Source organism: Tenacibaculum dicentrarchi, assembly GCF_964036635.1.
Lineage (GTDB): Bacteria > Bacteroidota > Bacteroidia > Flavobacteriales > Flavobacteriaceae > Polaribacter > Polaribacter dicentrarchi.
In genome coordinates this window covers 708,187-765,857 of sequence record NZ_OZ038524.1, presented here as the reverse complement: position 1 = coordinate 765,857, position 57,671 = coordinate 708,187, and the positions used below count along the sequence as shown (strand labels likewise).

Genomic DNA, 57,671 nt, shown 5'->3' with positions numbered 1-57,671 from the left:
CATAAGAAGGAATGTTAACAATTTCTCCATTCACAGTAATGTGACGGTGAGAAACTAATTGACGTGCACCTCTTCTTGAGTTAGCAATTCCTAAACGGAAAACAACATTATCTAAACGAGATTCACATAATTGTAATAAAACCTCACCAGTAATTCCTTTAGAAGCAGAAGCTTTCTTAAATAAGTTACTAAATTGACGCTCTAAAATTCCGTAAGAATATTTCGCTTTTTGCTTTTCCATTAACTGAGTAGCATATTCCGATTTCTTACCTCTTCTTCTTGCGTTTCCGTGTTGTCCTGGAGGGTAATTTCTTTTTTCAAAAGATTTATCTTCTCCAAAAATTGCTTCACCAAACTTACGAGCAATTTTAGTTTTTGGTCCTGTATATCTAGCCATTTCTTATTGTTTTAGTAGGGATTATGAATTAAGGCGTACTCCTTCGATAATCTTATTCCTACTTAGTTAAAATATATTTTATTTGCGCACAAAAGTACGCGAAACAAAAATATAAGTTGATAAAATCAACTTATACTCTTCTTCTTTTTGGTGGACGACATCCGTTATGAGGAATAGGAGTAACATCAACAATTTCAGTCACTTCGATTCCAGCATTATGAATAGATCTGATTGCAGATTCTCTACCGTTACCTGGTCCTTTAACATACACCTTTACTTTACGTAAACCTGCTTCTTTTGCAACGTTTGCACAGTCTTCTGCGGCTAATTGAGCTGCATACGGAGTGTTCTTTTTAGAACCTCTGAAACCCATTTTACCTGCAGATGACCAAGAAATAACGTCACCTTTTTTGTTTGTTAAAGAAATAATAATATTGTTAAAAGATGCAGTTACGTGAGCTTCACCAACTGATTCTATTACAACTTTACGTTTTTTTGCTACTTTAGACTTTGCCATGGTTATTATAGTTTTAGTAATTTAGTTTTCTAACTTTATGGTTTTAGAACCATTATTAGATCTTTATTACTTATCTAACTTATTTTTTCTTGTTAGCTACAGTTTTTCTCTTACCTTTTCTAGTACGAGAATTATTCTTTGTTCTTTGACCTCTTAAAGGTAAGCCAAGTCTATGACGTATACCTCTTTGACATCCGATATCCATTAAACGCTTAATGCTTAATTGAACCTCAGAACGTAACTCACCTTCAATAGTAAAACTACCTACTTGTTCACGAATTGCTGCAATTTGATCATCGCTCCAATCTTGAACTTTGATACTTTCGTCTATTTTTGTCTCTGCTAAAACTTCTTTAGCTCTACTGTTTCCTATACCAAAGATGTAAGTTAAAGCGATAACACCTCTTTTATTCTTTGGAATATCAATACCTGCTATTCTTGCCATTACCCTTGTCTTTGTTTAAATCTAGGATTCTTTTTATTTATTACGTATAATCTGCCTTTTCTTCGTACAATCTTGCACTCGGCGCTTCTTTTCTTTAATGATGCTCTTACTTTCATCAGTGTGTGTTTTTAATATCTGTAAGTAATTCTTGCCTTTGATAAATCATATGGGCTCATTTCTAACTTTACCTTATCCCCTGGTAATAGTTTGATATAATGCATACGCATTTTCCCTGAAATGTGAGCCGTAACAATATGTCCGTTTTCTAATTCTACACGAAACATTGCATTTGATAATGCTTCAGTGATTGTTCCATCTTGTTGAATTGCTGGTTGTTTAGCCATATTATTTTAATGATTTTCTGTTACTGTTACCTGTTTTCATTAATCCATCATAACGACTGTTTAATAAATACGAGTTAATTTGCTGTATGGTATCTATTGCAACTCCAACCATAATGATTAAAGAAGTACCTCCAAAAAACATTGCCCAGTTTTGAGTTACCCCAAACTTTACAATAATTGCTGGTAAAATAGATAAAGCTGCTAAAAATAAAGACCCTGGAAATGTTATCTTCGATAACACAGCATCTAAATAATTTGCTGTTTCCTCTCCTGGTTTATACCCTGGGACAAAACCATTACTTCTTTTTAAGTCTTCAGCCATTTTATTTGTAGGGATTGTAATCGCCGTATAAAAATAACTAAATACAATAATTAATACCGCAAAAATAACGTTATACCATAATCCGAAGTTGTCAGTTAAACTATTTAATGCTGGAAATTTCTGTCCTAAAGCTACTGGTAAAAACATAATAGCTTGTGCAAAAATAATTGGCATTACACCTGATGCATTCAATTTTAAAGGAATATACTGGCGAGCACCGTCAACATCTTTAATATCAGTAACTGCTGTCCGACGTGCGTATTGAACGGGAACTTTACGTACTGCTGTAACTAATAATACGGTTAACAAAATCACTACAAACCAAACTATTAATTCTATTAGAATCATCATCATACCTCCTGCCCCAGCTGTTAATTTAGATGCTAGCTCTTGAATAAAAGCTGCTGGAAAATTCGCTAAAATACCTACTGTAATTAATAATGAAATACCATTACCAACTCCTTTGTCTGTAATACGTTCTCCTAACCACATTGCAAAAACTGTTCCTGCAGTTAAAAGAATAATTGATGATACCCAAAAGGTAACCCCTGGTACTAAAAAAGCTTCAGGTCCTAATCCCATTTGGTTTTGAATAATCCCAATATAGGTTGGTGCTTGAAACAATGTAATAGCAATTGTTAACCATCTTGTAATTTGCGTAATCTTCTTACGTCCACTTTCTCCATCTTTTTGTAGTTTTTGTAAATATGGTACCGCAATACCCATTAACTGAACTACAATCGAAGCAGAAATATAAGGCATTATACCAAGAGCCATTACTGACGCTCTAGCAAATGCCCCACCTGTAAATGCGTTTAATAAACCCAAAAGTCCACCTGAAGTACTGTCTTGCAAAGCTGTTAATTGTGTCGGGTCAATTCCAGGTAATGGAACCGTCGACATAAAACGGTAAACAGCAATTAAACCAAAGGTTAAAAGTAATTTCTCTTTTAACTCTTCTATCTTCCAAATGTCTTTTAATGTATTTACAAAATTCATCATTTACAGTTGTTTTATAATGTAACTACCTCACCTCCTGCAGCTTCAATAGCCGCTTTTGCTGTTGCAGTAAATTTGTGTACGGTTACGTTTAATTTAGCTTTTAACTCACCATTTCCTAGTATTTTTACTAAGTCATTTTTACGAGCTAAACGATTTTCTACTAAAATCTCTAAAGTTACTGTATCTGAAATCTTTCCGCTTTCTACTAATTCTTGTAATTTCTCTAAATTAACACCAACATACTCTTTACGATTAATGTTTGTGAAACCAAATTTAGGCACACGTCTTTGAAGTGGCATCTGACCTCCTTCAAATCCTATTTTACGAGAATAACCAGAACGAGATTTCTGACCATTATGACCTCTTGTTGCAGTTCCTCCTTTACCAGAACCCTCTCCACGTGCTATACGTTTACGGCTCTTTGTAGATCCTACTGCAGGTTTTAAGTTATGTAAACTCATCTTATTATTGTCTTATTTAATTTCCTCTACAGAAACTAAGTGTGAAACTGTTTTTACCATTCCCAAAATTTGAGCTGTTGCATTGTGCTCTACAGTTTGGTTCAATTTGCGTAAACCTAATGCCTCTAACGTTGCTTTTTGACTTTTAAGGCGACCAATTTTACTTCTTACTTGTGTAACTTTAATTTTACTCATCGTCTTAAATTTTAACCGTTAAAAACTTTCTCTAAAGAAATACCTCTTTGCTTAGCAATAGTTGCAGCATTACGTAATTGTAATAAAGCGTCAAAAGTTGCTTTCACTACGTTATGAGGATTTGAAGATCCTTGAGATTTTGATAATACGTCTTTAACACCAACTGATTCCAATACTGAACGTACTGCACCACCGGCGATAACTCCTGTACCATGAGAGGCAGGCTTGATAAATACTTTCGCACCACCAAATTTACCTTTCTGTTCATGAGGTAAGGTTCCGTCTAAAAGAGGAATACGTACTAAACTCTTCTTAGCATCTTCAATCGCTTTAGCAATTGCAGAAGCAACATCTTTAGACTTTCCTAATCCATGACCAACAACACCATTACCGTCTCCAACTATTACGATTGCAGAGAAACCAAATGCTCTACCCCCTTTAGTTACTTTGGTAACACGCTGTACACCTACTAATTTATCTACAAGCTCTAATCCGCTTGGTTTTACTCTTTCTACGTTTTTATATCCTAACATAATATAATTTCTTAAAATTTTAAACCAGCTTCTCTAGCAGCTTCAGCTAATACTTTAATTCTACCGTGGTATAAAAACCCATTTCTATCAAAAGAAATAGTTTCAAAACCTTTTGCAGCAGCTCTTTCAGCAATTGCTTTACCTACTGCGGCAGCAGCTTCTGATTTAGAACCAGCTGTAATTTCTTTATCTCTTGATGATGCAGCAGCTAATGTTACACCAGCAACGTCATCAATTAATTGAGCATAAATTTCTTTGTTACTTCTAAAAACTGACAACCTAGGTTTAACAGCTGTTCCAGTAACAACTTTTCTAATTCTATACTTAATTCGTTGTCTTCTTTCAAGCTTTGATAATGCCATAATAATTTCTCTTATTTATTATGCAGATTTACCTGCTTTTCTTCTTAATACCTCTCCTACAAATTTAATCCCTTTTCCTTTATATGGCTCTGGAGCACGGAAAGAACGGATTTTAGCAGCTACCTGTCCTACTAATTGTTTATCAAACGAAGATAATTTAACTATTGGATTTTTACCTTTATCAGATACTGTTTCAACTTTTACTTCTGGAGCAATATTTAAAACAATATTATGAGAAAAACCTAAAGCTAAATCTAATTTTTGACCTTGACTAGATGCTCTATAACCTACACCTACTAATTCTAAATCCTTAGTATAACCTTTAGAAACACCTTCAATCATGTTACTGATTAATGAACGATATAAACCGTGTGCTGCTCTATGATCTTTACTATCTGATGCTCTTTTGACTGTTAAAACACCGTCTTCAATTTCTGCAGTAATTTCAGACTTTAACTCTTGAGTTAACTCTCCTAATTTACCTTTTACTGTAACCACATTTCCGTTTACTTTAACTTCAACACCCTGTGGTAATGCGATTGGATTCTTTCCTATTCTACTCATTCTACAAAGTGATTAATAAACGTAACACAATACCTCACCACCAACATTTTCTTGTTTTGCTTTTTTATTCGTCATTACACCTTTAGATGTAGAAACGATAGCAATACCTAATCCGTTCAATACTCTTGGCATCTCTTTAGAGCCAACATACTTACGTAAACCTGGTGTTGAAATTCTTTGAATTTTTCTGATTACTGACTCTTTCGTGTCACGATCATACTTTAAAGCTATCTTGATAGTTCCTTGAACTTTATCATCATTAAATTGATAACTTAAAACATAACCTTGATCGAACAAAATCTTCGTCATTTCCTTCTTCAATTTAGAAGCAGGAATTTCTACTACTCGATGATTTGCTGCAATAGCATTTCTTACTCGAGTAAGAAAATCCGCGATTGGATCTGTATACATAATTAATTAAATTTCGGTTTTGGTATTTAGTAATTTCTATTGACCCTACGGATACACCGTAACTACTAAACCTGAAACCAGTTAATATTTATTTTTTTGCTTTTATGCCCACTAATTAAACTTAATACAACGCCGTCAAAAACAAGTGTTTTCTATTTTCTTAACATTAAAGCATAAATAGTCCATAAAAACAGATTGCAAATATACGTAAACATTTTGAAAATCAAAAGGTTTTGGCATTTATCATTTTTTTAAACTTTTTAACAGATTTAAAAAAGTTTATCATAACAACAAAAAAACAATTAAAAGATAAAAAGAGCTTAATTACTAGACTAATGCCATACTATTTTTTCCAAGGTTTTTTTTCGTTGGATTTTTTTCGTGTCTGTTTCTATAAAATTATCAATAAAATAAATTTCTTTAGGAATTTCGAATTTTGATAATGTTTTTAAAGTTTTAATGGTTTTTTTTAAAGTTTTTTCATCTTCGGTTTCTTCTTCGGATAAAACTTTATCTTCAATAATTAAGATTAATTTCTCGCCTAAAAAATCATCATTTACACCTGTAACAAAAAAACGTGTATTTATTATTTTTGATAATTTCTCTTCTATTTTTTCGGGATGTAATTTAATTCCTCCCGAATTTATTACGTTATCAAAACGACCTAACCATTCAAATTCTTTGTTAGAAATTAACTGAACAACATCATTAGTTATTATTTTTTCTTCGGATACTTTTGGAGCTTCAATAACTAAACAATTTCTAGTATCAGTAGTTATTTTTACGTTTGATAAAATAGTATAATTAGCATCTGAAATAAGTTGATGACTCTTAAAATTATTGAGTTTTTTAACTGCAATATGAGTAATTGTTTCTGTCATTCCATAAGTAGCAAATATATTTGTCGGTGTATTTTGAATAGCAGTTATTAAATCATTTGAAACTACGCCTCCACCAACAATTAATTTAGCTATTTTATGTAATTCAGACAATGAATTTCGTAATTGTAACGGAACCATTGCCGAAAAATCATAGGTTTTATTTACTTCATTTAAAGGATTCATTACAGGATTTACAATATCCAATTCCCAACCTAAAGTTAAAGCACGGACTAACATCATTTTACCAGCAATATAATCAATTGATAAGCATAATAAAGCTGTTGTATTTTCTTTTAAATCAAAAAAATCACCTGTTGCTAAAGCCGAATTTTTCATAAATTCTTTTTGCAACTTAATCGGTTTTGGTTTTCCTGTTGAACCTGATGTTTGTACAATTACAAAATCCTTTTCATTAAACCAATCGGTTAAAAAAGTATGTATCGATTTTGATATTTTATCAGAAAAAACAAGTAATTCTTCTTCGGATAAAAAAGAAGTATCATTGAGTTTAAAACTTTTATGAAAACGTTGTTTATTCAATTTTTATTGGTTTTTCTATCTGTCCAAATAATTTATCTTTCCAATTTTTCCAGCCGTATTTTTTAGAAAACAACAATAAAATTAACGGATATAATACAAAAACAGGTAAAAACATTTCGATACCTACTGAAGGTTCTGAAGTATCAATAAATAAAGCATCTGTTTGAAAAACCGTCCAATTTGTGGTTACTAAAAAAGCGGCAACAATATTATTTACAGCGTGTAAACCTAAAGATAATTCTGTTCCTTTATCCATTAAAGTTGTAATTCCGAAGAAAAAACCAGTTCCAATATAAAATACCATCGAAATATAACCTAATTTTTCAACCTCAGGATTTGCACCATGTAACAACCCGAAAGCTACCGAAGTTATAATTAAAGGCATCCATCTATTTTTAAATAAAACACCTAAACTTTGCATAAAATAACCTCTAAATAACAGTTCTTCAAAACTCGTTTGTAAAGGTAAAAACAAAAAAGAAACGACTACTAAAGTAAAAAAAGGTACGGGTTTAAAATTCCAAATATAATTTTCTGGAGATAAAAAAACACCTAATAAAGTTACACTTACGGCAACAATTCCCCAAGTAATAAAACCGAACCAAAACCTACTCCAATCAATATTTTCACGGCTTGTTATTAGTGTTTTTATGGCTCTTTTATGAATGAATTTTATTGATAAAAACAAAAAAAACAATCCGATAGCAAACATTAATATCATCAGAAATAAAAACAAATTTTTGTCAATTCCTAAGGTCATAAAACTTTGATTAGCAGCACTCGAAAACTCTCCAAAATCTTTGGAATGTAAAATCGCTACTAATGCCAAAGGAAGTATTCCTATAAATTGCCATCCAAAAAGAATTAATGAAATACTTGCTAAATAATAAAACCAATCATTTTTTCCTTTGTAGGCTTGTTGTATAAAATTCATTCGTTAAAAATTTATTGTTTTTTTGAATAAAATAAAGGGAATTAAAAAGATTTTAATCTAAAAAAAAATTCCCACGCTTTTTTACTGTTATAATGTAAACTTCCGTTTGATACTTCTAACGGACTTTCAAAATTATTGGTAAATAAACTTCCTGTTCCTAAACCTTGAGGCAACGGATTTTTTAAAGTTTGCGTCCATTGTGCAATAGCATTTAAACCAATATTACTTTCTAGTGCAGAAGTTATCCAATTATCGGCATGGTGTTTTTTTGCTATTGAAATCCACTCTTCACTTCCTTTGATTCCGCCAACTAAACTTGGTTTTAAAATAATGTATTGCGGTTTAATTGTTTCAATACATTTTTCTTTTTCTTCGGATGTAAAAACGCCTATTAACTCTTCATCTAAAGCAATTGGCAAAGGTGTTTTTTCGCACAAACTAGCCATTTCTTGCCACTGACCTTGTTTTATAGGCTGTTCGATAGAATGAATTTCTAACTCTGATAATCGTTGTAATTTTTGTAAAGCGTCTTTTGGTGTAAAACCTCCATTTGCATCAACACGTAAAGTAATTTCTTTTGATGAAAATTCATTTCTGATAGATTTTAACAAATCAATTTCTGTTTCAAAATCGATAGCTCCAATTTTCATTTTTATAGTAGAAGAACCTTGTTGCAACTTGTCTTTAATTTGCTGTTGCATAAAGGCTTTATCTCCCATCCAAATTAATCCGTTTATGGCAATAGCTTCTTTTCCTTTGGTAAAATCAGAAGGAAATAATTCAAATTTATTTTCAGATTTTAATGATAAAAAAGCTTGTTCTAATCCGAATTGAATAGACGGGAAGCGAATCGCTTCGGCTAATAAAACCTCTAAACCTAAATTAATATTTTCACAAAACCATTTTAGTTTTTCTTCATAATCTGGCGTGTCATCAATACTTAATCCTCTGAATAAACCGCACTCTCCTATTCCTATTTTATCTTCTTGTTTTAAGGTGATAAACCAAGTTTCTTTGGTTCTTAAAATTCCTCGAGATGTTCCGCTTGCTTGTTTAAAGTTAAGCAAATGTTTATGATAGGTTGCTTTTATCATTATGCACTATTTTTAAGTGATTATTGGTTTTGCGTTAGGGATTGCAATGGAAATCCTTTTGTGAGGCACGAACAAAAGATTGTAATGTAAAGCCCGCTCGAACGCCCAAAAAATTATTGTTCTGACAACTCTTTTAACTGTGTTAAACAATTCATATTTACAGCTTTAAATGTTCCTTTAAAATAAGGATACAAACAGGCTGTTAGGTATGATTTACTATTTACACTGCTATTTTGTGTAACGGTGGTACTTGCGTTGTTAGATGCGAAATTGTAGCTATCAATTTTAATCATTTCGCTTGAAGTAAATTGAAATGTTATTTTTTGATTAGGTACAAAATCTGTTATTTTTTGAGCCATTTTAACCTCTTGTCCGTTGCTTTCTACAGTCATTCTATAAGTACTTCCTATAACGGCTGGTTTTTGCTCAATTACTTCGATTGACTTAATATTTGGCAACCATTTTTTTATTAAATCAGGATTTGTAAAGTTCTCAAAAACCTTATTCACAGGTTTATCTATTGTTATTTTAGTACTATATTCTACTTCTTCTACAACAATTCCTGTTATTAAAAAAACAAGTACAAAGGCAGTTACAATTCCTAAAGTTATTTTTACAGCTTTCATTTTTTTATAATGTAATAGTTTGTCCTATTTCTAAAACAGTTAATTGTTTATTGGCTTTTGTAAATTTATTTTTTGCTTCATTTACATCAATTTCTATTGGTGCAAATGTGTTAAAATGACAACCGATTACGTTGTTACATTCAACCAAATTACTAGCAATAATTGCGTCATCAACTCCCATTGTAAAGGTATCTCCTATTGGAAAAATAGCTACTGTTAATTTTGTAGTCATCGGAATTAATTTCATATCCATAGTTACAGCAGTATCTCCAGCAATGTATAATGTTTTTTCTTCGGATGAAATTACAAATCCTCCTGGTTGCCCTCCGTAAGTTCCATCAGCAAATGATGAAGTATGAATTGCGTTTACATATTTGGCTGAAAAAGCATCAGTTTTAAAAGTTCCACCATGATTTACAGCCGCTGTTTTAAAACTTTTAGCTCCGTAATATTGTGCTATTTCAAAATTAGAAATAATTGTTGCACCTGTTTGTGTTGCTAAAAGTTCAACATCTAAAACATGGTCTTGATGTGCGTGTGTTACTAATATATAATCGGCTTTGATATCAGTTATTTTGATATTTGATGCTAATGGATTTCCTGTAATAAAAGGGTCAACTAATAAATGTGTTCCGTTAATTTCGATACCGAAACAAGAATGACCGTAAAATGTAATGTTCATTATGTATTGTTTATAATATTAGTTTTATAAAATATTTCCTAATCCAAATAATATAGCAAAGAAAAAAGTACTTAGTGCTACTTTTTTTAATTCACCATCTAATAACGGTTCTTCTTTGTTTTTATAAACAAAAAATAGATGCTTTATAATTGGTAAATAAGCTAATATAAATAAGAATTGTAATGGTGATTTAAAGTTAATTACTACATATAAATTAGCAAATAAAAATGATGCGATGATTAAATAATAATGATAATATTTAGATAAAGAAGCTCCTAATTTAACAACTAACGTATTTTTACCAACTTTTGCATCGTTTACCCTATCTCTCATATTATTTAAGTTCAAAACAGCTGTACTTAATAATCCGACAGTAATTGCAGGTAAGAAAATAGTGACATTTAATTGTTTTGTATATAAAAAGTATGTTCCTACAACAGCTAATAATCCGAAGAAAAGAAATACAAAAACATCGCCAAAACCGCTGTAACCATAAGCCGATTTCCCTACGGTATATTTTATAGCTGCAACAATTGAGGAAACTCCTAATCCGAAGAAAATTACTGAAAACAAAAAATTATCCTTTCCGAAAGATACATAAATAAGCAATAATGCTATTATTAAAGTGATAACTCCTGTAATAATCATTGCCATTTTCATCTGTTTTGGCGTTATTGCTCCTGATGAAACCATACGTGCTTCTCCTTCTCTATTATCATCAGTTCCTTTGATACCGTCTCCGTAATCATTCGCAAAATTTGATAACACTTGAAAACCGATAGTTGTTAAGATTGCAAGTATAAATATTAAATAGTTTTTTTCGGAATTTGGAAAGTTATCGTTGGTATAAGTAGAAAAATTGGCTAAAAAACTTCCAACAATAATTCCAGAAACCGATAACGGTAAAGTTCTTAAACGTGCGGCTTTTATATAATTTTTAATCATGTATTGTTTTTTAAAAAATCTCGACTCCGCTCGAATTGACAATATTTGTCTGAACGAGCGGAGTCGGAATAATCTTATAAAATATTTTTTTTATAAATTATTTGCTTGAGCTATTAACTCAGCAATATCTTGTACTATAACCTGATCTTCTTTCAGTTTAAATTTTACACCATCCGTCATCATAGTATTACAATATGGGCAACCTGTTGCTATAATTTGTGGATTTGTTGCTAATGCGTCTTCAGTTCGTAAAACATTAACTTCTTTATCACCTCTTTCAGCATCTTTAAACATTTGTGCTCCTCCTGCCCCACAACATAAAGCGGTAGATTTATGACGTTTCATTTCCGTCATTTTTACCCCTAAACTACGAATTAATTCTCGCGGAGTTTCATAAATATCATTTGCACGACCTAAATAACAAGGATCGTGATAAGTAACACGTTTTCCTTTTAAATTTGTATCATCTATTGATAAACGACCTTCGCTTATTAAGTTATTTATAAATTGTGTGTGATGATATACTTCGTAATTCCCTCCTAATTCTGGATATTCATTTTTTAAAGTATTAAATGAATGCGGGTCACAGGTTACTATTTTTTTTATTTCGTATCCATTTAAAACTTCAATATTCATCATTGCTTGCATTTGAAACAAAAATTCGTTTCCTGCTCGTTTTGCTGCATCACCTGTTGAACTTTCTTCAGTACCTAACACTGCAAAATCTACCTTTGCTAGGTTTAATATTTTTACAAACGCTTTGGTTATTTTTTTAGCTCTATCATCATAACTTCCTGCTGCTCCTACCCAAAACAACACTTCTGGTTGTTTGCCCTGAGCCATCATTTCTGCCATTGTTGGTACGTTCATAGTTGTATATTTTTAAGCGTTTACTTTTAAATTAAAAAATATTGGAATTTTTAGATTGATTTTTAATACTTAATATTAATCTTCATCTTTCCAGTTTAATCTGTCTTGTTGACTATATTGCCAAGGTGCTCCGTTATTTTCAATATTACTCATCATCATATTTAACTCTTGCGGAGCTGCAGATTCTTCCATTACTAAATAACGACGCATTTCTAAAATAATAGATAATGGGTCAATATCAATAGGACATTCTTGCACACAAGCATTACAACTTGTACACGCCCATAATTCTTCTGGAGAAATATAATCGTTTAATAACTGCTTTCCATCATCTTTAAAAACGCCTTTATTGGCATCAATATTTTTACCTACCTCTTCTAAACGGTCACGAGTATCCATCATAATTTTTCTAGGAGATAATTCTTTTCCTGTTAAATTAGCTGGACATGATGATGTACAACGTCCACACTCAGTACATGTGTAAGCATTCATTAATTGCACCCAGTTTAAATCGGTAACATCAGATGCACCAAATTTTTCTGGTTCTTCTTCTTCCGTACCTTCTTCTGGCATTGCATACGGGTCAGCATCAGGATCCATCATCATTTTTACTTCTTTAGTAACCGAAGCAACATTTGTGAATTGTCCTTTAGGTTTTAAATTAGCAAAAAATGTATTTGGGAATGCTAATAATATGTGTAAATGTTTTGAATAATATAAGTAATTTAAGAAAATTAAAATACCTATAATATGTATCCACCAAGCTGATTTTTCAATAGTATGTAATTCTTCTGATGAAAACCCATCAAATAAAGGTGCTATAAATTGAGAAATAATATTACCTGCTCCTGATTGTTGAAAAGGAACATCCGTAGCATTCATTATTAAAAATAACGACATTAATACCATTTCAAAATATAAAATAATATTACCATCATTTTTAGGCCAACCTGTCATTTCTTTACTCCAAAAACGTTTTACTCTTTCAATATTTCTACGCAACCAAAATATCGTTACAGCAACAAAAACTAACACTGCTAAAATTTCAAAATTACCGATTAAAAATCCGTAAATGGCATTTCCTAAAATAGGTTGAAAAACACGATGTGTTCCTAATAAACCATCAATTACTATTTCTAACATTTCAATATTAATCAAAACAAATCCTACATAAACTACAATATGTAAAATTCCTGAAAGCGGACGACGTACCATTCTGTACTGTCCTAAGGCTATTTTAGCCATGTTTTTCCAACGCTCAGGTTTTCTGTCTGTTCTATCAACGTCTTTTCCTAGTTTAATATTTCTTATCAACTTGCGAACATTCATTACAAAGTATCCAATACCTGTAATTAAAATGGCTGCAAAAATAATGTTTGATAAATATTTCTCCATCGTTCTATATTTATTAAGTTTGTAAAGGGTTAGTGTTTAAAGGCTTATTTAGAGCTTATATTTTTGGTGTTAGCTTCTTTATTATAAGGTATTGCTTTTTTACCAAATAATGATATATGTACAAATCTTTTAGGATTTAACTTCACTTCTCGTAATAATTCTTCCATTTCTTTAGAAGCATTAGTTAAATTAGTGTACATTTTATCGTCGGTCATTAGCTTTCCTAAGGTTCCTTTACCATCTTTCATATTTGCTAATAAGCCATTTACATTACCTAGCGTTGTTTCTAGTTTTTTAACAGTTGTACCTAAATTAGACTTAGCTAAATCATCTGATAATTTAGAAAAGTTATCTGTAATTTTTTTAGTATTTGTAAGCGTTACTTTTAAGTTTTCTTTACTATTACTCAATAAATTATTTACTGATGTCAATGTTTTTCGAACATCAGTAATTGTGCCTTCTAAACCAAGAATACTTTTATTTAAACTTTTACGTGATTTTTGGTCTAATACGGTATTCATTCCTAGTAACAACGAATCAGCACCAATAAGTACACTTTGTAAATTTGACTGAATAGGATTTAATTTTTCGCCTACAGATGAAAAAAGATCCGATTCTACTTCTCCTTTTAAATAATCCCCAGAAACAGCAAGTCCGCCATCATATTTTGGTACTATTGCTAAATTTTGCCCCCCCATTAAACTTGCCGAGTAAATTCGAGCAATACTATTTTTAGAAAATTCAAAATCGCTGTCTAAAGATATCTCTACTAATAAAACACCTTGTTTTTCAGGAGTTGTATTAAATGAAATATCATCAATTTTACCAACCTTTAGTCCGTTTATAGTTACTAAACTTGCTTTATTAAGTCCATTAATATTCTTATACTCCACAAAAAATTGTCTACGACTACCGCTAAATAAATTTTCTCCTTTTAAAAAATTATAGCCCCAAATAAATAATACTATAATAACGACAGTAACAATACCTGTTTTAAGTTCTTTTGACATATATAAAAATTATAGCACGAAAATACTAATAATTTTCGTGAGTAGAAATTTTGATTTTTGCTAAATCAACGGTTTTTTAGCGCTTGTTTAACCGATATTCTTTTACCACCCTTAAAAGCAACGATCCAAGCATCTTTATAACCTACCTTTCTTACCTTAATTAAACTCTTTTTTACTTTTGATAAACTAGCAGAACTTCCATAATAATATTTATAATAACCGCTAATATATTTTGATTCTATATTTCTTAAGCCTCTAAAATTAAAATTCTGCTTATTTAATCGTTTTTTAGATGCTGCTATTTGTACTTTAAAGAGTATCTTTTTTTTACGAACTGCTTGTTTTTTTATTTTAACAGCTTTCTTTTTTCTAATAACAGCGGTTTTTTTAGGCTTAGAAACCTCTACTACATCTTGATTAATGCTGTTTAATTTTAACCTTTTTACATATTTTTTAATAGCAGTAGCTATTGATTTTGCCATTTTCAACTGCCCATACTTTGAATTTAAAAACCGTCCTTCTGTTTTGTTTGATAAAAAACCTAACTCAATTAAAACACTTGGCATAGCGGTTTCACGCAGTACTAAAAAATTAGCCTGCTTTACTTTTCGGTCATATCTTTTAATACTTTTAAAATTGGTTTGTACAAAACTTGCCAACGCCAAACTTGCATCTAAATTTTCTTCCTGTAAAACAGATAATCCAATTAAAGACTCCGGAGAATTAGGGTCATAATCATAATTTTTTTTATAATCATCTTCTAATAAAATTACGGAATTTTCTTTTTTCACAATTTCAAAATTCTCATCATTCCCTTTTAAACCAAGAACATACGTTTCTGAACCATGTGGTTTTACTGATTTATTAGAGTTACAATGTATCGATACAAATAAATCAGCATTTTTCTTATTAGCAATACTAGCTCGTTTATGAAGCTCTATAAAAACATCTTTTGTTCGGGTATAACGAACATTAATACTTTGGTCTTTTTTTAAAATAGCCCCTATTTTTAGAACTAATTTTAAAGCTATTTTTTTTTCAATATACGCACCTCTAGAAGCTCCCGCATCCTTTCCTCCATGACCAGCATCCAAAACAATGGTATATTTTTTTTGGGCATAGACTGTTTTTGAAAATCCGAAGAAACAAAAAATAAAGATTAAAAATAAAAAATTATTTTTCAAGTGATTATATTTACGTAATTTTAAGAATTGCATCAATAAAATTTAACTATTTTTGGTTTTTGGTTTTTGGCATACAAATAGTCCGCCAAAGCTTTTAAATATAACACAAAAATAGCATTTATAACATTGCGAACAAATCTAACTTACATACTTTTAGTTTTCTGCCTTTTTTGTTATCAAATTAGCGCAGCTCAAGATTTTGGTAACTCAAATATCACCACTAAGAAAACGAAAAAAAAGACAATAATAAATCAATCAAAAGATAGCCTAATTGATTTAAAAAAAGAGCAACTTTTAAACTTTAAAAAAGACAGCATTGCAAACGACTCTATTAAACCAAAAGAGGTTATTGATGGAATTATTACTCACAATGCAGAAGATTACACTATTCAAAATGCAAAAAACAAAACAGTAACCTTATATAATAAAGCGCAAGTAACCTATACTGATATTGATTTAAAAGCAGGAATTATTGTTTTAGATTATAAAAATAATACCGTATATGCTAAAGGAATAAAAGATAGTTTAGGTTATCATCAAAAACCAGTTTTTAAACAAGGTGCACAAGAATCGGAACAAGATTCGATTTTATTTAATTTCAAAACAAAAAAAGCCCTTATTTACGGTGTAAAAACGGTTCAAGATGGAATTATAACCTATGCCGAAAAAACAAAACGAGTAAACGATTCTACCATTTACATGCGTAAAATGCGTTTTACAACCTCTAAAAAGAAACGCCCCGATTATTATATACAAACCAGTAAAGCAAAGCTTGTTCCTGGTAAAAAAATAATTGTAGGTACTAGTCATTTAGTATTGGCAGACGTACCAACACCCTTAGTTTTGCCATTTGCCTATTTTCCTTTAACTGATAAAAGAACCTCTGGTTTTATCATCCCTTCTTGGGGAGAAAACAACAGTCAAGGTTTTTTTATGCAAAATGGTGGGTATTACTTTGCCTTAAGCGATTATTTTGATTTAACTGTTTTAGGTGATTTATATACCAATGGAAGTTGGGGCTTACGAGCAGAATCTAGTTATTATGTGCGCTATAAATTTAGCGGGAATTTTAATTTTCAATTTCAAAACAATATTCAAGGAATCAGAGGTTTATCGAACTACAATAAAAGTAATAGTTTTAATATTCGTTGGAGTCATAATCAAGATTCAAAAGCAAGCCCAAACTCTAAATTTTCAGCAGCGGTTAATTTAGGAAGCAGTCGTTTTTTCTTAGAATCACAAAATCAAGCCAATAATGCTCGGGCAATAGACAACAGTTTAAACTCTTCTATATCTTACTATAAAAAGTTTGTTGGTACTCCTTTTAATATGAGTTTAACCTTGCAGCATGGTCAAAATACGAATACCGAAAAAATAACCATGACACTGCCTTCTTTACAGGTAAATTCAGAACCACTTTATCCGTTTACAGGGAAAGATGGTGCTAAAAATAATCCCATTCAAAAAATGGGGTTTAATTATAATATGCAAGGGCGTTATGAAATAAATACTACTGATGATGAGTTTTTTACTCCTAAAATGTTTAAAACAGCCAAGTCAGGAGTTCAACATAGTTTAAGTACTAGCACCAGTTTAAAAGCATTTAAGTACTTTACTTTATCGCCTAATGCAAGCTATAAAGATGTTTGGTATTTTGATAAAATTCATAAACGATACGACCCTAAAAAGATTAATGCTAGTAAAAATTTAGGCGCAGTTGTAAACGATACTATTAGTGGTTTTAATCGATATCATAATTATAATTTTGGCGCATCATTATCAACCAATATTTACGGTACTTTTAACTTTAAAAAAGGGCGTTTAAAAGCCATTCGTCATACCATTAGACCATCTATTTCCTACGGATACACGCCTAATTTGGCTAAGAATTACGACCTACAAGTACAGCAAAGCTCAGACCCTACTGACCTACTTACTTATTCGCCTTTCGAAGGAGGAATATATGGTAAACCTGCAAATGGAACCTCAAATGCAATTGGTATTTCGGTAAACAATGTTTTAGAAGCTAAAGTTGCACCAAAAGACCCTGATAGCGATGCCGATGATCAGAAAATAATGCTTTTAAATAACTTAGATTTTTCTACCAGATATGACATTACTAAAGATAGTATTCGTTGGAGTGATGTTTCTGTAAACGCAAGCACACGATTATTTAAAGACAAGTTAGCCTTAAATACCAATATGTCTTTAGATCCGTATCAAATAGATAAAAACGGGAAGCAAATAGATAAATTTAACGCGAATTTATTTAGAGTAAAACAAATAGGATTAACAGCAAACTATTCATTGTCAAGCAAAGATTTTAGCAAGAATAAAGAAACTAAAAACGACCCTAGTAAAAATAATGGAAATGGTGCGCAAGATACTCCTGACTTATTTGGGCAAACATCTCAAAATGCCAATGATTTTTCTAACACATCAAAAAATAAAAATAAAGACGTAGCAGAAACGGTATTGTACCATCATAAAATACCATGGACATTAAACTTAATTTACACCATGAACTATGGTAATGATGGGCTTAAAAGTGGTATTAATATAAACACTTTACGATTTAGCGGAAATATAGAATTATCACCCAAATGGGGCGTTGGTTTTAATTCTGGTTACGATATTAAAAACAATGGATTTTCTTATACCAATTTAAATTTTTCTAGAGATTTAGATAGTTGGCGTTTAAATTTCGGTTGGACACCTTTTGGACAAAGAACTTCGTATAATTTCTTTATCGGTGTAAAATCAGCTGTTTTAAGCGATTTGAAATGGGATAAAAATAAACCGCCAGATAGAGCCTTATTCTAATCGAAAGTAACACACACTTCTTATATATCAAAAGATAAAAACTATGAAAAAAATTATCACTACCTCAAAAGCTCCTGCACCTATTGGTCCTTATAACCAAGCTATTTTAAGCGGAAACACCTTATATACCTCAGGGCAGATTGCTTTTAATCCTGAAAATGGTGAATTAGTAATGGACACCATCGAAATTGAAACAAAACAAGTAATGGAAAATATGAAAGAAGTTTTAGCCGCTGCTGAAATGACTTTTGAAAACGTAGTAAAAGCATCTATTTTTATTTCTGATATGAATAACTTTGCTAAAATAAACAGCGTTTACGCCCAATATTTTGATGAAGCAACTGCACCTGCAAGAGAAACTGTAGAGGTAGCAAATTTACCAAAATTTGTAAATGTAGAAATTAGCATGATTGCCATTAAATAAAAATATTCAAAACAATTAAAAATCCCCGTTAATAACGGGGATTTTTTTATAAATTTAACGCTTAAATTTTTTCTAAAGAAGCGGAGTATTCTATTAAATCTACAATTTTTGTAGCGTAACCAAACTCGTTATCATACCAAGAAATGATTTTAAAAAATTGCTCATTAAGTTCCATACTTGCCGATGCGTCAATTACCGATACTCTAGGTTCTGATACAAAATCTTGAGAAACTACAGCATCTTCGGTATATCCTATAATTCCTTTAAACTCATTTTGAGAAGCCTTTTTAAAAGTTTCCATAATTTCTTTTAATGAAGTTGTCTTTTGAGTTTTAAAAGTCAAATCGATTAAAGAAACATCTGCCGTGGGCACTCGAACTGCCATTGCCGTTAATTTTCCTTTCATTTCTGGAATTATTTTTACCAAAGCACTTCCTGCTCCTGTCGATGTTGGAATAATATTATTCATTGCCGAACGTCCTCTACGCCATTTTTTATTAAAACCATCAACAGCATTTTGTGTAGCTGTTGCCGCATGAACCGTAGTCATAATTCCTTCGGTTAAACCGTAAGCATCATTAATTACCTTTACTACAGGTGCCAAACAATTTGTAGTACAAGAAGCATTTGAAAAAACCACCTCATCGGCTTTTAAATCTTGATGGTTTACCCCCATCACATACATATTGGCATCTTTTGATGGTGCTGAAATAATTACTTTTTTAGCCCCTCCTTTTATATGTAAAGCTGCTTTTTCTTTATCAGTAAATAAACCTGTTGCTTCCAAAATATGTGTTGCCGAAACTTCATCCCATTTTAAATTCTCAGGATTTTTATCCGAAGAAATTCTTATCTCTTGTCCGTTTACAATTAAATTTCCTTCTTTTATTTCAATATCACCATCAAAACGACCGTGTACAGAATCATATTTTAATAAATAGGCTAAATACTCCACATCTAACAAATCATTGATGGCAACAACTTGTATATTTTCTCTTTTCATGGCAGTACGAAATGCTAACCTTCCTATTCTACCAAACCCGTTAATTCCTATTTTTATCATTATGTTAACTATTTAATATTCTTATTTTAAATTATGTGGTCATAATATCAGAAACTCTTAAAAGCTCCATATTTATACTATTATTTCCTTTTATTGCTTTTTCTAAAGTAGTTGTTTCTACCTTATTATTCTGAAGCCCAACCATTAAATTGGTTTTTCCGTCAAGTAATAATTCAACGGCTTTTACGCCTAATCTGCTTGCTAAAACTCGGTCAAAACAACTAGGAGCTCCACCTCTTTGCAAATGTCCTAAAACAGATACTCGAACCTCATATGCTGTCATGTTTTTTTCAACATAATTGGCTAATTCAAATACATTTTCACCTGTTTTATCTCCTTCGGATACCACTACAATACTTGATGATTTACCGCTTTTACTACTTTTCTTTAAAGAAGCTAACATACGCTCTAATCCTAAATTTTCTTCAGGAATTAAAATTTCTTCAGCTCCTGCACCAACCCCTGCATTTAAGGCGATAAACCCCGCATCTCTTCCCATCACCTCAACAAAAAATAATCGATTATGCGATGATGCGGTATCTCTAATTTTATCAATCGCTTCAACAACCGTATTTAAAGCCGTATCATAACCAATAGTGTGGGATGTTCCGTAAATATCATTATCAATAGTTCCAGGAATTCCGATAACAGGAAAATCAAATTCCTTGCCAAAAAGAACAGCTCCTGTAAATGAACCGTCGCCACCAATAACAATTAAAGCATCAACCTTATTGTCTAATAAATTTTGATGTGCTTTTTTACGCCCTTCTTTGGTTCTAAAATCATCAGAACGCGCCGTTTTTAATATAGTGCCACCTTTATTAATAATATTATTGACACTTCGGGCCGTAAAAGAAACTAAATCGTTTTCTATTAAACCTTGATACCCTCTATAAATACCCATACATTGAGTCTGATAATAAGCACATGTTCTTACTACCGACCTAATTGCTGCATTCATTCCTGGAGCATCTCCTCCAGAGGTCATGACTGCTATTTTTTTTATTTTCCTCATAAAATAAAGTGAATATCAAATTTACTCTTTTTAAGTGGTTTTTTATCAAAAGATAAAATCATTTTTTAGAGTTTAGCAGAAATTTAACGTATCATATTATTTAACTACATTTAGGCCTTTAAATAAAACTACATGACATTAACAACGCTTGATTACACAATTATTATCGGATTTTTTCTCATTTCATTACTTATTGGTGTTTGGGCATCAAAATCGGCAGGAAAAAGTAGTGCTGATTTTTTTTTATCAGGTAGAAATATGCCTTGGTGGCTTTTAGGAGTTTCAATGGTTGCGACCACTTTTGCCGCCGATACACCAGGTTTAGTAACCGAACTAGTGCGTAAAAATGGTGTTTCAGGAAACTGGGTTTGGTGGGCAATGCTGCTTACAGGGATGCTAACCGTATTTTTTTATGCAAAATTATGGCGAAAATCAGGAATTACAACCGATTTAGAATTTTATGAATTGCGCTATTCGGGTAAAATGGCAGGTTTTTTAAGAGGATTTAGAGCTATTTATTTAGGTGTAATTTTTAATATTATAACCATGGCTGGAGTTTGTTTGGCAGGGGCTAAAATCGCTAATATATTATTAGGGATTTCGCAAGGAGAAATGTTAATCTATTCGTCTATTATTGTGGTTATTTATTCGTCTTTAGGCGGATTAAAAGGTGTTTTACTTACCGATTTTGTTCAATTTATACTTGCCATGATTGGTTCAGTTTGGGCAACAGTTTATATTGTAAATATGCCTGAAATAAATGGTTTATCAAATTTATTAAGCCATCCAAATGTAAGCGGAAAATTAAATATGTTGCCTGATTTTTCAAATACCGAATCGTTAATTACTTTGTTTATAATTCCGTTTGCCGTGCAATGGTGGAGTACTTGGTATCCTGGTGCAGAACCTGGTGGTGGTGGTTATATTGCACAGCGAATGTTAGCCGCTAAAGATGAAAAAAATGCTACTTGGGCAACCTTATTTTTTAATTTTGCACATTATGCTTTGCGTCCTTGGCCTTGGATTATTGTCGGGCTGGCATCTTTAATTATTTTCCCTAGTTTAGAAAGTATGAATCAGGCGTTTCCTAATTTATCCGAAGAAATGCAAGGGCACGATGTTGGTTATGCCGCTATGATGACCTATTTACCCGCAGGTTTGTTAGGGATTGTATTAACCTCTTTAATAGCCGCTTTTATGAGTACGATTTCTACCCAATTAAATTGGGGAAGTTCGTATATCGTGAATGATTTTTACAGTCGTTTTATCAATAAAGAAGCTTCGGAAAAACAAAAAGTTGTGGTTGGTCGGATTTCTACTGTTTTATTAATGATTTGTGCTGCTTTATTTTCATTTTATTTGCAATCGGCTAAAGATGTTTTTGATTTATTATTGCAAATTGGTGCAGGAACAGGCTTATTATTTATTTTAAGATGGTTTTGGAGCCGAATTAATCCGTACAGTGAAATTGCTGCAATGGGAATATCATTTGTAATTGCATTTTTCTTTTTTATCAACAGAAAATTAGAAAACCCGTTTTTTGAAATCGCAGGCTATTGGCAATTAATTATTGGTGTCGTAATTACTACTTTCGGATGGATTTTAGTAACGCTTTTAACAAAACCTACAGATAAAAAAACAATTGATAATTTTGAGAGTTTAATTTTTGAAGGCGAAGATAAATTTAAAAATATCGGTATAAAAATTGTCGGTTTTATTACTGGAACAATTGGAGTTTATAGTTTTTTATTCGCCACAGGAAACTGGATTTATGGTAAAACATTACTAGCCTCAATATTAACTGTAACAACCTTAATTTGTGTAGGAATTTTACTGAAAATTTGGAAGCGTATTTCCTAAGTTTTTCCGCTTATTTTAGGTATTTTTTTTATCCAAAGAAAAACAAAAAAGCCTTGAAATAATTATTTCAAGGCTTTTCTATAATCAGAAATAACTTCCTGAACCTTTTCGTGTTCAAAAACAGTAGGATACAACTCATTTATAATATCGTGCAATTCAAAATTAATCGCCAACGCATTTTTTAAATGTATTAATCCGTACGATTGCTTGTCTAAAATCATAAACAAACCACACAAACGATATTCAATTTCAGCAAAATCTTCATATAGTTTTTTGGCTTTAATCAAGATTTTTAAAGCTTCGTCAAATTCACCTAAAAATAATAAAATATCTGCTAAATCAGTATAAACTTCCATTTCATCATCGCCTAACTCAATGCAGGTATAAAATCCTTTTACAGCCTCTTCATAAAAATTCAATTTTAAATTTATATCGCTATATATTCGCCAATAAAAAGGGTTTATTTCATCTATTTCAATGGCTTTTTTAATATAATATAGCGCTTTCTGATAGTTTTTATTTTCAAAATAAATATTCGTTAATAACGCCCAACCTTTATCGAAAAAAGGATCTTTGTTAACTGCTTTTTTATAAAAATAAATTGCTTTATTACTATTTTCTAATTTTTCGTAACAATCCCCTATTCTTATATATGAAAAAGTCGTAGGCTCGTCTAACTTTAAGGTAATTTTATAGTTTTTAATAGCCTCTTCATAGCGGTTTAAATCTTCTAAAGTTTTAGCCATTTCTAAATAACCAGCTATAAAATTTTCGTCTATTAATATCGAATATTCAAATGCCGTAAGCGCCTCTCTACGCATTCCTATTTCGGCATATTTTCTACCTAATTGATGCCAAGCTACCTCACAATAAGGGTTTTTATCTATATAAGTGTTTAAATATTGTATCGCCTCAATATGTTTTTCTTCCATATCAAAACAATACACAATATTATATAAAGACGAAAAATCTTCCATATCAAAAGCTACACATTTTTCAAAATTTAAACGAGCATTTTTATAATCGTCTAAATACAAATATTCCATGCCTAACATTGACCAAATATCTGCTGGATCTTCAATAAAAGATAGCGATTCATTTAAAACTGATATTGCTTGCTTATGTTTATTTTTTTTAGATAAAATTAATGCTTTTTGAATAAAAACCTCATCGTTATAAGGTTCAACAGCTTCAATATTTTTAAGCAATTCAGTGGCTTTTTTTAATTCATTATCAAAAACTAAAAGCTCTACTTTCATTAATTTTAATTGAATTGATGACGGATGCTGTTCTAAGCCTAAGGACACCGCTTTTTTAGCCAATGAATTTTTGGCTATATCTAAATAATGTTCAATAATTGTTTCAAACTCAACGGCATCAAAAAAATAGACATCGTTGGTTTTCAGCATAGATTCAAATTTTAATATCGACATAAACTACCTGTTTGATTATAGCTAAATATACTACAATAATAATACCTAATATAAATAATTTCTTCTAAAGTATTGTCATTACAAGAAATAATTAACATTTTTTTTTGATTAAAATTATTAATTTTTCTTATTTGAAAGAACAAATTATTTAGCTATATTTGAAATGATGTAATGCTACATTAACAAATAATTAAAAGAAAAAAGATGAGTAAATTTGACGAAAAAGTAGAATTGTATAAAAAGTTTATGGACGACAGAAAACTGTCTGTAAATCTTGAATTATTAACAGCTGTAACCAAAGGATTAGGTCCTTCAATTTACAAAACAGATGCCGAAACAGTATCAGGTACTGATCCAAAAGAATTGCTAACCGTTAAAAATAACTTTTTAATCAAAAAATTAGGTTTAGCAGATACTCCTGAATTAGATAATGCTATTGACCAAGTTATGGAACAAATAGGTCGCTCAGAAAGAAAGAAATACAGAGCTGTAGTTTACTATTTGTTAACAAAAAAGTTTAACAAAGAAGCAGTGTACGGAATGTAAGGGAAATACAAAATACACATTTTTCATAAAAAAAAGTTCTGTATTGATTTTAATACAGGACTTTTTCTATTTTAGCGCTCAACAAACAAATTAAATTTATGTCTCAATTTATTAGTGTTTTTGATATGCTTAAAATTGGCGTAGGTCCCTCAAGTTCACACACTTTAGGTCCTTGGAGAGCTGCCCAACAATGGATTGAAAAATTAAAAAAAGAGCGTGTTTTTAATACTATTGATGGTATTAAAATAGACCTATACGGTTCTTTATCGTTAACAGGAACAGGTCATGCAACTGATTTAGCCGTTTTACTAGGTTTAAGTGGTACCGATCCTGAATACATTCCTGTTGATAGTATTGAAACAATTATCAATAAAATAAAAGAAACAAAACGCTTGCATTTTAATGCCGAAAAACAATTGGTTTTTTCTATTGAAAATGTTGTTTTTAATAAAAACTTCTTACCTTTTCACTCTAATGGATTAATTTTTAGAGGTTTTTGCAAAGGAAAAGAAATATCTACAGAAACCTATTATTCTATCGGGGGTGGTTTTGTTATTCAAGAAGAAATAAAAGTAACTCAAGATACCGAAATAAACGAAGTAAACTTTCCATATCCTATAAACAGAGCCACACAATTAGAAGATTATTGCGAAAAAGAAGGCAAAAATATTTCTGAAATTGTGTATCAGAATGAATTGGTTTTAAAATCTTCTGAAGAAATTGATGCAGAGTTAAAACGTGTTTGGGATACCATGCTCGAATGTATGTATATTGGTTGTCATACAGATGGTATTTTACCAGGTGGATTAAATGTAAAACGTAGAGCTTTTGACACACATACTAAACTAATTAAAGATGCTACTTACAACAACCAACAAGAATGGATTACCGCCATTAGAAGTACCGAAGTAAAATTTCGTGAAATATTAAAATGGGTAAGCTGTTTAGCACTATCTGTAAATGAAGTAAACGCCGCTTTAGGTAGAGTTGTAACCGCTCCTACAAATGGAAGTGCAGGTGTAATCCCTGCCGTTTTAATGTATTATTTAGTAATAGAAAATCATAAAGCTGATTTTGAACACATCAAAAAATTCTTATTAGTTGCAGGTGAAATTGGAAGTGTTTTCAAGAAAAATGCAACCATATCGGCAGCCATGGGCGGTTGTCAGGCAGAAATTGGCGTATCATCAGCAATGGCAGCGGGAGCACTTACAGAGCTTTTAGGAGGAAGTCCTGGGCAATGCTTAGTTGCAGCGGAAATAGCAATGGAACATCATTTAGGTTTAACTTGCGACCCTATTGGTGGTTTAGTTCAAATACCTTGTATTGAACGTAATGCTATGGGAGCAATTAAAGCTATTAATGCTACCGAATTAGCCTTAGAAACTAATCCTAAAGAATCGTTAGTTCCTTTAGATAAAGTTATCGATACTATGTGGGAAACTGCAAAAGATATGAACAGAAAGTATAAAGAAACCTCTGAAGGTGGTTTAGCAATTACTGTTGGTTTAGCAGCTTGTTAAAAAAATCATCATTATAAAAAAACTATAAAAACCCTCTTTTTAAGAGGGTTTTTGTTTTTTAATAAAGTAATTTACTTTCTTATATCAGAACTTAAAAATTTTATTTATTAAATTTATTCATCTAAAGAACATAACAAATGTTTATTCAAAAAACATGAAAGAAAAAATAACCATTATAATCCTTAGTTTCTTTTTATTTCAATCCTGTAAAACTGATAATGAAAAAATAAGAGATAGTTTTCGTAAAAAATATCTAACAGAGCTTTTCTCTATATATAAGGGCTATTCTATTGGAAAATATTATATTATTTATAATTTAGACCATAATTTTACATTAGGTACTGTAGATATAGAACTCTATGACGAAAGTTTAAATGATTTTAATAAAGATGGTACACAAGATATGTGGGCAAAAATAACGGATACTAGTGACGGTGGAAATGAATTTATGGTTTCTTATGGTATTGTTCAAATAAAATCGCCAAAAAATATAGATTATATCGGGTATTTTGGCTTTGGCGATTTCTCTAATTACATCTATAATATTGACGGATTTAAAAACAAAACACCTATTATTAAAATAAGTACAAGCCATCAAAGTAACATAAATAAATTCCCTATTTATCATATAAATACGCATCTTGGATTTAAAAATGGTAAAATAATATCACTAAACTATATTGATTGTGCTATGTCTGCAATGAAAAATAAACGCATCTTTAAAGAAGAGTATAAAACCAATTATGATATAGACCCTGCTTTTAATCAACTAAAATTAGAATTTTACAAAGAAGAAGGTTTTGAATACGCTTTTAGTATCAACGGCTGTAATGATTTTTTATTAAAAATGTATGTTTTAGGAAATCAGAACGAAGCAGTTTTAAAAGAAAAACTTTTAAACACTGCTATTTATAAAACAAGATTCAAAACAATTGCGAAACACATCAAAAATAATAAAATAACAGTTACTGATTATTTTAATAATGAAAGAGAAGTTATTTGTAACGAATGTGTATCTACTAAATTTACAGAAAATAAAAAAGGTAAAAACAGGTTAGATATTAGCTATCTAAAAAGAAATTAATCATTTTTTTCTAAAAAACAACCTATTTCACTTCTATTGATTTCCCTAAAAATTTCGGTTGCACATTAAATAAAATATCAACAAATACTTTTACTCGGGCTAAATATTCTCTTAATTGAACTTTTAGCCCATATCTACCAGAAACATCTTTAGCATTAAATCCGATTGCTTTAACTCCAAAATGATTTGCCAAATAAATAGCTCTTTCATTATGAAATTTTTGAGAAATAATAGTAACATCTGTTTGTCCGAATATTTCTTTTACTCTTACAACAGAATCTAAAGTTCGGAAACCTGCGTAATCTAAAAATATTTTATCCGCAGGAATACCCGCTTTTATCAAATCGTTTTTAAAAGTAGTTGGCTCGTCATATTTTTCGGTGCTATTATCACCACTCACAATAATAAAAGTAATTTTCCCTGATTTATATAATGATATAGCCGCACGTATTCTATACTTATAATATAAATTTACACGCCCATTTAACAAATGTTTTGATGTACCTAAAACAAGCCCGACTTTATGTTTCGGGATTTCAGTTACGCTAGAATACAGTTTATCTTTTGTTTGTTTTTCTATTAAAAAATTACACAAATAAATGGCAATCAACAAAAACAATGTTGATAAAATAGCTAATTTCAGAGTTTTTTTAATCATTTTATCTAGTAAAATATAATTCCGTTTCAGTTGACATTTCTTCAGAAAAACCATAATTATCAATATTAAAACCTTTTAATTCTTCTATTGTTTTAACATTATTTTCGATAATATAACGCGCCATTAATCCTCTTGCTTTTTTAGCAAAAGTCATGATAGTTTTATATTCGCCATTTTTAAAATCTTTAAAAACAGGCGTTATCATTGGTACTTTTAAAAGTTTTTTAGGCAAAGCTTTAAAATATTCTAAACTCGCTAAGTTTACTAATAATTCTCCGTCTTCTAACTCATCATTTAACGAATTTACCAATTCATTATTCCAAAATTTATATAAATTCTCGGTTTCGCCTACTTTTAATTTCGTTTTCATTTCCAAACGATACGGTTGAATTAAATCTAAAGGTTTTAATAAGCCATATAATCCTGATAAAATTCTAAGATTATTTTGTAAAGTTGGTATTTTTTCTTCGGATAAAGAATTTACATCAATACCTTTAAAAACTGCTCCTGTAAAAGAATAAATTGCCTGTTTCGCATTTTCTAAATTAAAAGGAGTTTGCCAATCTTGGTTTCGTTGATAATTTAAGTTTGACAAATCATCAGAAATTTTCATTAAATCACTTAAATCTTGTTTAGAAAGTGTTTTTAATTTTGTGTTTAATTTTGTTGAATATTCTAAAAAACGAGGTTGAGAATATAATTTTGTAGAAGCTTTTGTTTCAAAATCTAAGGACTTTGCTGGAGATATAATTATTTTCATTCAATTAGTGTTTGAATTAATTTTTAATGTAAAAATAGCATACACTTTTAAACCACCAAACTAATTCTGATACTTTAAATCAATACTAATATTAGAAAAATAAATATTAAATTTTTAAACCGTCATAAGCTAAAAATACATTTTCAGGCAATTCTTTTTCAACTTCTTCATGCAAACCTAATAATTCACTAATATGCGTTAAATAAGCTTTTTTAGGTTTTATTTCGGCAATAAAAGCCAATGACTCTTCTAAATTAAAATGTGTTGCATGTGGTTCTTTTCGTAATCCTGTAACAATTAAAACATCTAAATTAGTCAATTTCTTTTTTTCTTCGGATGAAATAGTTTTAATATCTGTTAAGTAGGCTATATTATTAAAACGATACCCTAAAATAGGTAACCTTCCATGCATTACCTCTATCGGAGTAACTTTAACACCATCAAGAGTAAAACTATTTTTATGTGAAATAATATTAGTAGCTACTGCGGGTGCACTCGGATATCTATTTTCTGTTTTAAAAATATAATCATATCTTTTCTTTAAAACTCCTAATACTCTTTCGGTTGTATAAATAGGCACTGCCCCCATTTGAAAACAATACGGACGGATTTCATCTAAACCAGCAATATGGTCTGCATGTTCATGGGTAAATAAAATTCCGTTTATTGATGCTACTTTTTCACGCATCATTTGTTGCCTAAAATCAGGACCACAATCAATAACATAATTAATATCATCCCAAGAGACAAGAATTGATGAACGCAAACGCTTATCTTTAAAATTGTTAGACAACGCCACAGGATGCGTACTATTAATCATCGGAACGCCCGTAGACGTTCCTGTACCTAAAAAAGTAATTTTCAATTGCATTTTTTCTTAATTGTTAACACAAAAATAAGACAAAAAGTATATCATAGTTGCTATTTTAAGTACATTTGTAGCGATAACATAAAATTAGAAAAATGGCCATCACACTTAAAGGAGATAAAAAAATAAGTACCGTACCCACCACAAATAGTAAAGCGTTAAAAATTAACTTAAATTCTCATATTTATGGAACATTTGCTGAAATTGGTGCAGGACAAGAAACTGTTCGTAATTTTTTTAGAGCTGGTGGTGCTTCAGGTACTATTGCAAAAGCAATGAGTGCTTATGATAAAGATTTTTCAGATGCTATTTATGGAATTGAAAGTGATAATCGTTATGTAACTGAAAAGCGATTAAAAAAAATGCTAAAACATGAAATGGATTTAATTGAAGATCGTCTTGATCGTCAAAAACATCCTCATAAATTATTTTTTAGCTATGCAAATACCGTTGCAACAATTAATTTTTCTAAAAAATTTAAAGGACACGGTTGGGTTGGTATTCGTTTTCAGCTAGACCCTTTAGAAGATTATAACGAAATTATTTTACACCTACGTTTTAAAGAAACTGATGCACGTCAGCAACAAGAAACTTTAGGTGTTTTAGGAGTTAACTTAGTATATGGAGCATATTATTTAAATGATAATCCAAAGGAGTTATTAAAATCTTTTTACGATAATATTGATAGTGACCGCTTAGAAATTGATATGATTAATTTCTCTGGACCTCGATTTATGTATGTCGATAATCGTTTAATGAGCTTACAATTAGTTAAAAATGGAATGACAAATGCCGTAATGTTCGGTCCTGATGGAAATAACTTATTACCTGCTCAAGTACTTTATAAAAAGAATATTTTAGCATTACGTGGAAGCTATCGCCCTGTTACCAAAGTAAATATGGATATGTTTGAACGTTCTAAACAATTATTTTTAGCAGAAAAAAAAGTAAACCCCGATAAAACACAAATTATTTTCGAAATTACCCTTAGTAATCTTCGTTCAGAAGGAGAAATTAATGAACGTGATTTCTTAGACAGAGCCGAGTTACTTTGTGCACTTGGGCAAAATGTAATGATTACCAACTATCAAGAATACTTTAAACTAGTTGATTATTTTGGTGAATTTACAAAAGAAAGAATGGCTTTAACAATGGGGGTTCAGAGTCTTGTTCAAATTTTTGATGAAAAATATTATCGTAACCTTAGCGGTGGAATTTTAGAAGCTTCTGGTAAACTTTTTTACAGAGATTTAAAAATATACACCTATCCTTATAAAGACCAAGAAACAGGTGAATTCATAAATACTGAAAACCTAAAAGTACATCCTCGAATGAAAGAATTATATAAATTTTTCAAACATAATGGAAGATTTGTAGATATTAAAAACTTAGATGAAAATAGTTTACATATTTTTTCTAGAAAAGTTTTAACGATGATTAAAAATAATGAAAAAGGCTGGGAAGAAATGCTTCCTGAAGGAGTTTCTAAAACCATTAAAGATAAACGTTTATTCGGATGTTCTAGAAAACGAGTTTAATCATTTTTCACTTACTTTGACTTTAATAAAAAAAGAAGCTATATAGCTTCTTTTTTTATTAAAATTATTTGACTAAAGCCAAACTAGGATATAATTTAGGCTTATTTACAGTATATTGTTTTAACCAAATGGTTAATTCATTTATTTCGTAAGGTAATAATCTATTTAATGCTTTTTCTAACTCTCTACAAAATAAATCAGTATTAAAACTTACCTTTTCCAGTACTATTTTGGTGTACTCATACATTGCTCTTGCCATGCTTATTGTTTATTTACGGGGGTTTATATGTTCTACATTACGAACGTAATTTACAACATTTTATTCCTTATAATATGTTAAAATTCAGCAAAAAAAAACCGATACTTGTTAAAGTATCAGTTTTAATTATTTAACTTACAGTTAACTATAAGCTATTTAATTTTTCTATTAAAGCATTTGCTTTGGTTTCTAATTCAGTACTAATTGCTTTAAAATGTGCTTTTTTATTTTCTACATTTTTAGCATTAATTTTTGCGATTAAAGTATCAAAAGTTTCAAAAACTTCATCTATAATAGCTTCTGATTTTTCTGCTGTTTCACCTGGGTTTAACTCCGCTGATAATCTACAGATATCAATAATATCTCCTAAAGTATAATCGATATCTTTTTTTAAGTTTTTAATGCTTGCCATAATTATTATTTTTTTGCAAAATTAATCGATTTTATCTAATTCAGCCTGAAATTTATCAAAAAATTGTCCTACATGATATCCATCTACCAACGCATGGTTTACATTGATTGCTACAGGCATTAATTTCTGATTATTTACTGTTTTTATCTTTCCAAAAGAAAATTGTGGAATACTATCATTTTTATTTCCCGAATTTGGTTCTTTATGACTTGTAAAACAAACCCAAGGCAAGGCTGAACAATGTACACAAGCTACTGAATATTTAGGTGGGAATAAATCAGTAGTGCTAAGTACACGCTTTTTTTCTTGCTGATAATTTGCATTAAACACCTCAAAATCCGTTGAAAAATCAATAAATGAAAAGCCAAAAGTAGTATCTGTTCGTGCAATAGTTGCTGATACATTAATTACCTTATGAATTGCTATTTTATCGTCTTCTATTCGGTATTTTAAATTATCAATGGCATTAATTGCCTTCATACATGCGTGAAGATATCGCACAAAAAAAGATTCTTTTTTCTGTTTTGCTTGCCGATAACAACTAGAAACATCAACATCGGCGACAAGCCCAAATGTTGGATCCGCTAAAGTTCTAAAATGATTAAAATGCTGTTTTCTATTCCAATTTTCAATATCTAAATATTGCATCTATAAAAAATTTAACACTTCGGTAATATTGCTAACCGTTTGATATTCTGTTGATTTTTGATTTCCTTCTACCTGTTCGTGCGCCCAAGTGGTGTGAAAAGGCACATGAATTGCAGCAGCACCGATTTCAATTAAAGGCAAAACATCCGATTTCAACGAATTTCCAATCATTAATAATTCCGAAGGCTGAATATCTAAATGTTTTATCAATTTTAAATAATCGGCTGGTTTTTTATCGCTCATTACCTCGGTATGATGAAAATATTTTAAAATACCTGATTTTTCTAATTTTTGCTCCTGATCTAATAAATCACCTTTGGTGGCTACAATTATTTTACACCTTCCTTGTAATTTTTGCAGTACTTCTTCTACTCCATCTAATAAATCGATTGGTTGGGCTAGCATTTCTTTACCGATTTCAAGAATTTTGTCTATAATTTTTTGATTTACTTTATAATTAGATAATTCTAAAGCACATTCTACCATTGATAACACGAAACCTTTTACGCCATAGCCGTAAATTTTAAGGTTATCAATTTCTTTTTTATATAACTCCTGATGAATTTTATTTTCAGTTTCGTAGCCCGATAATAATTTCGCAAACTCCTTTTCAGCTTCTCTAAAAAAAGTTTCATTTATCCAGAGTGTGTCATCGGCATCAAAGGCAATTACTTTTATTTTATTCATTTTCGAGTTGTTTTATTGCCTTTTCTAAATCTTCAGGCGTATCAATTCCAATACTTTCTACCGATGTTTCAATCATTTTTATTTTTTTACCAACTTCTAAATAACGGATACATTCTATTTTTTCTGCGGCTTCTAAAGGAGTCATTGGCGTATTATAAAAATCGAGTAAGGCTTGTTTTCTAAAAGCATATACCCCTTTATGTTTATAATATGTAACGTTTAATTCTTTATCTCTATGAAAAGGAATTACGCTTCTCGAAAAGTAGATAGCAAAATCATTTACATCGGTAATTACCTTTACATTATTAGGATTTTCAATATCTTCTAAAGATGTCATTGCTACTTTTAAAGATGCTAAATCTATACTATTATTTTTATCATCTTCAAAAGCTTTTATTAATTTTGATAAAGAAACAGTATCAATAAAAGGCTCATCTCCTTGAACATTTACCACAATATCTACCTCTAAATTTTCAACAGCTTCGGCAATTCTGTCCGAACCACATTCGTGTTCTTTGATGCTCATTATAGCCTTTCCTCCTGCTTGTTCTATGGTTTTGAAGATGATTTCCGAATCGGTTACCACATAAACCTCATCAAATAAATTGGCAGTAACAGCAGCTTGATAGGTTCTTACAATTACAGGTTTTCCTCCTAAATTTTTCATTAATTTTCCAGGAAAACGAGATGCGCTATAACGCGCGGGAATCATTGCAATTATTTTCATAAATTATAGTTATTTACACAAATCAAAGATACATATTTAAATAAAGTATTAAAGTGAGTAAAATTAGACTTATTAAAACTTTAACAGTATTATTTTTAAGCTTTTAGTTATTTTCTAATTTTTTTATTAAATTTGAACTCGCTAAATTTCTAATGAAAGTACTTTTACATACATATCGCATTATTTTAAACACTATCGTCATGATAAAGTGTATGCCTATGCGCAAAAAATATGCCTATATAAAAAGTACGCCTAGTAATCGCTTTAAACAACGGTTTTAAAACCAATTTAATACAAACTACAAAAGGTGCTTTTTATAAAAAAAGCACCTTTTTTTTTATACTTTTTTCACAAACCTTTTAAAATTGAACAAACTATGAACACCGTAAAAATGTCAAAACAAATTAATATGCACTTAAAAACAATAATGTCCTTGGTTCAAAATCCGTTTTACGAAAAATCTAAATTTCCACCAATAAACCCATAAATAATGAATACCCAAATCACTTCTAAAAATAGTACGTCACAATTTACCGTTAGTAAAAAACAGGTTCACAAAAATAAAACGCTAAAAACAGGTGTTTTATATCAAAAAATTGAAACCAGCGTAACTTCCTCCCTTGTATTTCACAAAAATTTCCCTAATTTAAGTTTTAAAAGCATTGATTTTGATATTATCAAAAATGCCTATTTAAATGATAATCTTATCATTAAAAATAATATTAAAAAATTGAATGATACTGAAATTATTTTACAGATAACGGTTTCAAAAAAAGAAAAAAAGCAAGAAATTATTTGTAAAGCACTATTTGGATATCAATTACAAAAAGCCTCTTAAATTTTGATATTTAAAAACAAGAAGCTCAAAATGAAAAATTTACTTATTTTGGGCTTATTTTACACTTCTTTTGAAGTATTTTTTATTTGATAAAAACTTCTAAAAGTTTGGCATTTTTGGTGATAACAGTTACATTTTTAATGCAAGATGGCACTAAAATAGTTTCACCTAAACGAAGTTTTTCATGTTGATTTTCATAGACAAAAATTACGGTTCCTTCCACGCACATATAAATTACGAAACTATCTTTATCATGATTATTGATGATAAAATCTTGTGTTAAATGCAAATAATTTGTGGTAAAATATTTACAATCGACAATTGTTGATGGATTATTTTTACGTTTTAAATACTCGGCTTTATAGTTTGATTTTGCCGAATAATCAATGGCATCTAAAGCCAAATTCAGGTGTAAATCTCTTAATTTTCCGTTGGAATCTTTTCTTCCCCAATCGGAAATTCGATAGGTAACATCGGAAGTTTCTTGTATTTCTGCCAATAAAACACCTTTTCCAATAGCGTGTACACGTCCTGATGGCACTAAAAAAGTATCGCCTTTTTTAACATAATCTACATTTAATAATGCTAATTCATCGTTATTTTCAACGGTTTTTAAGAATGATTTTTTGTCGGTTTCCTCTGAAAAACCAATAATTATTTTTGCTTTTTTATCAGCATCTACAATATACCACATTTCGGTTTTCCCGAGCGAGTTATGTCTTTTTTGTGCCAAAACATCATTCGGATGTACTTGTAAACTTAATTTACGTTTAGCATCAATAAATTTAATTAATAGCGGGAATTTATCTCCAAAAATTAAATATACTTTTTCGCCAACAATTTGTTCTTTAAATTCCTGAATAAGTTCTTTTAAAGAGCATCCTTTTAAATTGCCATTATTAACGATTGAAATATCTTCTTGTACGTCTGAAATTTCCCAACTCTCACCAACATCTTTTTTGGTTGCTTTTTTATGGAGTACTGTTTTTAATTTTTGTCCGCCCCAAATTTTAGATTTTAAAATTGGTTCAAATCGTAATAATTGATGTATCATGTCTAAGACCCATTATAAGTAACGTAATTTCTTTGAGTTTCATAAAGCGTAATTTCTAGCGCTAAATTTACAGGAATATGACCGCGTAATTTATTAAATATTACTACTGATATATTTTCAGCTGTTGGATTCAAATTTTCAAAATCAGCAACATCTAGGTTTAAATTTTTATGGTCAAACACATCTTCTACTTCATCTTTAATCAATGTTTTTAGAATTCCTAAATCATACACATACCCTGTTTCTTTATCTATTTCTCCCGTTAAAGAAACGATTAAATCGTAATTATGCCCATGATAATTCGGATTACTACATTTCCCGAAAATTTGCTGATTTTTTTCATCAGACCAATCAGGGTTAAACAACCTGTGAGCAGCATTAAAATGGGCTTTTCTATGTACAGTTACTTTAGGCATTTTTTAGGTTTTTTTAAGAATTTATAAGCGATTTTTTTAAAACATCGTACGATTCTTTAAATATAATTTTAAACCAAGCCGTGTAAATTTCTGGCTTTTCTTCCATATCTTTTTTAACAGCTTCTAAAGGCATCCATTTATAACTTTCAGCTTCTTCTTTATTAATGTTTGGCTCATCATTAAAAATTCCAATCATTACGTGGTCTAATTCATGCTCGGTTAATCCGTTATCAAAAGGAGCTTTATAAATAAATGAAAATACTTCTTTTAATTCACAAACAAAACCCATTTCTTCTTGAAGCCTACGTTTTCCTGCTCCTAAATTCGTTTCGCCATCTCTTTGATGTGAACAACAGGTATTTGTCCATAATAAAGGAGAGTGATATTTATCCGAAGCCCTTTGTTGTAGCATTAACTCTTTTTTATCATTAAAAACAAAAACAGAAAATGCCCTGTGTAATAACGCTTTTTCATGTGCTTCTATTTTTTCCATTAATCCAATAGGATTATCGTGAACATCTACTAATATGACCTGTTCTTTCATGTTTATTTTTTGCTAAAAGCAAACATACAAAATTGCTATCAATTCAACAATTAAAGCTTTAGAGAGTTAAGCAGTAAACCCTTGAAAAATTAAGCATTAAACCGTACCTTTGCACCCTTAAAATTTGATAGATGGGCTTTTTAGAAGAAATACAAAAACGACGTACATTCGGAATTATATCACACCCCGATGCTGGTAAAACTACTTTAACTGAAAAGTTATTATTATTTGGTGGAGCAATTCAGGAAGCTGGTGCGGTAAAAAACAACAAAATAAAAAAGGGAGCAACTTCCGATTTTATGGAAATTGAACGTCAAAGAGGAATTTCCGTAGCCACATCTGTATTGGCTTTTATTTATCGAGATAAAAAAATAAATATATTAGATACCCCTGGGCATAAAGATTTTGCCGAAGATACTTTTAGAACCTTAACCGCTGTTGATAGTGTTATCGTTGTAATTGATGTTGCAAAAGGTGTAGAACCTCAAACTGAAAAATTAGTCGAGGTTTGTAGAATGCGTAAAATTCCGATGCTGGTTTTTATCAATAAATTGGATAGAGAAGGAAAAGATGCTTTCGATTTATTAGATGAAGTAGAGCAAAAATTAGGTTTACGTGTTACTCCGATGAGTTTTCCTATTGGAATGGGGTACGATTTTAAAGGAATTTATAATATTTGGGAAAAAAAATTAAATCTTTTTTCTGCCGATAATAAAACAAAAATTTCGGAAGGTGTTCAGTTTGATGATTTATCAAATCCTAAACTAGATGAAATTATTGGCGAAACTGCTGCCGAAACTTTAAGAGAAGAAGCAGAATTAGTAGCTGAAGTATATCCTGAATTTAATCAAGATGAATATTTAGCAGGTGATTTACAACCTGTTTTCTTTGGTTCGGCTTTAAATAATTTTGGTGTAAAAGAATTATTAGATGCTTTTATTCAAATTGCACCTGAACCACAACCTAAAAAATCAGAAGAACGTTTAGTCGATTCTAAAGAAGAAAAATTAACAGGTTTTGTATTTAAGATTCACGCAAATATGGACCCTAAACACAGAGATAGACTTGCTTTTATCAAAATTGTATCAGGTACTTTTAGACGAAACTCTCCTTATTTACATGTTCGTAATGGTAAGAAAATGAAGTTTTCGAGCCCAAATGCTTTTTTTGCTGAAAAGAAACAAATTGTTGATGAATCTTTTCCTGGTGATATTGTGGGTGTTCATGATACAGGAAATTTCAAAATTGGCGATACGTTAACCGAAGGTGAAAAATTAAATTTCAAAGGAATTCCAAGTTTTTCACCAGAGCATTTCCGCTATGTAAACAATGCCGACCCAATGAAATCTAAACAATTATACAAAGGTTTAGACCAATTAATGGATGAAGGGGTTGCTCAGTTATTTACTATGGATATGAATGGTCGTAGAATTGTAGGTACTGTAGGTGCTTTACAATACGAGGTTATTCAGTACAGATTAGAACATGAATATGGTGCAAAATGTACGTATGAAAATATATCTGTACATAAAGCTTGTTGGGTACAACCTGAAGATGAAAAAAATGAAGAGTTTAAAGAATTTAAACGTGTTAAACAACGTTATTTAGCTAAAGATAAACAAGGAAAATTAGTATTTTTAGCTGATTCTGCTTTTACTATGCAAATGACACAAAGTAAATATCCTACTGTAAAACTACATTTCACAAGTGAATTTGAATAAAAAAAATAGCCTATTTTGGTTTTTAATTCTTGCTTATTCTTTTTCATTTTCGCAAGAATTAAAAACCTTAAAAGGAACAGTATTACAGAATAAAGTTCGTTTGAATTTTATTCCTGTAAAAATGCCTACGGATAAATTCCCAGATTTAAAACCGACAATGGGCTTGGCAGGATTACATTATCAAATTCCAATTAATAATTGGTTATATGGTGGTGCAGGATTTCATTTTGCCGTTACTGGCGACCAAGGTGGATTATTTACTTTAGGTGCAGAATTAGGTGTAAATAAACAACTTTATAAAAATTTATATGTAGATGCAAACCTTCATTTTGGTGGCGGTGGTGGCTACAGAAATTTAGTTAATGATGGCGGGTTTATAAATCCGAATATTGGTTTACAGTATAAAAAGAACAACTATTCTGTTGGAATACAATACAGTCATTTAAATTTTTTATCAGGAGAAATAAAAAGTAATTCGGTGTCTTTATTTGTTGAAATACCAAGTATCTTACGTTTTACTGATTATAATAAAGCACATAAAAATTTTATAGCAAAAAATATTTCTTCGGATGATTTTTGGCACAAACCTATTGTAAAAAATGCACAGCAAATTCGTTTTGATTTTTTTAAACCTTTTGGAAATTCTAAAAAAGATAACGGAACAACTTTAAATGAAACATTATATGTGCTAGGTTTTGAATATCAAAAATATATAAACGAAAATACTTTTTTATTCGCTCATACTGATGCCATATATAAAGGACTACGTGCTGGTTTTATGGATTTATTTTTTGGTGCAGGGTATCATCCTTATCAATCAAAATACATCAATGTTTTTACAAAATTAGGCGTTGGTGCTGCTGGTGGTCGTGTTGCTCCTGAAGGTGGTTTAATGATATATCCATCCGCAGGAATCGACTTAAAAATAACTGAAAAATTTGCTTTAAGTGGTCACGGAGGTTATTATCGTGCTATTGCTGGCGATTTAGAAGCATATACTGTTGGTTTCGGATTAAAATATTACGGATTAAACGGAGGAACAACATCCGAAGAAAAAAAATACACCAACTTTTATACACAAGGTTTACGTGTTGAAATTCAAAATCAAACATATTTTGATGTTGCAAAAACTGATGATAAATTTGATGTCAAAGAAATTGATTTACAACTTATCGGATTAAAAGTAAATTACGATATTAATAAATGGCTATACATTGCTGGAGAAGCTAGTTTTGCTTACGATGGTCGCTCAGGTGGTTATGCTCATGGATTAGTTGGTGGCGGAATTTATTCTCCTCGATTTTTAAATAATAAAATCCGTGGTTTTGCTGAATTGATGGCTGGTGCTGGTGGTGGTGCTGGCGTAGATACCGATGAAGGTATTATTGTGCGTCCAACACTTGGTTTTAGTTATGATATTCATGAAAGTATTTCAATTCTTGCATCAGGTGGAAAATATTATTCGCCTTTCGGAAATGTAAATTCAACAAATATTAACATAGGTTTAAGCTTAAACCTTTCAACTTTATCAGTAAAGAACTAATTTTGCTTTTTCTTCGGAAGAAGTGTTTTTAATATATTAACAAGATAATTTAATAAAAATGAATAACGGAATTTACGCAAAGTTCACAACACCAAAAGGTGCTATTTTAGTGAATTTAGAATACGAAAAAACTCCTGGAACTGTAGGTAACTTTGTTGCTTTAGCAGAAGGAAATTTAGATAACACTGCAAAACCACAAGGAACTCCATATTATAATGGATTAAAGTTTCACCGTGTGATTTCTGATTTTATGATTCAAGGAGGATGTCCTCAAGGAACTGGAACAGGAAACCCTGGTTATAAATTTGAAGATGAATTTCATCCAGATTTAAAACATGATGCTCCTGGAAAATTATCTATGGCAAATGCAGGTCCTGGAACAAATGGTTCTCAGTTTTTTATCACGCATACTCCTACTCCTCATTTAGATGGTAATCATACTGTTTTTGGAAATGTTGTTGAAGGACAAGATGTTGTTGATGCTGTTCAGCAAGGAGATTCAATGGATGTTGAAATTATTCGTGTAGGTGAAACTGCTGAAAACTTTAATGCAGTTGAAGCTTTTAGAACTTTTGAAGGAGCTCGTGAAAAACGTGAAGCTGATGCAATTGCAAAACAAAAAGAATTATTAGACTCTGTTGCTAAAGGTTATGACGAAACTCCATCAGGATTACGTTATAAAATTTTACAAAATGGAGATGGTAAACAAGCTACTAAAGGAGCTAATGTTTCTGTACATTATAAAGGTCAATTATTAGACGGTACTGTATTTGATTCATCTTACAAACGTAAGCAACCAATTGATTTTGCTATCGGTGTAGGTCAAGTAATTGCTGGTTGGGATGAAGGTATTCAATTATTAAAAGTTGGAGATAAAGCTCGTTTAGTAATTCCATCAAACTTAGCATACGGAAAAGCTGGTGCAGGAGGTGTTATTCCTCCAAACGCAACCTTAATTTTTGATGTTGAATTAATGGGAGTAAAATAATTTTTTACAACATTTAAAAAAAAGGGCACACTACTTAAAAATAGTGCACCCTTTTTTTGTTAACATTAAATTAACATTCTTAACATTAAATATATAATTAATTAAAACAAACTATTTACTTACTTAAAGCGTAAACAAGAATACTTTAGCATCTTTACAGTGCAACAAAATGCTATCTAAAATGAAAAATCTCCTCCTACTACTGTTGATTATGCTAATTAATTTATTTAATATACAAAGCCAAGTAAAAGTTTGTGAAAACCCTAAAGACGATGCTATTGATTTAAATGTAATTTCAATTAAAAAATGTGATATTAAAGAAAAAAATGTTAGGCAAATATCAAAAACAAACATCGTAAGAAAAAGAGTTAATAATCGATCTAGAAAAAAAGAAAATAATTTAAATTCTAACGGTAATAAAGTATTAAACCTACCTAACCTATCAAAAGAAGTTTTATTTACCTTAGTTGAAGAAATACCAATGTTTGATTCTTGCAAACACAGCGATAAAGAAAATAATATCAAATGTTTTAAAGATAAAATTAATAAACATATTCTTAAAAATTTCTATGCAGAAGATTATATTACTGAAAATACTAAAACTAAAGTCTATATTCAATTTAGTATTGACCTTAACGGAAAAGTCATTAATTCAAAAATAAGAAGTCGTGAAAACAATAAGCGACTGCATAAAGAATTAGACCGAATCATAAATAAGTTACCTCGTTTTAATCCAGGAAAAGAAAAAGGATTACCTGTTGTTGTTACGTATGCATTCCCCCTTAATTTAGCATCAGATTAACACTTATAACTTTTTTTTATTAAATATATTTACACAAATCGTAATAAAAATACTTGTAATTTCAAAAAAACTTAAAAAAATATACTTTTAATCGTTAAAAAACAGGAATATACGTTTATTTTTATTTTTTTTTCTGTATGTTTACAATGTTAATGAATTGTTAATAACACAAACAGAGAGTCATATGATAAAATTTACCCTACTACTAATTACTATGCTTGCATCTGTAATAAGCGTTGCACAGCAAGAAAAATGTACTTCTCCTGATGAATCTATTGCTGATCCAAATAGTATTACTAAATGCGCTATTGAAAAAACAAAGGATGGAATAAAAAAACAATTATCTATTCAGGTATCTACAAGAAGGCGTGTAATTCGTAAAAAAAATGAAACTGTAACTGCTATTGGCGGTACTAATACTACCCAAAAAATTAGTAATATTAAAAGAAATACATTGTTAGTTGGTAAACTTGAGTTAGAAGACAATTCTAAAACTATTGAAAGAATACCTTTTAATTTAGTCGAAGAAATTCCTTTATTTTCAAAATGTAACAATGTACCTTTAATAAAACAAGCTAAGTGTTTTGAAACACAAATGACAAAACATATTACTAAGAATTTTGTATATCCACAAGCTGCATTTAATGCTGGTATTCAAGGTAGAGTCTTGGTTCAATTTACCATAGATGAATTAGGTAATGTTGGCGCACTTCAAATAAGAGGACCTAAAAATGGTGATGCACTAAAAAAAGAAGCTTCTAGAATTATAAATAAACTTCCTAAATTTATCCCTGGAAAACATAATGGAAAAGCAGTAAAAGTTAAATACGGTATTCCTTTCACATTTAAACATCCTAATGCTAAAAACTTAATAGCAACAAGAAACATCAAAAAACAATCAACAAAATTAATTAATAAAGCTGAAAAAATAATTACTGATTTCATTAAATTTAACGAAGTACAAAAAATTCCACAATTTAAAACTTGTTTAAAAGTTCCTGATACAGAAAAAAACAATTGTTTTAATGAAAGAATGATTAGTCATATTCAAAGAAACTTTAATTACCCAGAAGCTGCAGCCGATCAAAACATTGAAGGTAAAGTTTGGGTACGTTTTATTATAAATAAACAAGGTAAGATTAGTAATATAAAAATGAAAGGACCTAAAAATGGTCAATTATTAGAGCAAGAAGCTAAAAAAATGGTTTCAAATCTAGCTACTTTTATTCCGGGCACACAAGATGGAAACCCTGCCAATGTTGAATATCATATACCCATTAATTTCACTTTACATTAATCAATTAAAGTATTTATAAAAACCCCGATCAGTTCGGGGTTTTTTGTGCCAAATTTAAACCTATACAGAGATCTTTATTTTTTTCTAGACATTGATCCTACTATTTTTTGAAGCAATTTCCCGCTTTCCGCACTCGCTTTTTTTTGAAGAAAAATCAAAAAAAGAGCTCAAACAAAGCTTCAATCGGGGCTAGGCATTTTTGCTAATTTTCATAAATCGATACATCAATTATAATTCCACCAATCTCTACCCTGTTAGTCCGAGTACGAGTAATTTTTTCCTTCAAAAATTAAACAAACATCATGCTGAATTTAGTTAGTTCAGCATCCCATCAAAAAGGGACTACGATAAAACAAAAAAGACCTCACAGGTTTCAAAACCTGTGAGGTCTAACTCACTACTATTTAATAAGAATTTTAACTTTGTAAATAAACTAATCTTTATATTTTTTTTTAGAAAAACAAAAAAATAAGACACAAAAAAAACCTCAATCTTTAAAGATTGAGGTTTTTTAAAAGAAAGGCAACGACCTACTCTCCCACCATTGGCAGTACCATCGGCGCAAATGGGCTTAACTTCTCTGTTCGGGATGGAAAGAGGTGAGCCCCATTGCGATAATCACCTTAAATCGTTTCAGTATATTTCAACTGTATAAGTTAACATATTGGTAAAAATTATATCATAAATTATCAAAAAGAGTTTCGCTTGCGCCCTTACGAGCGCAAGACTTTCTACATAAGCCTATGGGTTATTAGTAATACTCGGCTATGACATTACTGCCTTTACACCTGTATCCTATCAACGTGGTAATCTTCCACGACCCTTTAAAGAAATCTCATCTTGTGGTGGGTTTCGCGCTTATATGCTTTCAGCGCTTATCCCTTCCCAACGTAGCTACTCTGCAATGCTCCTGGCGGAACAACAGATACACCAGAGGTTAGTTCAACTCGGTCCTCTCGTACTAAAGTCAAATCCACTCAAATTTCTAACGCCCACAGCAGATAGAGACCGAACTGTCTCACGACGTTCTGAACCCAGCTCGCGTGCCACTTTAATGGGCGAACAGCCCAACCCTTGGGACCTTCTCCAGCCCCAGGATGTGACGAGCCGACATCGAGGTGCCAAACCCCCCCGTCGATGTGAGCTCTTGGGGGAGATCAGCCTGTTATCCCCGGAGTACCTTTTATCCTTTGAGCGATGGCCCTTCCATGCGGAACCACCGGATCACTATGCTCTACTTTCGTACCTGATCGACCTGTATGTCTCTCAGTCAAGCTCCCTTATGCCATTGCACTCTACGCACGGTTACCAAACGTGCTGAGGGAACCTTTAGAAGCCTCCGTTACTCTTTTGGAGGCGACCACCCCAGTCAAACTACCCACCACGCACTGTTCTCATTGCTGAGTTAGATTCTAGATAAGCAAAGGGTGGTATTTCAAGGACAACTCCACAACGCCTAGCGACGCCGCTTCATAGTCTCCCACCTATCCTACACATTACTTATCCAAAACCAATACGAAGCTATAGTAAAGGTTCACGGGGTCTTTTCGTCCCGCTGCGGGTAATCGGCATCTTCACCGATACTACAATTTCACCGAGCTCATGGCTGAGACAGTGTCCAGATCGTTGCACCATTCGTGCAGGTCGGAACTTACCCGACAAGGAATTTCGCTACCTTAGGACCGTTATAGTTACGGCCGCCGTTTACTGGGGCTTCATTTCATTGCTTCGCCGAAGCTAACAACTCCACTTAACCTTCCAGCACCGGGCAGGTGTCAGGCCTTATACATCATCTTTCAATTTAGCAAAGCCCTGTGTTTTTGATAAACAGTCGCCTGGACCTTTTCACTGCGGCCCATCCGAAGATGGGCGACCCTTCTCCCGAAGTTACGGGTCGATTTTGCCTAGTTCCTTAGCCATGAATCACTCGAGCACCTTAGAATTCTCATCCCAACTACCTGTGTCGGTTTACGGTACGGGTTCTCATAATCTGAAGCTTAGAGGTTTTTCTTGGAAGCCTTTAGGCACACTATCAACGCATCCGAAGATTTGTTGTACTATCACATTTCACCTAGATCAGCGGATTTGCCTACTGTTCTAATAGCTACATGCTTCAACGAACTATTCCGTCAGTTCGCGGTGCTTTCATTACTCCGTCACCCCATCGCAATTATAAGAAGTACAGGAATATTAACCTGTTATCCATCGACTACTCCCTTCGGATTCGCCTTAGGACCCGACTAACCCTCAGCTGATTAGCATCGCTGAGGAAACCTTAGTCTTTCGGTGAGGGGGTTTCTCGCCCCCTTTATCGTTACTTATGCCTACATTTTCTTTTCTATCCGCTCCAGCATTCCTTACAGAACACCTTCGGCGCAAATAGAATGCTCCCCTACCACTTATACAAAGTATAAATCCATAGCTTCGGTAATATGTTTATGCCCGATTATTATCCATGCAAAACCGCTCGACTAGTGAGCTGTTACGCACTCTTTAAATGAATGGCTGCTTCCAAGCCAACATCCTAGCTGTCTAAGCAGTTTCACCTCGTTAGTTCAACTTAACATATATTTGGGGACCTTAGCTGATGGTCTGGGTTCTTTCCCTCTCGGACATGGACCTTAGCACCCATGCCCTCACTGCTGAGTAACATTTTATAGCATTCGGAGTTTGTCAGGAATTGGTAGGCGGTGAAGCCCCCGCATCCAATCAGTAGCTCTACCTCTATAAAACTTTCGCTCAACGCTGCACCTAAATGCATTTCGGGGAGTACGAGCTATTTCCGAGTTTGATTGGCCTTTCACCCCTACCCACAGGTCATCCAAAGACTTTTCAACGTCAACTGGTTCGGTCCTCCACTGTATGTTACTACAGCTTCAACCTGCCCATGGGTAGATCACTCGGTTTCGCGTCTACTACTACTAACTATGGTCGCCCTATTCAGACTCGCTTTCGCTTCGGCTCCGGACCTTAAATCCTTAACCTTGCTAGTAACAGTAACTCGTAGGCTCATTATGCAAAAGGCACGCCGTCACACAGTTAATGTGCTCCGACCGCTTGTAGGCGTACGGTTTCAGGTTCTATTTCACTCCCTTACTTAGGGTTCTTTTCACCTTTCCCTCACGGTACTAGTTCACTATCGGTCTTTCAGGAGTATTTAGCCTTACCGGATGGTCCCGGTGGATTCATACAGGATTACTCGTGTCCCGCACTACTCAGGGTACTGCTATATTATCTTCGATTACCTATACGAGACTATCACTCTCTTTGGTTTGTCTTTCCAGACAATTCTAGTTCTCTTAGACGCTAATGTCGCAGCCCTACAACCCCAACACTGCCGTAACAGTATTGGTTTGGGCTAATCCGCGTTCGCTCGCCACTACTAACGGAATCACTATTGTTTTCTCTTCCTCCGGTTACTTAGATGTTTCAGTTCACCGGGTTTGCCCCCTTTCGGGTGACATGTCTTCAACATGCCGGGTTGCCCCATTCGGAAATCTACGGATTATAAGGTATGTGCCCCTCCCCGTAGCTTATCGCAGCTTATCGCGTCCTTCATCGCCTCTGAAAGCCTAGGCATCCGCCATACGCCCTTATTTAGCTTATTGTACTTTTTGCTCTAAACATTACTGTTTAGAACGAGCTCTTTATAATTATTATTTTTATAAAAATATTGTGTTAATCTTGCGATTAACTCTCTATCTTGATTTCTTTACGATATCATTTTACCAATATGTCAATGAACTTTAATAATTACGAATGATGAATTACAAATTTATAATTCATAATTTTCAATTCGTAATTGAATTGTGGAGAATATCGGAGTCGAACCGATGACCTCTTGCGTGCAAGGCAAGCGCTCTAGCCAACTGAGCTAATCCCCCATTTGAAATTCAGAATTATGAATTCAGAATTACGAATTTAGAATCCTCTAGTTTCCAGAATTTCCTTTCTAACAACTTACTCTTTGTAGTCTCGGGCAGACTCGAACTGCCGACCTCTACATTATCAGTGTAGCGCTCTAACCAGCTGAGCTACGAGACTATAATAGCTTATTATTAGTGTGTTTTAAAATTAACAGCAAAGAGTAAAATTTCCCTTTTGTAACTCACCATCTTTCTCTAGAAAGGAGGTGTTCCAGCCGCACCTTCCGGTACGGCTACCTTGTTACGACTTAGCCCTAGTTACCAGTTTTACCCTAGGTCGCTCCTCGCGGTAACGAACTTCAGGCACCCCCAGCTTCCATGGCTTGACGGGCGGTGTGTACAAGGCCCGGGAACGTATTCACCGGATCATGGCTGATATCCGATTACTAGCGATTCCAGCTTCACGGAGTCGAGTTGCAGACTCCGATCCGAACTGTGATATGGTTTATAGATTCGCTCCTATTCGCATAGTGGCTGCTCATTGTCCATACCATTGTAGCACGTGTGTAGCCCAGGACGTAAGGGCCGTGATGATTTGACGTCATCCCCACCTTCCTCACGGTTTGCACCGGCAGTCTCTCTAGAGTCCTCAGCTTAACCTGTTAGCAACTAAAAATAGGGGTTGCGCTCGTTATAGGACTTAACCTGACACCTCACGGCACGAGCTGACGACAACCATGCAGCACCTTGTGATCTGTCCGAAGAAAACTCTATCTCTAAAGCTGTCAGACCACATTTAAGCCCTGGTAAGGTTCCTCGCGTATCATCGAATTAAACCACATGCTCCACCGCTTGTGCGGGCCCCCGTCAATTCCTTTGAGTTTCAGTCTTGCGACCGTACTCCCCAGGTGGGATACTTATCACTTTCGCTTAGTCACTGAACCGAAGTCCAACAACTAGTATCCATCGTTTACGGCGTGGACTACCAGGGTATCTAATCCTGTTCGCTCCCCACGCTTTCGTCCCTCAGCGTCAGTATATACGTAGTAGACTGCCTTCGCAATCGGTATTCTAAGTAATATCTATGCATTTCACCGCTACACTACTTATTCTATCTACTTCCATATAACTCAAGTCAATCAGTATCAAAGGCAGTTCCATCGTTGAGCGATGGGATTTCACCTCTGACTTAATTGACCGCCTGCGGACCCTTTAAACCCAATGATTCCGGATAACGCTCGGACCCTCCGTATTACCGCGGCTGCTGGCACGGAGTTAGCCGGTCCTTATTCTTACAGTACCGTCAAGGATCTACACGTAGATCGGTTTCTTCCTGTATAAAAGCAGTTTACAACCCATAGGGCAGTCATCCTGCACGCGGCATGGCTGGTTCAGAGTTGCCTCCATTGACCAATATTCCTCACTGCTGCCTCCCGTAGGAGTCTGGTCCGTGTCTCAGTACCAGTGTGGGGGATAATCCTCTCAGACCCCCTACCTATCGTTGCCATGGTAAGCCGTTACCTTACCATCTAGCTAATAGGACGCATAGTCATCTTGTACCCATAAATGTTTAATAGTGTTCCGATGCCGAAGCACTACATTATGGAGTATTAATCTTCATTTCTAAAGGCTATCCTCCTGTACAAGGCAGATTCTATACGCGTTACGCACCCGTTCGCCGGTCGTCATCTATGCAAGCATAATGTTACCCCTCGACTTGCATGTGTTAAGCCTGCCGCTAGCGTTCATCCTGAGCCAGGATCAAACTCTTCATTGTATATTTTAAATAATATTAATGAATAAGTTTCAAAAGAATTTAACTTCGTTAGAAGTTGTGGTTATTCTACTCTTATTTACGCTGTCAATTTCAATATTTTCAATGAACCTAGTTCTTTTTTAAAAAAACCAGAGATAAGAATAATCTTATCATTTTTTGTAGAAACGTTAGAATCGAACTAACTGACTTTAAATTGTCATTTCCAAATTTCTTTAATCGTTACGCTTTATGAAAGCGGTTGCAAATATACATTCTTTTATTTGTTTTAAACAAATTAAAATTAACTTATTTTTTACATTTTATTAAAATGATACTTAACGATATTTTAAGGAACAGTTGTTAACTTTTAAACTTGCGTTTTGTTGTTAGCGGTTGCAAATCTACGTCCTTTTATTGGACTGACAAGGGGTTTTATTTGTTTATTTTAAAAGTATTTTATTAATCGCTGATTACTAGGAGATTGATTTGTGTGTTTTTTTATCTTTTATGTTCTATTAGTTTTAAAAAGTAGGATTCTGCTAAAATTAGCACGTATTAATATCTGAAATTATGGTTTTTTGGCCTGTTAAAAGTGGTTAAAAACAGCTTCGAATGTTTTGTTTTGCTATTTTAGTAATAGATTTTTATTTGTTTTTTTGATTTTAAGACTGATAAAGTTCTCGATACTATTTTTTTGAAAGAAAAAAAATCACTCGAACTGACAGTTTATTTTCGTTAATAGGAATTTGCTTCCGATTTTTAGGCTGATTTCTGGGGTTCTCATTTTGATGCGATGCTGAAATAAATTTAGCAGGATGTTTTGAATTACCTAAACAGGATGAAAATCATTAGAACTGACAATTGTTCTTCGTTAATGGGAATTTCGTTTTGAATGCTCCAAACAAGAACAAACCTCACAGGTTTTTAAAACCTGTGAGGTTTAAGTTTTACTGCTCGAAATGATAGTATAAACTTTGCCTAAATTATAGTTAAGTTCTCGAATTATTAAAAAAAGTACAAATGCCTAGCCCCGATTGATGCTTTGTTTGAGCTCTTTTTTTGATTTTTCTTCAAAAAAAAGCGAGTGCGGAAAGCGGGTAATTGCTTCTAGAAAAAATAATTATTGAATTTTTATACCTTATATATAACTGCTACTTTTTTTTAGGCTTATTTTTTCTTGCGCGCTTCTTGCGTATTTTTACAAATAACTTTTTATAAACCGTTACATCGATGCTTCCCCGACCTTTTAATACGATATTTTTATAGGGTTTCTTTAATTTTGGGGTTTGATATTCTAATTTTTCATCAACAAATGCACGTTGTAAAATATCTTCTATTAAAAAATCTTCATTTATCGTTTCTGGTATGTATTTCGATTTTAATGACAACTTGAATATATTTGCGGTGGTATTGTACCAAAATGCCTTCCAGCTACTTCGCAATTCTTTAATATTTTGAAAAGCGGTTTTGCCTGATTGGCGATGTATTAATTTTAACAAAATACGCCCCTCTGTTTTGGTTAATTTTTTTAAAGGACTCGTCAGTTCTTCTTGGAGGTACTTTTGAGTTCTTTTTATATATTTTCTTTTGGCTCTTTTCGATTTTATTTTTGATAAACGAACCGCTACACTGTCTATTTTTTTTGCCGCCAAAACAGCATAAGGGTATGCTTTAAAAACTTTTTTACGAAACCAGTAATAATAATGAATATCTAATTTTTCTTTAAACTTATGCTTCGGAAAAATAGCTACTTCATTTAATGTAATCATTAAACTATCGCCATTTTTTAACAAAAAATATTCTTCATTAACGTTTGGTAGTGTGTCTTTTATTTGTCCTATGCTACTAGAAACGAAGAGTACTATATATATATATAAAAGTTTTTTCATTAATTTTAAGTATCAAATAAAAACTCAAAGATATTCCTTTTTTTTAAACAAAAAACTCATGAAATATATTATATGCTTCATGAGTTTTTTTTGCTATAATTATATCTTTTATTCGGCCATAATTGCTTCTGCAACCTTTTTATAAGTTCCGTTTGATAATTTTTCTCGAATTGCTGAAAATGCAACAATTGTTTCATCAACATCTTTTTGTGTGTGACGTGCTGTTGGTATTAATCTTAAAATAATTAATCCTTTTGGTATTACAGGATATACCACTATAGAACAAAATACCGCGTGATTTTCACGTAAATCTTGAACCATTGCCATTGCTTCAGGGATTTCTCCTTTTAAGAATACAGGAGTAATACATGTTTGTGTAGTTCCTAAATCAAAACCAGCAGTACGCAGACCTGATTGTAATGAGTTGGTAATTTTCCACAAATTCTCTTTTAATTCAGGCATGGTACGCAACATGTCTAATCGTTTTAAGGCGCCTTTTACCATAGGCATTGGCAACGATTTAGCAAACATTTGTGAACGCATGTTATACTGTAAATACTGAATTATGTCTTTATCAGCTGCAAAGAAAGCTCCGATTCCTGCCATCGATTTTGCAAATGTTGCAAAATAAACATCAATACCCTCTTGAACTCCTTGCTCAAAACCAGTTCCTTTTCCGTCTTTACCTAGTGTTCCAAAACCATGGGCATCATCAACTAAAATTCGGAAGTTATATTTTTCTTTTAAGGCGATAATTTCTTTTAAACGACCTTGCTCACCTCGCATTCCAAAAACACCTTCGGAAATCAATAAAATTCCTCCACCTGTTTTTGCTGCCATTTTAGTGGCTCTTTGTAAGTTTTTTTCACAGCTTTCAATATCGTTATGCCTATAAACAAAACGTTTTCCTGCATGTAAACGAACACCATCAATAATACAAGCGTGGGTGTCCATGTCGTAAACAATAATATCTTCTTTGGTAACCAAAGCATCAATTGCCGATACCATTCCTTGGTAGCCAAAGTTTACTAAATATGCCGCTTCTTTTTCTACAAAATCAGCACATTCTTGCTCTAATTGCTCGTGGTATTTAGTGTGCCCTGACATCATACGAGCTCCCATTGGATAAGCTAACCCGTCGGTTGCTGCTGATTCACCATCAACCTTTAAAACCTCTGGATGATTTGCTAAACCTAAATAATCATTGATACTCCAAGTAATTACTTCTTTTCCATTAAAAGACATTCTGTTAGAAATTGGTCCTTCTAACTTTGGAAAAACAAAATATCCTTCTGCCTTATCTGCCCATTTTCCTAACGGTCCTTTATCTTGTTTAATTCTTTCAAATAAATCTTTAGTCATTATTACTTTTGTAATTTTATTCCTTACAAAAATAATGATTTTTAAGATGTTCTCAAAATAGTTAAGCATTTGATTCTTTTGTTAAAAAAGTTCTTTTTATAATTTTTCTAATTCTAAACTATAATCGTATTGTAAATCTTCATGCAGGGTTGCTACAATTTTCTGAATCAGTTTTACTTGAGTTTCTAGTATATTTTGTAAACGAGGGCTATTTTTTATTGAAGGTTTTAAATTTTTGAGTTTGATACAAAAATGTAATAATAATTCGACTTCTATTTCTTTATTCTTTGAAAAACGAATGTATTTTTTTGTCTTTGTTAATATTTTACGTGCACTTTTTCTGATAAAAAAATAACTTTTAGTATTGATGTTTTCAAATAACACATCCATCTCGTTTTTAATAGCTAAAATATAACCTTGTTCATTATCAGCTTCAAATAACAGGTAAGTAAGTAATTCTTTATTTTCTTTTTTAAAACGAATTAACTGCAAACAAATTTCTAATAATTCATTTTGATTTTTATGTTTTAATTCGTCTTTTAACGCTTTAATTGTTGCTATTTCCATAACATAATTTTAAATAATATAACAAAAAAAACCTCACAGCTATTACGACTATGAGGTTTTGATGGTGTTTTTATATGCTTTTTAATTATTGAATACTTGGTACGTTAACAACTTCGTTAACCTCAGCATCATAATCTATTCCTGCTACTTTAAAACCGAATAATTTAAAAAATTCTTGACTATATCCTTCTAAATCTCCAATTTCCGATAAATTTTCAGTGGTTGCTGTTTTCCATAATTCTGAAATTTCTGCTTGTACATCTTCACGCATTTCCCAATCATCTACACGGATTCTACCTTTTTCATCTAAAGCTAAATCGCCTCCAAATAAACGCTGGCTATATAAACGCTGAATTTGTTCGATACATCCTTCGTGAATTCCTTTTTCTTTCATCACCTTAAATAAAAGTGAAATATATAATGGAATTACAGGAATTGCAGAACTCGCTTGTGTTACCAAGGCTTTATTTACCGAAACATACGCCTTTCCTCCTATTGATTTTAAATCATCAGAAATCGTAAAAGCAGTTGCTTCTAAATCATCTTTAGCCGCACCAATTGTTCCATTTCTGTACACAGGTTTGGTAACTTCAGGGCCGATATAAGAATATGCCACTGTAGTAGCCCCTTCCGATAATAAGTTTTCTGATTGTAATGCGTCCATCCACATTTTCCAATCTTCACCCCCCATAACTGTTACCGTATTGGCAACATCATCGCCTTGGGCTGGGTTTATAGAAATTTCTGAAACTTTTCCTGTATGAAAATCTACGGTTTTGTTGGTAAAAACTTCTCCAATAGGTTTTAATGTTGATTTAAAACGTTTTCCTGATACAGGGTGCATTCTAACTGGCGATGCTAAACTATAAATAACCAAGTCAATTTGCCCTAAATCTTGTTTGATTAGGTTAACAACTTGTTCTTTTATTTGGTTTGAAAACGCATCTCCATTAATACTTTTAGCATACAAACCTGCCTTTATTGCTTCTTGTTCAAAAGCAGCTGTATTATAAAAACCTGGCGACCCTGGTTTTCCTTCTGTTGCTGGTTTATCAAAGAAAACCCCAATTGTAGCAGCGTCTGAAGCAAATGCACTTGTTATTCTTGATGCCAATCCGAAACCTGTTGAAGCACCGATTACTAATACTTTTTTAGCACCTTCAATTTTTCCTTTTGATTGTACGTATGCTATTTGATCTTTTACATTTTGCTCACAACCCGTTGGATGAGATGTTAAACAAATAAATCCTCTAGTTCTTGGCTCTATTATCATTTTTAACTAATTTCTTATTAATTTTTATTAATTGCTATCTGTTTTAAAAATTTTAATTTCTAATTGGCTATCTTTAATTCGTTGCCCAATCATCATTAAAATTCTTTTATTGATATCGGTATTATTGTCTTTATAAAATTCAAATTCCCCCACAGTAAACTGCCCGATAATCAACCCTAAAAACTGATTTTTTAAATTGATATTTTTCTTGGTGATACTATTTACCGCTTTATTAAATTTTTCTTTTTCGATATTTATAATATCTACTTTTTGACTTTTACAGAAAAAGATAAAAAATTGTAAAAGCAATTCGTGTTGTAATTTTAAAATTGGGCGTATTGTTTTATTCTGAAAATCTTCTACAGGAATTTCAGAGGATAAATTTAATACCGGGCGAATATTTATTTTATTGCTATCCATTTAAAAAATTAACAACGTTTTTTTCAATACGATTTAATACATTTTCAGTATTTGCTTTTACAAACTTCTCTCCTGTAATTTGCTCGTATAATTCAATATATCTGTTTGAAATTTCGGTAACTTTTTCGTCTGACATTTCAGGAATTGCCTGCCCGTCTTTTCCTTGAAAATCATTTTCAATTAACCACTGACGTACAAATTCTTTTGACAATTGCTTTTGTGGCACTCCTTTTTCTTGACGTTCAGCATATCCATCGGCATAAAAATAACGAGAAGAATCTGGCGTATGAATTTCATCAATTAAAACAATTTTACCATCTTTTGTTTTACCAAATTCATATTTAGTATCTACTAAAATTAACCCACGAGAAGCAGCTATTTCTGTTCCTTTTTGAAATAAATTTCTAGTGTATTTTTCTAAGATGATATAATCTTCTTCAGAAACCACATTTTTAGATAAAATTTCTTCACGAGTAATATCTTCATCATGATCGCCGTTTTCAGCCTTTGTTGAAGGCGTAATTATTGGTGTTGGAAACTGATCATTTTCCTTCATTCCTTCCGCCATTTCAACGCCACATAAAACTCTTTTACCAGCTTTATATTCACGTGCTGCATGCCCTGACATATACCCACGGATAACCATTTCTACCTTAAAAGGCTCACATAAATGCCCTACAGCTACATTTTCATCAGGCGTTGCATGTAACCAATTTGGAACAACCTGAGCGGTTTCGTTCATCATTTTGGTTGCTATCTGATTTAAAATTTGCCCTTTATAAGGAATTTGACGTGGTAAAACCACATCAAAAGCAGATAACCTGTCAGAAGCTATCATTACCAATAACTCGTCATCTATATTATAAACCTCTCTTACCTTACCTTTATAAACCGACTTTTGCTTTGGAAATTGAAAGTTAGTTTCGTTAATTGTATTCATACTTTTTTTGTTGTGTTGTTAACTCTGTTGTTGATTGCAAAAATATGGTATTTATTTTTGGTTTTTATTTCTTTCTGATAAAGAATAAAAGGATATAAAAACGTTTTTAAATGAAATTTAAACAATTGCTTAATATCTAAAATAATTACCACAATTAGGATAATTTACCTGCGGATTAGTATTTTTTATATAACTTATTATTGATGATGCTGCCGAAAGATTTTGAACATCACCATATTCTGGAAATAAATTATCATAAACAGCAGGTATATAATCGTTTAAACCTACCGAGACAACGGTATTATAGTCTAACAAATTTCCTAGTTCATCTCTAATTTCAATAACTTTTCCTATTTTTTTAATTTGAACACCTGAATAATAAAACCCTGATTTTGATTCTATTAAGAAATTTTTTATTTGCCCTATAGTCATTTTATATTTAACAGTTCCGTTATTAAATGGCTCAATAGTATAGATTTCTCTTTTAGTAATCGCTCCTTTATTTAACGAACTTCTAATCCCTCCTGTATTTTGAAAAGATACATCTACATTCATTATCTTTTTGATAGCATCAGTATATAAACAACCTACTTGATCTCTTTGATGATTAATTAATGAATTTCCTATTACTTCTTCTAATTCGGGTACATCATTATATGTATCAATAATATTTTTAAGCTCTTTGTCGTATTCTAAAACTTCCTCTAAATTAATAAGCGTATAATTAATATTTGTAACTGATTTATTTTTTACAGATAGTTCTATTTTTCCTAAATTTTTTAGATAAGAGCCTGATTGAAAAATAGGAATTCCATTTTCTTTTGTATTAATTTTTTGATGTGAATGCCCTCCTATAATTAAATCGAAGTAAGGAAATTTATTAGCTAATTGAACATCTCCTAAATTACGACTACTTGTGTGCCCTAAATGTGTTAATGCGATAAAAAGATCGGAATCTTCTGATTTCTTAACATCTTTATATTTACTCACAACCGTTTCTGGACGTTCAAATTTCATTTTTTTAACCCTCCACGGGTGTGTAGAAGGAATTGTTCCATTCTTTTTTCCATTGGTTTCAACTAAGCCTAAAAAAGTGATTTTTATATTATTTTTTGAAACTGTATAAAACTCATTTGGCTGTGGAACTCCTGATTTTAACATATCTACATTAGCGCAGACCCAATTAAAATTAGCTTGCTCTATTCTCTTTTTTAATGTAGCTTCGCCATAATCAAATTCGTGATTTCCTAATACTGATACATCAAAACCTACTTTATTCATAACATCAATCATCGGAAAACCTTGATTGTCTTTATAATTATCAACTACGGGGCTTCCTGAAAACATATCGCCACTACAAGCAACGATAACATTTTTAGTTTCTTTTTCCTTATCTATTAAATACTTTATTTTAGCAAAGTTATCTAATTGCGCATGTTGGTCATTCACAAAAAATATCGTTACTTTCTTTTCTACTCCTTCATTTAAATCATTATTTTCTGACAGTTCGTTATTTTTAATACCATTTGAAGAGCATGATAATAAAGTGCTTACTAATAGGGTAACAATATTGATTGAAATTTTATTTATCATGGGATGTTTTTTCAACAAATTTAATCAATATAGTATAAATTAAAGATAACTTATAGCCTATAATAACAAACATTTTTTTATTGAAAAAGACTATTTTAAACGGCTCGTAGATTCGTTTAAGTAGTCTTTTAATTTTTGAAGATAAAAAAATAGCAATTACTCCGTTTCAATACTTTTATAAGCTTTAATAATTTTTTTAATCAATCGATGACGCACCACATCTTTATCATCAAGATATATTTGGGCAATACCATTAATCTCTTTTAAAGCTAACAAAGCTTCTTTTAAACCTGAAACCTGTTTACGTGGTAAATCTATTTGCCCAGGGTCACCAGTAATAATGAACTTTGCATTTTTCCCCATTCTTGTTAAAAACATTTTCATCTGATTATGGGTTGTATTCTGCGCTTCATCTAAAATAACAAAAGCGTTGTCTAGCGTTCTTCCACGCATAAATGCCAACGGAGCAATTTGAATGATGCCTTTTTCAATATGTGATTCTAATTTTTCATGAGGAATCATATCACGCAAAGCGTCATATAAAGGCTGCATGTACGGATCTAATTTTTCTTTTAAATCGCCAGGTAAAAACCCTAAGTTTTCACCTGATTCTACCGCAGGACGTGTTAATATTATTTTACGGACTTCTTTTTCTTTCAATGCTTTTACAGCCAAAGCCACCGCAGTATATGTTTTACCTGTTCCTGCAGGACCAACGGCAAAAAGCATATCATTTTTACTCATTAAATCAACCATTTTA

Annotated in this window: 57 protein-coding genes, 2 tRNA genes and 3 rRNA genes (2 of these 62 only partly in view); 13 read left to right on the top strand and 49 right to left on the bottom strand. The window is 31.8% G+C overall.

Annotation, left to right across the window (positions count from 1 at the left end; genetic code table 11):
- The 22 genes from rpsD to ABNT14_RS03345 all read right to left on the bottom strand — a co-directional run.
- Positions 1-397, bottom strand: the 5' portion of a protein-coding gene (gene rpsD / locus ABNT14_RS03450) for a 30S ribosomal protein S4 (protein WP_058884673.1). Its footprint begins 209 nt before the window's first position; the window shows 397 of its 606 coding nt (coding positions 1-397); its start codon is at positions 395-397; the stop codon falls past the left edge of the window.
- A 130-nt stretch (positions 398-527) separates the two neighbouring features.
- Positions 528-914, bottom strand: a complete 387-nt coding sequence (rpsK, locus tag ABNT14_RS03445; RefSeq protein WP_058884672.1) for a 30S ribosomal protein S11 — start codon at positions 912-914, stop codon at positions 528-530.
- Positions 915-993: 79 nt separating this feature from the next.
- Complete coding sequence (gene rpsM, locus ABNT14_RS03440) at positions 994-1,359, bottom strand: 30S ribosomal protein S13 (protein WP_101903630.1); 366 nt, start codon at positions 1,357-1,359, stop codon at positions 994-996.
- Positions 1,359-1,475 carry a type B 50S ribosomal protein L36 gene (gene ykgO / locus ABNT14_RS03435; RefSeq protein WP_073316873.1) on the bottom strand — a complete coding sequence of 39 codons (117 nt, stop codon included), beginning with the start codon at positions 1,473-1,475 and terminating at the stop codon, positions 1,359-1,361. Before ykgO ends, rpsM begins: the two co-directional genes overlap by 1 nt.
- 12 nt (positions 1,476-1,487) lie before the next feature.
- On the bottom strand, positions 1,488-1,703 hold the full coding sequence (infA, locus tag ABNT14_RS03430; protein ID WP_024740627.1) for a translation initiation factor IF-1: 216 nt from the start codon (positions 1,701-1,703) through the stop codon (positions 1,488-1,490).
- Position 1,704: 1 nt separating this feature from the next.
- Positions 1,705-3,024, bottom strand: coding sequence for a preprotein translocase subunit SecY (gene secY, locus ABNT14_RS03425; protein ID WP_101903631.1), 1,320 nt, complete (start codon positions 3,022-3,024; stop codon positions 1,705-1,707).
- Between the two features lie 14 nt (positions 3,025-3,038).
- Complete coding sequence (gene rplO, locus ABNT14_RS03420) at positions 3,039-3,488, bottom strand: 50S ribosomal protein L15 (RefSeq protein WP_101903632.1); 450 nt, start codon at positions 3,486-3,488, stop codon at positions 3,039-3,041.
- Between the two features lie 12 nt (positions 3,489-3,500).
- On the bottom strand, positions 3,501-3,683 hold the full coding sequence (gene rpmD / locus ABNT14_RS03415; RefSeq protein WP_058884668.1) for a 50S ribosomal protein L30: 183 nt from the start codon (positions 3,681-3,683) through the stop codon (positions 3,501-3,503).
- 11 nt (positions 3,684-3,694) lie between these two features.
- On the bottom strand, positions 3,695-4,219 hold the full coding sequence (gene rpsE / locus ABNT14_RS03410) for a 30S ribosomal protein S5 (protein ID WP_101903633.1): 525 nt from the start codon (positions 4,217-4,219) through the stop codon (positions 3,695-3,697).
- A gap of 8 nt (positions 4,220-4,227) precedes the next feature.
- Positions 4,228-4,578, bottom strand: coding sequence for a 50S ribosomal protein L18 (rplR, locus tag ABNT14_RS03405; protein ID WP_101903634.1), 351 nt, complete (start codon positions 4,576-4,578; stop codon positions 4,228-4,230).
- A gap of 18 nt (positions 4,579-4,596) precedes the next feature.
- Entirely contained in the window at positions 4,597-5,142 is a 546-nt protein-coding gene (gene rplF / locus ABNT14_RS03400; RefSeq protein ID WP_101903635.1) for a 50S ribosomal protein L6, read from the bottom strand.
- Positions 5,143-5,154: 12 nt separating this feature from the next.
- The gene (gene rpsH, locus ABNT14_RS03395) at positions 5,155-5,553 is read right to left on the bottom strand and encodes a 30S ribosomal protein S8 (RefSeq protein ID WP_028887461.1); all 399 of its coding nucleotides are present in this window, start codon (positions 5,551-5,553) and stop codon (positions 5,155-5,157) included.
- Between the two features lie 332 nt (positions 5,554-5,885).
- Positions 5,886-6,974: an AMP-binding protein gene (locus ABNT14_RS03390; protein ID WP_101903636.1), complete on the bottom strand. Its 1,089-nt coding sequence runs from the start codon at positions 6,972-6,974 to the stop codon at positions 5,886-5,888.
- A complete protein-coding gene (locus tag ABNT14_RS03385) occupies positions 6,967-7,908 on the bottom strand; it encodes a CPBP family intramembrane glutamic endopeptidase (protein ID WP_101903637.1) in 942 nt (313 codons plus the stop codon). Before ABNT14_RS03385 ends, ABNT14_RS03390 begins: the two co-directional genes overlap by 8 nt.
- 41 nt (positions 7,909-7,949) lie before the next feature.
- On the bottom strand, positions 7,950-9,002 hold the full coding sequence (locus ABNT14_RS03380) for an o-succinylbenzoate synthase (protein WP_101903638.1): 1,053 nt from the start codon (positions 9,000-9,002) through the stop codon (positions 7,950-7,952).
- Positions 9,003-9,115: 113 nt separating this feature from the next.
- On the bottom strand, positions 9,116-9,628 hold the full coding sequence (locus tag ABNT14_RS03375; RefSeq protein ID WP_101903639.1) for an SRPBCC family protein: 513 nt from the start codon (positions 9,626-9,628) through the stop codon (positions 9,116-9,118).
- A gap of 4 nt (positions 9,629-9,632) precedes the next feature.
- On the bottom strand, positions 9,633-10,310 hold the full coding sequence (locus ABNT14_RS03370) for a metal-dependent hydrolase (RefSeq protein WP_101903640.1): 678 nt from the start codon (positions 10,308-10,310) through the stop codon (positions 9,633-9,635).
- 24 nt (positions 10,311-10,334) lie between these two features.
- Positions 10,335-11,255: a 1,4-dihydroxy-2-naphthoate octaprenyltransferase gene (menA, locus tag ABNT14_RS03365; protein WP_101903641.1), complete on the bottom strand. Its 921-nt coding sequence runs from the start codon at positions 11,253-11,255 to the stop codon at positions 10,335-10,337.
- Between the two features lie 90 nt (positions 11,256-11,345).
- A complete protein-coding gene (locus ABNT14_RS03360) occupies positions 11,346-12,125 on the bottom strand; it encodes a (Fe-S)-binding protein (RefSeq protein ID WP_101903642.1) in 780 nt (259 codons plus the stop codon).
- Positions 12,126-12,200: 75 nt separating this feature from the next.
- Complete coding sequence (locus ABNT14_RS03355) at positions 12,201-13,520, bottom strand: (Fe-S)-binding protein (RefSeq protein WP_234985009.1); 1,320 nt, start codon at positions 13,518-13,520, stop codon at positions 12,201-12,203.
- Between the two features lie 44 nt (positions 13,521-13,564).
- Positions 13,565-14,530 carry an MlaD family protein gene (locus ABNT14_RS03350; RefSeq protein WP_101903643.1) on the bottom strand — a complete coding sequence of 322 codons (966 nt, stop codon included), beginning with the start codon at positions 14,528-14,530 and terminating at the stop codon, positions 13,565-13,567.
- Between the two features lie 65 nt (positions 14,531-14,595).
- Complete coding sequence (locus ABNT14_RS03345; RefSeq protein ID WP_101903644.1) at positions 14,596-15,747, bottom strand: N-acetylmuramoyl-L-alanine amidase family protein; 1,152 nt, start codon at positions 15,745-15,747, stop codon at positions 14,596-14,598.
- A 93-nt stretch (positions 15,748-15,840) separates the two neighbouring features.
- Here ABNT14_RS03345 and ABNT14_RS03340 point away from each other — a divergent pair, with 93 nt between their 5' ends.
- The gene (locus ABNT14_RS03340; protein WP_200809390.1) at positions 15,841-18,537 is read left to right on the top strand and encodes a putative LPS assembly protein LptD; all 2,697 of its coding nucleotides are present in this window, start codon (positions 15,841-15,843) and stop codon (positions 18,535-18,537) included.
- A gap of 43 nt (positions 18,538-18,580) precedes the next feature.
- On the top strand, positions 18,581-18,961 hold the full coding sequence (locus ABNT14_RS03335; RefSeq protein WP_101903645.1) for a Rid family detoxifying hydrolase: 381 nt from the start codon (positions 18,581-18,583) through the stop codon (positions 18,959-18,961).
- Between the two features lie 61 nt (positions 18,962-19,022).
- Here the strand turns inward: ABNT14_RS03335 and gap are convergent, their stop codons facing one another.
- Both gap and pfkA read right to left on the bottom strand, forming a co-directional pair.
- Complete coding sequence (gene gap, locus ABNT14_RS03330) at positions 19,023-20,024, bottom strand: type I glyceraldehyde-3-phosphate dehydrogenase (RefSeq protein WP_101903646.1); 1,002 nt, start codon at positions 20,022-20,024, stop codon at positions 19,023-19,025.
- A 31-nt stretch (positions 20,025-20,055) separates the two neighbouring features.
- Complete coding sequence (gene pfkA / locus ABNT14_RS03325; RefSeq protein WP_101903647.1) at positions 20,056-21,039, bottom strand: 6-phosphofructokinase; 984 nt, start codon at positions 21,037-21,039, stop codon at positions 20,056-20,058.
- A gap of 132 nt (positions 21,040-21,171) precedes the next feature.
- Here pfkA and ABNT14_RS03320 point away from each other — a divergent pair, with 132 nt between their 5' ends.
- Complete coding sequence (locus ABNT14_RS03320) at positions 21,172-22,899, top strand: sodium:solute symporter family protein (protein WP_101903648.1); 1,728 nt, start codon at positions 21,172-21,174, stop codon at positions 22,897-22,899.
- A 62-nt stretch (positions 22,900-22,961) separates the two neighbouring features.
- On the opposite strand, the gene ABNT14_RS03315 is transcribed toward ABNT14_RS03320, so the two are convergent.
- Positions 22,962-24,332: a tetratricopeptide repeat protein gene (locus ABNT14_RS03315; RefSeq protein WP_101903649.1), complete on the bottom strand. Its 1,371-nt coding sequence runs from the start codon at positions 24,330-24,332 to the stop codon at positions 22,962-22,964.
- Positions 24,333-24,536: 204 nt separating this feature from the next.
- Here ABNT14_RS03315 and ABNT14_RS03310 point away from each other — a divergent pair, with 204 nt between their 5' ends.
- The 3 genes from ABNT14_RS03310 (at position 24,537) to ABNT14_RS03300 (ending at position 27,485) form a co-directional block, all read left to right on the top strand.
- Positions 24,537-24,878, top strand: a complete 342-nt coding sequence (locus ABNT14_RS03310) for a DUF2853 family protein (RefSeq protein ID WP_101903650.1) — start codon at positions 24,537-24,539, stop codon at positions 24,876-24,878.
- A 98-nt stretch (positions 24,879-24,976) separates the two neighbouring features.
- Positions 24,977-26,401 (top strand): L-serine ammonia-lyase, encoded by a 1,425-nt coding sequence (locus ABNT14_RS03305; RefSeq protein WP_101903651.1) that lies wholly within the window; start codon positions 24,977-24,979, stop codon positions 26,399-26,401.
- A 154-nt stretch (positions 26,402-26,555) separates the two neighbouring features.
- The gene (locus ABNT14_RS03300) at positions 26,556-27,485 is read left to right on the top strand and encodes a hypothetical protein (protein ID WP_101903652.1); all 930 of its coding nucleotides are present in this window, start codon (positions 26,556-26,558) and stop codon (positions 27,483-27,485) included.
- 22 nt (positions 27,486-27,507) lie between these two features.
- Here the strand turns inward: ABNT14_RS03300 and ABNT14_RS03295 are convergent, their stop codons facing one another.
- The 3 genes from ABNT14_RS03295 to ABNT14_RS03285 all read right to left on the bottom strand — a co-directional run bounded on the left by ABNT14_RS03295 (position 27,508) and on the right by ABNT14_RS03285 (position 29,768).
- On the bottom strand, positions 27,508-28,143 hold the full coding sequence (locus ABNT14_RS03295) for an ElyC/SanA/YdcF family protein (protein WP_101903653.1): 636 nt from the start codon (positions 28,141-28,143) through the stop codon (positions 27,508-27,510).
- Position 28,144: 1 nt separating this feature from the next.
- Positions 28,145-28,903: a peroxide stress protein YaaA gene (yaaA, locus tag ABNT14_RS03290; protein WP_101903654.1), complete on the bottom strand. Its 759-nt coding sequence runs from the start codon at positions 28,901-28,903 to the stop codon at positions 28,145-28,147.
- Positions 28,904-29,009: 106 nt separating this feature from the next.
- Positions 29,010-29,768 (bottom strand): MBL fold metallo-hydrolase, encoded by a 759-nt coding sequence (locus ABNT14_RS03285; RefSeq protein ID WP_180947650.1) that lies wholly within the window; start codon positions 29,766-29,768, stop codon positions 29,010-29,012.
- Positions 29,769-29,866: 98 nt separating this feature from the next.
- Here ABNT14_RS03285 and ABNT14_RS03280 point away from each other — a divergent pair, with 98 nt between their 5' ends.
- Positions 29,867-31,309 (top strand): nicotinate-nucleotide adenylyltransferase, encoded by a 1,443-nt coding sequence (locus ABNT14_RS03280; protein ID WP_101903656.1) that lies wholly within the window; start codon positions 29,867-29,869, stop codon positions 31,307-31,309.
- Positions 31,310-31,373: 64 nt separating this feature from the next.
- On the opposite strand, the gene ABNT14_RS03275 is transcribed toward ABNT14_RS03280, so the two are convergent.
- The 5 genes from ABNT14_RS03275 to kdsB all read right to left on the bottom strand — a co-directional run bounded on the left by ABNT14_RS03275 (position 31,374) and on the right by kdsB (position 34,042).
- Entirely contained in the window at positions 31,374-31,568 is a 195-nt protein-coding gene (locus ABNT14_RS03275) for a hypothetical protein (RefSeq protein WP_101903657.1), read from the bottom strand.
- A 145-nt stretch (positions 31,569-31,713) separates the two neighbouring features.
- On the bottom strand, positions 31,714-31,980 hold the full coding sequence (locus tag ABNT14_RS03270) for a hypothetical protein (protein WP_101903658.1): 267 nt from the start codon (positions 31,978-31,980) through the stop codon (positions 31,714-31,716).
- A 21-nt stretch (positions 31,981-32,001) separates the two neighbouring features.
- Entirely contained in the window at positions 32,002-32,628 is a 627-nt protein-coding gene (locus ABNT14_RS03265) for a CatA-like O-acetyltransferase (protein WP_101903659.1), read from the bottom strand.
- The gene (locus ABNT14_RS03260; RefSeq protein ID WP_101903660.1) at positions 32,629-33,315 is read right to left on the bottom strand and encodes an HAD family hydrolase; all 687 of its coding nucleotides are present in this window, start codon (positions 33,313-33,315) and stop codon (positions 32,629-32,631) included. It abuts the gene before it with no gap.
- On the bottom strand, positions 33,308-34,042 hold the full coding sequence (kdsB, locus tag ABNT14_RS03255; protein WP_101903661.1) for a 3-deoxy-manno-octulosonate cytidylyltransferase: 735 nt from the start codon (positions 34,040-34,042) through the stop codon (positions 33,308-33,310). The genes ABNT14_RS03260 and kdsB overlap by 8 nt, the downstream gene beginning before the upstream one ends.
- 490 nt (positions 34,043-34,532) lie before the next feature.
- On the opposite strand from kdsB, the gene ABNT14_RS03250 reads away from it, so the two are divergent.
- Positions 34,533-34,880, top strand: coding sequence for a hypothetical protein (locus ABNT14_RS03250; protein WP_101903663.1), 348 nt, complete (start codon positions 34,533-34,535; stop codon positions 34,878-34,880).
- An 82-nt stretch (positions 34,881-34,962) separates the two neighbouring features.
- On the opposite strand, the gene ABNT14_RS03245 is transcribed toward ABNT14_RS03250, so the two are convergent.
- Genes ABNT14_RS03245 through idi form a run of 3 tightly spaced genes read right to left on the bottom strand, consistent with a single transcriptional unit; the run spans position 34,963 to position 36,894 of the window.
- The gene (locus tag ABNT14_RS03245) at positions 34,963-35,934 is read right to left on the bottom strand and encodes a type I phosphomannose isomerase catalytic subunit (protein WP_101903664.1); all 972 of its coding nucleotides are present in this window, start codon (positions 35,932-35,934) and stop codon (positions 34,963-34,965) included.
- Between the two features lie 2 nt (positions 35,935-35,936).
- Positions 35,937-36,350, bottom strand: coding sequence for a 6-pyruvoyl trahydropterin synthase family protein (locus ABNT14_RS03240; RefSeq protein WP_101903665.1), 414 nt, complete (start codon positions 36,348-36,350; stop codon positions 35,937-35,939).
- A 13-nt stretch (positions 36,351-36,363) separates the two neighbouring features.
- Entirely contained in the window at positions 36,364-36,894 is a 531-nt protein-coding gene (gene idi, locus ABNT14_RS03235; protein ID WP_101903666.1) for an isopentenyl-diphosphate Delta-isomerase, read from the bottom strand.
- Positions 36,895-37,025: 131 nt separating this feature from the next.
- Between idi and ABNT14_RS03230 the strand changes: the two genes are divergently transcribed.
- The 5 genes from ABNT14_RS03230 (at position 37,026) to ABNT14_RS03210 (ending at position 43,245) form a co-directional block, all read left to right on the top strand.
- Positions 37,026-38,615 carry a peptide chain release factor 3 gene (locus ABNT14_RS03230; RefSeq protein WP_101903667.1) on the top strand — a complete coding sequence of 530 codons (1,590 nt, stop codon included), beginning with the start codon at positions 37,026-37,028 and terminating at the stop codon, positions 38,613-38,615.
- Entirely contained in the window at positions 38,602-40,158 is a 1,557-nt protein-coding gene (locus ABNT14_RS03225) for a hypothetical protein (RefSeq protein ID WP_234985011.1), read from the top strand. Before ABNT14_RS03230 ends, ABNT14_RS03225 begins: the two co-directional genes overlap by 14 nt.
- Positions 40,159-40,216: 58 nt before the next feature.
- On the top strand, positions 40,217-41,146 hold the full coding sequence (locus tag ABNT14_RS03220) for a peptidylprolyl isomerase (RefSeq protein ID WP_101903668.1): 930 nt from the start codon (positions 40,217-40,219) through the stop codon (positions 41,144-41,146).
- A 211-nt stretch (positions 41,147-41,357) separates the two neighbouring features.
- Positions 41,358-41,948: an energy transducer TonB gene (locus tag ABNT14_RS03215; protein ID WP_348719397.1), complete on the top strand. Its 591-nt coding sequence runs from the start codon at positions 41,358-41,360 to the stop codon at positions 41,946-41,948.
- Between the two features lie 184 nt (positions 41,949-42,132).
- Positions 42,133-43,245, top strand: a complete 1,113-nt coding sequence (locus ABNT14_RS03210; protein WP_101903670.1) for an energy transducer TonB — start codon at positions 42,133-42,135, stop codon at positions 43,243-43,245.
- A 517-nt stretch (positions 43,246-43,762) separates the two neighbouring features.
- Here the strand turns inward: ABNT14_RS03210 and rrf are convergent.
- From rrf to ABNT14_RS03145, 13 genes are all read right to left on the bottom strand, one after another.
- Positions 43,763-43,871, bottom strand: a 5S ribosomal RNA gene (rrf, locus tag ABNT14_RS03205).
- Positions 43,872-43,977: 106 nt separating this feature from the next.
- A 23S ribosomal RNA gene (locus tag ABNT14_RS03200) occupies positions 43,978-46,853 on the bottom strand.
- A 202-nt stretch (positions 46,854-47,055) separates the two neighbouring features.
- A tRNA-Ala gene (locus ABNT14_RS03195) sits at positions 47,056-47,129 on the bottom strand.
- Between the two features lie 86 nt (positions 47,130-47,215).
- Positions 47,216-47,289 (bottom strand) — tRNA-Ile (locus ABNT14_RS03190).
- Between the two features lie 81 nt (positions 47,290-47,370).
- A 16S ribosomal RNA gene (locus ABNT14_RS03185) occupies positions 47,371-48,888 on the bottom strand.
- The 16S, 23S and 5S rRNA genes sit together here with 2 tRNA genes alongside, the layout of an rRNA operon.
- Positions 48,889-50,018: 1,130 nt before the next feature.
- The gene (locus ABNT14_RS03180; protein WP_101902283.1) at positions 50,019-50,756 is read right to left on the bottom strand and encodes a DUF4294 domain-containing protein; all 738 of its coding nucleotides are present in this window, start codon (positions 50,754-50,756) and stop codon (positions 50,019-50,021) included.
- Positions 50,757-50,864: 108 nt separating this feature from the next.
- A complete protein-coding gene (locus ABNT14_RS03175; protein ID WP_101902284.1) occupies positions 50,865-52,118 on the bottom strand; it encodes an aminotransferase class I/II-fold pyridoxal phosphate-dependent enzyme in 1,254 nt (417 codons plus the stop codon).
- A gap of 96 nt (positions 52,119-52,214) precedes the next feature.
- Complete coding sequence (locus tag ABNT14_RS03170; protein WP_101902285.1) at positions 52,215-52,685, bottom strand: hypothetical protein; 471 nt, start codon at positions 52,683-52,685, stop codon at positions 52,215-52,217.
- Positions 52,686-52,770: 85 nt separating this feature from the next.
- A complete protein-coding gene (gene fabV, locus ABNT14_RS03165) occupies positions 52,771-53,958 on the bottom strand; it encodes an enoyl-ACP reductase FabV (protein WP_101902286.1) in 1,188 nt (395 codons plus the stop codon).
- Between the two features lie 27 nt (positions 53,959-53,985).
- Complete coding sequence (locus ABNT14_RS03160; protein WP_101902287.1) at positions 53,986-54,378, bottom strand: glyoxalase; 393 nt, start codon at positions 54,376-54,378, stop codon at positions 53,986-53,988.
- Positions 54,371-55,318, bottom strand: a complete 948-nt coding sequence (locus ABNT14_RS03155; RefSeq protein WP_101902288.1) for a phosphoribosylaminoimidazolesuccinocarboxamide synthase — start codon at positions 55,316-55,318, stop codon at positions 54,371-54,373. The genes ABNT14_RS03160 and ABNT14_RS03155 overlap by 8 nt, the downstream gene beginning before the upstream one ends.
- A 129-nt stretch (positions 55,319-55,447) precedes the next feature.
- Positions 55,448-56,911: a bifunctional metallophosphatase/5'-nucleotidase gene (locus tag ABNT14_RS03150; protein ID WP_101902289.1), complete on the bottom strand. Its 1,464-nt coding sequence runs from the start codon at positions 56,909-56,911 to the stop codon at positions 55,448-55,450.
- Between the two features lie 156 nt (positions 56,912-57,067).
- A protein-coding gene (locus tag ABNT14_RS03145; RefSeq protein ID WP_101902365.1) for a PhoH family protein crosses the window boundary here: on the bottom strand, positions 57,068-57,671 show its 3' portion. 350 nt of this gene lie beyond the right edge of the window; the window shows 604 of its 954 coding nt (coding positions 351-954); its start codon lies beyond the right edge, outside the window — the gene reads right to left on this strand; it ends in the stop codon at positions 57,068-57,070.

What these genes read in the sequence shown, in the direction of transcription:
- rpsK (WP_058884672.1), bottom strand. Translation starts at nt 914, where the DNA reads ATGGCAAAGTCTAAAGTAGCAAAAAAACGTAAAGTTGTAATAGAATCA.
- rpsM (WP_101903630.1), bottom strand. Translation starts at nt 1,359, where the DNA reads ATGGCAAGAATAGCAGGTATTGATATTCCAAAGAATAAAAGAGGTGTT.
- ykgO (WP_073316873.1), bottom strand. Translation starts at nt 1,475, where the DNA reads ATGAAAGTAAGAGCATCATTAAAGAAAAGAAGCGCCGAGTGCAAGATT.
- infA (WP_024740627.1), bottom strand. Translation starts at nt 1,703, where the DNA reads ATGGCTAAACAACCAGCAATTCAACAAGATGGAACAATCACTGAAGCA.
- secY (WP_101903631.1), bottom strand. Translation starts at nt 3,024, where the DNA reads ATGAATTTTGTAAATACATTAAAAGACATTTGGAAGATAGAAGAGTTA.
- rplO (WP_101903632.1), bottom strand. Translation starts at nt 3,488, where the DNA reads ATGAGTTTACATAACTTAAAACCTGCAGTAGGATCTACAAAGAGCCGT.
- rpmD (WP_058884668.1), bottom strand. Translation starts at nt 3,683, where the DNA reads ATGAGTAAAATTAAAGTTACACAAGTAAGAAGTAAAATTGGTCGCCTT.
- rplR (WP_101903634.1), bottom strand. Translation starts at nt 4,578, where the DNA reads ATGGCATTATCAAAGCTTGAAAGAAGACAACGAATTAAGTATAGAATT.
- rplF (WP_101903635.1), bottom strand. Translation starts at nt 5,142, where the DNA reads ATGAGTAGAATAGGAAAGAATCCAATCGCATTACCACAGGGTGTTGAA.
- rpsH (WP_028887461.1), bottom strand. Translation starts at nt 5,553, where the DNA reads ATGTATACAGATCCAATCGCGGATTTTCTTACTCGAGTAAGAAATGCT.
- ABNT14_RS03385 (WP_101903637.1), bottom strand. Translation starts at nt 7,908, where the DNA reads ATGAATTTTATACAACAAGCCTACAAAGGAAAAAATGATTGGTTTTAT.
- ABNT14_RS03380 (WP_101903638.1), bottom strand. Translation starts at nt 9,002, where the DNA reads ATGATAAAAGCAACCTATCATAAACATTTGCTTAACTTTAAACAAGCA.
- ABNT14_RS03375 (WP_101903639.1), bottom strand. Translation starts at nt 9,628, where the DNA reads ATGAAAGCTGTAAAAATAACTTTAGGAATTGTAACTGCCTTTGTACTT.
- ABNT14_RS03370 (WP_101903640.1), bottom strand. Translation starts at nt 10,310, where the DNA reads ATGAACATTACATTTTACGGTCATTCTTGTTTCGGTATCGAAATTAAC.
- menA (WP_101903641.1), bottom strand. Translation starts at nt 11,255, where the DNA reads ATGATTAAAAATTATATAAAAGCCGCACGTTTAAGAACTTTACCGTTA.
- ABNT14_RS03360 (WP_101903642.1), bottom strand. Translation starts at nt 12,125, where the DNA reads ATGAACGTACCAACAATGGCAGAAATGATGGCTCAGGGCAAACAACCA.
- ABNT14_RS03355 (WP_234985009.1), bottom strand. Translation starts at nt 13,520, where the DNA reads ATGGAGAAATATTTATCAAACATTATTTTTGCAGCCATTTTAATTACA.
- ABNT14_RS03350 (WP_101903643.1), bottom strand. Translation starts at nt 14,530, where the DNA reads ATGTCAAAAGAACTTAAAACAGGTATTGTTACTGTCGTTATTATAGTA.
- ABNT14_RS03345 (WP_101903644.1), bottom strand. Translation starts at nt 15,747, where the DNA reads ATGCAATTCTTAAAATTACGTAAATATAATCACTTGAAAAATAATTTT.
- ABNT14_RS03335 (WP_101903645.1), top strand. Translation starts at nt 18,581, where the DNA reads ATGAAAAAAATTATCACTACCTCAAAAGCTCCTGCACCTATTGGTCCT.
- gap (WP_101903646.1), bottom strand. Translation starts at nt 20,024, where the DNA reads ATGATAAAAATAGGAATTAACGGGTTTGGTAGAATAGGAAGGTTAGCA.
- pfkA (WP_101903647.1), bottom strand. Translation starts at nt 21,039, where the DNA reads ATGAGGAAAATAAAAAAAATAGCAGTCATGACCTCTGGAGGAGATGCT.
- ABNT14_RS03320 (WP_101903648.1), top strand. Translation starts at nt 21,172, where the DNA reads ATGACATTAACAACGCTTGATTACACAATTATTATCGGATTTTTTCTC.
- ABNT14_RS03315 (WP_101903649.1), bottom strand. Translation starts at nt 24,332, where the DNA reads ATGTCGATATTAAAATTTGAATCTATGCTGAAAACCAACGATGTCTAT.
- ABNT14_RS03310 (WP_101903650.1), top strand. Translation starts at nt 24,537, where the DNA reads ATGAGTAAATTTGACGAAAAAGTAGAATTGTATAAAAAGTTTATGGAC.
- ABNT14_RS03305 (WP_101903651.1), top strand. Translation starts at nt 24,977, where the DNA reads ATGTCTCAATTTATTAGTGTTTTTGATATGCTTAAAATTGGCGTAGGT.
- ABNT14_RS03300 (WP_101903652.1), top strand. Translation starts at nt 26,556, where the DNA reads ATGAAAGAAAAAATAACCATTATAATCCTTAGTTTCTTTTTATTTCAA.
- ABNT14_RS03295 (WP_101903653.1), bottom strand. Translation starts at nt 28,143, where the DNA reads ATGATTAAAAAAACTCTGAAATTAGCTATTTTATCAACATTGTTTTTG.
- yaaA (WP_101903654.1), bottom strand. Translation starts at nt 28,903, where the DNA reads ATGAAAATAATTATATCTCCAGCAAAGTCCTTAGATTTTGAAACAAAA.
- ABNT14_RS03280 (WP_101903656.1), top strand. Translation starts at nt 29,867, where the DNA reads ATGGCCATCACACTTAAAGGAGATAAAAAAATAAGTACCGTACCCACC.
- ABNT14_RS03275 (WP_101903657.1), bottom strand. Translation starts at nt 31,568, where the DNA reads ATGGCAAGAGCAATGTATGAGTACACCAAAATAGTACTGGAAAAGGTA.
- ABNT14_RS03270 (WP_101903658.1), bottom strand. Translation starts at nt 31,980, where the DNA reads ATGGCAAGCATTAAAAACTTAAAAAAAGATATCGATTATACTTTAGGA.
- ABNT14_RS03265 (WP_101903659.1), bottom strand. Translation starts at nt 32,628, where the DNA reads ATGCAATATTTAGATATTGAAAATTGGAATAGAAAACAGCATTTTAAT.
- ABNT14_RS03260 (WP_101903660.1), bottom strand. Translation starts at nt 33,315, where the DNA reads ATGAATAAAATAAAAGTAATTGCCTTTGATGCCGATGACACACTCTGG.
- kdsB (WP_101903661.1), bottom strand. Translation starts at nt 34,042, where the DNA reads ATGAAAATAATTGCAATGATTCCCGCGCGTTATAGCGCATCTCGTTTT.
- ABNT14_RS03250 (WP_101903663.1), top strand. Translation starts at nt 34,533, where the DNA reads ATGAATACCCAAATCACTTCTAAAAATAGTACGTCACAATTTACCGTT.
- ABNT14_RS03245 (WP_101903664.1), bottom strand. Translation starts at nt 35,934, where the DNA reads ATGATACATCAATTATTACGATTTGAACCAATTTTAAAATCTAAAATT.
- ABNT14_RS03240 (WP_101903665.1), bottom strand. Translation starts at nt 36,350, where the DNA reads ATGCCTAAAGTAACTGTACATAGAAAAGCCCATTTTAATGCTGCTCAC.
- idi (WP_101903666.1), bottom strand. Translation starts at nt 36,894, where the DNA reads ATGAAAGAACAGGTCATATTAGTAGATGTTCACGATAATCCTATTGGA.
- ABNT14_RS03230 (WP_101903667.1), top strand. Translation starts at nt 37,026, where the DNA reads ATGGGCTTTTTAGAAGAAATACAAAAACGACGTACATTCGGAATTATA.
- ABNT14_RS03220 (WP_101903668.1), top strand. Translation starts at nt 40,217, where the DNA reads ATGAATAACGGAATTTACGCAAAGTTCACAACACCAAAAGGTGCTATT.
- ABNT14_RS03215 (WP_348719397.1), top strand. Translation starts at nt 41,358, where the DNA reads ATGCTAATTAATTTATTTAATATACAAAGCCAAGTAAAAGTTTGTGAA.
- ABNT14_RS03210 (WP_101903670.1), top strand. Translation starts at nt 42,133, where the DNA reads ATGATAAAATTTACCCTACTACTAATTACTATGCTTGCATCTGTAATA.
- ABNT14_RS03180 (WP_101902283.1), bottom strand. Translation starts at nt 50,756, where the DNA reads ATGAAAAAACTTTTATATATATATATAGTACTCTTCGTTTCTAGTAGC.
- ABNT14_RS03175 (WP_101902284.1), bottom strand. Translation starts at nt 52,118, where the DNA reads ATGACTAAAGATTTATTTGAAAGAATTAAACAAGATAAAGGACCGTTA.
- ABNT14_RS03170 (WP_101902285.1), bottom strand. Translation starts at nt 52,685, where the DNA reads ATGGAAATAGCAACAATTAAAGCGTTAAAAGACGAATTAAAACATAAA.
- fabV (WP_101902286.1), bottom strand. Translation starts at nt 53,958, where the DNA reads ATGATAATAGAGCCAAGAACTAGAGGATTTATTTGTTTAACATCTCAT.
- ABNT14_RS03160 (WP_101902287.1), bottom strand. Translation starts at nt 54,378, where the DNA reads ATGGATAGCAATAAAATAAATATTCGCCCGGTATTAAATTTATCCTCT.
- ABNT14_RS03155 (WP_101902288.1), bottom strand. Translation starts at nt 55,318, where the DNA reads ATGAATACAATTAACGAAACTAACTTTCAATTTCCAAAGCAAAAGTCG.
- ABNT14_RS03150 (WP_101902289.1), bottom strand. Translation starts at nt 56,911, where the DNA reads ATGATAAATAAAATTTCAATCAATATTGTTACCCTATTAGTAAGCACT.